The 55097-nt window shown below is 68.1% G+C and carries 47 protein-coding genes, 2 tRNA genes and 3 pseudogenes; 22 read left to right on the top strand and 30 right to left on the bottom strand.

What is annotated here, in order from left to right:
• On the bottom strand, positions 1–328 hold a 328-nt coding region (locus E4V01_RS22080), incomplete at its 3' end, for a DUF427 domain-containing protein (RefSeq protein WP_135299847.1).
• Positions 325–1218 carry a methyltransferase domain-containing protein gene (locus E4V01_RS22085; RefSeq protein WP_135299848.1) on the bottom strand — a complete coding sequence of 298 codons (894 nt, stop codon included), beginning with the start codon at positions 1216–1218 and terminating at the stop codon, positions 325–327. The genes E4V01_RS22080 and E4V01_RS22085, both read right to left, overlap by 4 nt.
• 202 nt (positions 1219–1420) lie before the next feature.
• Between E4V01_RS22085 and E4V01_RS22090 the strand changes: the two genes are divergently transcribed.
• Together E4V01_RS22090 and E4V01_RS22095 are read left to right on the top strand one after the other, a co-directional pair.
• Positions 1421–1648: a hypothetical protein gene (locus E4V01_RS22090; RefSeq protein WP_060772097.1), complete on the top strand. Its 228-nt coding sequence runs from the start codon at positions 1421–1423 to the stop codon at positions 1646–1648.
• A 29-nt stretch (positions 1649–1677) separates the two neighbouring features.
• A complete protein-coding gene (locus E4V01_RS22095) occupies positions 1678–2445 on the top strand; it encodes a ComF family protein (RefSeq protein ID WP_135299849.1) in 768 nt (255 codons plus the stop codon).
• Between the two features lie 81 nt (positions 2446–2526).
• Here the strand turns inward: E4V01_RS22095 and E4V01_RS22100 are convergent, their stop codons facing one another.
• The 4 genes from E4V01_RS22100 to E4V01_RS22115 all read right to left on the bottom strand — a co-directional run bounded on the left by E4V01_RS22100 (position 2527) and on the right by E4V01_RS22115 (position 9441).
• The gene (locus tag E4V01_RS22100) at positions 2527–3786 is read right to left on the bottom strand and encodes a nitrate/nitrite transporter (RefSeq protein WP_060768249.1); all 1260 of its coding nucleotides are present in this window, start codon (positions 3784–3786) and stop codon (positions 2527–2529) included.
• Positions 3787–4048: 262 nt separating this feature from the next.
• On the bottom strand, positions 4049–7795 hold the full coding sequence (locus tag E4V01_RS22105) for an AAA family ATPase (RefSeq protein ID WP_135299850.1): 3747 nt from the start codon (positions 7793–7795) through the stop codon (positions 4049–4051).
• 11 nt (positions 7796–7806) lie between these two features.
• The gene (locus tag E4V01_RS22110) at positions 7807–9054 is read right to left on the bottom strand and encodes an exonuclease SbcCD subunit D (protein WP_060768247.1); all 1248 of its coding nucleotides are present in this window, start codon (positions 9052–9054) and stop codon (positions 7807–7809) included.
• Positions 9055–9186: 132 nt separating this feature from the next.
• Positions 9187–9441 carry a hypothetical protein gene (locus E4V01_RS22115; RefSeq protein ID WP_135299851.1) on the bottom strand — a complete coding sequence of 85 codons (255 nt, stop codon included), beginning with the start codon at positions 9439–9441 and terminating at the stop codon, positions 9187–9189.
• Between the two features lie 340 nt (positions 9442–9781).
• Here E4V01_RS22115 and E4V01_RS22120 point away from each other — a divergent pair, with 340 nt between their 5' ends.
• Positions 9782–10699 carry a L,D-transpeptidase gene (locus tag E4V01_RS22120; RefSeq protein WP_060772096.1) on the top strand — a complete coding sequence of 306 codons (918 nt, stop codon included), beginning with the start codon at positions 9782–9784 and terminating at the stop codon, positions 10697–10699.
• A gap of 68 nt (positions 10700–10767) precedes the next feature.
• Positions 10768–12648: a S9 family peptidase gene (locus E4V01_RS22125; protein ID WP_135299852.1), complete on the top strand. Its 1881-nt coding sequence runs from the start codon at positions 10768–10770 to the stop codon at positions 12646–12648.
• Positions 12649–12756: 108 nt separating this feature from the next.
• On the opposite strand, the gene E4V01_RS22130 is transcribed toward E4V01_RS22125, so the two are convergent.
• Positions 12757–13104, bottom strand: a complete 348-nt coding sequence (locus tag E4V01_RS22130) for a hypothetical protein (RefSeq protein WP_060768244.1) — start codon at positions 13102–13104, stop codon at positions 12757–12759.
• A 185-nt stretch (positions 13105–13289) separates the two neighbouring features.
• Positions 13290–14324 carry an alpha/beta hydrolase gene (locus E4V01_RS22135; protein WP_060768243.1) on the bottom strand — a complete coding sequence of 345 codons (1035 nt, stop codon included), beginning with the start codon at positions 14322–14324 and terminating at the stop codon, positions 13290–13292.
• A 146-nt stretch (positions 14325–14470) separates the two neighbouring features.
• Between E4V01_RS22135 and meaB the strand changes: the two genes are divergently transcribed.
• Both meaB and E4V01_RS22145 read left to right on the top strand, forming a co-directional pair.
• Positions 14471–15460 (top strand): methylmalonyl Co-A mutase-associated GTPase MeaB, encoded by a 990-nt coding sequence (gene meaB / locus E4V01_RS22140; RefSeq protein ID WP_060768242.1) that lies wholly within the window; start codon positions 14471–14473, stop codon positions 15458–15460.
• On the top strand, positions 15457–16074 hold the full coding sequence (locus E4V01_RS22145; protein WP_135299853.1) for a peptidase C15: 618 nt from the start codon (positions 15457–15459) through the stop codon (positions 16072–16074). Before meaB ends, E4V01_RS22145 begins: the two co-directional genes overlap by 4 nt.
• A gap of 59 nt (positions 16075–16133) precedes the next feature.
• Here E4V01_RS22145 and leuD read toward each other — a convergent pair whose 3' ends face one another.
• Entirely contained in the window at positions 16134–16739 is a 606-nt protein-coding gene (gene leuD, locus E4V01_RS22150; protein WP_135299854.1) for a 3-isopropylmalate dehydratase small subunit, read from the bottom strand.
• Between the two features lie 160 nt (positions 16740–16899).
• Here leuD and E4V01_RS25840 point away from each other — a divergent pair, with 160 nt between their 5' ends.
• Complete coding sequence (locus tag E4V01_RS25840) at positions 16900–17073, top strand: hypothetical protein (RefSeq protein WP_003597291.1); 174 nt, start codon at positions 16900–16902, stop codon at positions 17071–17073.
• A gap of 13 nt (positions 17074–17086) precedes the next feature.
• Here E4V01_RS25840 and trpS read toward each other — a convergent pair whose 3' ends face one another.
• A complete protein-coding gene (gene trpS, locus E4V01_RS22155) occupies positions 17087–18148 on the bottom strand; it encodes a tryptophan--tRNA ligase (RefSeq protein WP_135299855.1) in 1062 nt (353 codons plus the stop codon).
• Between the two features lie 151 nt (positions 18149–18299).
• A complete protein-coding gene (locus E4V01_RS22160; protein WP_060768239.1) occupies positions 18300–18629 on the bottom strand; it encodes a helix-turn-helix transcriptional regulator in 330 nt (109 codons plus the stop codon).
• A gap of 108 nt (positions 18630–18737) precedes the next feature.
• On the opposite strand from E4V01_RS22160, the gene E4V01_RS22165 reads away from it, so the two are divergent.
• A complete protein-coding gene (locus tag E4V01_RS22165) occupies positions 18738–19484 on the top strand; it encodes a glucose 1-dehydrogenase (RefSeq protein ID WP_135299874.1) in 747 nt (248 codons plus the stop codon).
• A 276-nt stretch (positions 19485–19760) separates the two neighbouring features.
• Entirely contained in the window at positions 19761–19928 is a 168-nt protein-coding gene (locus tag E4V01_RS22170; protein ID WP_245517647.1) for a DUF2490 domain-containing protein, read from the top strand.
• Positions 19929–20118: 190 nt separating this feature from the next.
• Here the strand turns inward: E4V01_RS22170 and E4V01_RS22175 are convergent, their stop codons facing one another.
• A complete protein-coding gene (locus tag E4V01_RS22175; protein WP_060768237.1) occupies positions 20119–22185 on the bottom strand; it encodes a methylmalonyl-CoA mutase family protein in 2067 nt (688 codons plus the stop codon).
• 366 nt (positions 22186–22551) lie between these two features.
• Between E4V01_RS22175 and E4V01_RS22180 the strand changes: the two genes are divergently transcribed.
• A complete protein-coding gene (locus E4V01_RS22180) occupies positions 22552–24024 on the top strand; it encodes a catalase (protein ID WP_135299856.1) in 1473 nt (490 codons plus the stop codon).
• 180 nt (positions 24025–24204) lie between these two features.
• Positions 24205–25503 (top strand): crotonyl-CoA carboxylase/reductase, encoded by a 1299-nt coding sequence (gene ccrA / locus E4V01_RS22185; protein WP_135299857.1) that lies wholly within the window; start codon positions 24205–24207, stop codon positions 25501–25503.
• A gap of 70 nt (positions 25504–25573) precedes the next feature.
• Here ccrA and E4V01_RS22190 read toward each other — a convergent pair whose 3' ends face one another.
• The 4 genes from E4V01_RS22190 to E4V01_RS22205 form a co-directional block, all read right to left on the bottom strand.
• A complete protein-coding gene (locus tag E4V01_RS22190; RefSeq protein WP_245517648.1) occupies positions 25574–26446 on the bottom strand; it encodes a class I SAM-dependent methyltransferase in 873 nt (290 codons plus the stop codon).
• A gap of 63 nt (positions 26447–26509) precedes the next feature.
• Positions 26510–27163 carry a pyridoxamine 5'-phosphate oxidase family protein gene (locus E4V01_RS22195; RefSeq protein WP_135299858.1) on the bottom strand — a complete coding sequence of 218 codons (654 nt, stop codon included), beginning with the start codon at positions 27161–27163 and terminating at the stop codon, positions 26510–26512.
• A 165-nt stretch (positions 27164–27328) separates the two neighbouring features.
• Entirely contained in the window at positions 27329–28348 is a 1020-nt protein-coding gene (ilvC, locus tag E4V01_RS22200) for a ketol-acid reductoisomerase (protein WP_003597269.1), read from the bottom strand.
• A 33-nt stretch (positions 28349–28381) separates the two neighbouring features.
• Entirely contained in the window at positions 28382–29029 is a 648-nt protein-coding gene (locus E4V01_RS22205; RefSeq protein ID WP_135299859.1) for a TetR/AcrR family transcriptional regulator, read from the bottom strand.
• A 223-nt stretch (positions 29030–29252) separates the two neighbouring features.
• On the opposite strand from E4V01_RS22205, the gene E4V01_RS22210 reads away from it, so the two are divergent.
• Positions 29253–29327 (top strand) — tRNA-Val (locus tag E4V01_RS22210).
• A 138-nt stretch (positions 29328–29465) separates the two neighbouring features.
• The gene (locus tag E4V01_RS22215; protein WP_135299860.1) at positions 29466–30020 is read left to right on the top strand and encodes a TerB family tellurite resistance protein; all 555 of its coding nucleotides are present in this window, start codon (positions 29466–29468) and stop codon (positions 30018–30020) included.
• 61 nt (positions 30021–30081) lie between these two features.
• Here the strand turns inward: E4V01_RS22215 and E4V01_RS22220 are convergent, their stop codons facing one another.
• The 8 genes from E4V01_RS22220 to E4V01_RS22255 form a co-directional block, all read right to left on the bottom strand.
• A complete protein-coding gene (locus E4V01_RS22220) occupies positions 30082–31614 on the bottom strand; it encodes an acyl-CoA carboxylase subunit beta (RefSeq protein ID WP_003597263.1) in 1533 nt (510 codons plus the stop codon).
• A 285-nt stretch (positions 31615–31899) separates the two neighbouring features.
• Positions 31900–32037 (bottom strand): hypothetical protein, encoded by a 138-nt coding sequence (locus E4V01_RS25845; protein ID WP_193763277.1) that lies wholly within the window; start codon positions 32035–32037, stop codon positions 31900–31902.
• Positions 32038–32210: 173 nt separating this feature from the next.
• On the bottom strand, positions 32211–33014 hold the full coding sequence (locus E4V01_RS22225; RefSeq protein WP_135299861.1) for an ATP12 family chaperone protein: 804 nt from the start codon (positions 33012–33014) through the stop codon (positions 32211–32213).
• A gap of 60 nt (positions 33015–33074) precedes the next feature.
• Positions 33075–33776, bottom strand: coding sequence for an HAD-IA family hydrolase (locus E4V01_RS22230; protein WP_135299876.1), 702 nt, complete (start codon positions 33774–33776; stop codon positions 33075–33077).
• A gap of 624 nt (positions 33777–34400) precedes the next feature.
• On the bottom strand, positions 34401–35822 hold the full coding sequence (locus tag E4V01_RS22240; RefSeq protein ID WP_135299863.1) for an RluA family pseudouridine synthase: 1422 nt from the start codon (positions 35820–35822) through the stop codon (positions 34401–34403).
• Positions 35823–36049: 227 nt separating this feature from the next.
• The gene (locus E4V01_RS22245; protein ID WP_135299864.1) at positions 36050–37297 is read right to left on the bottom strand and encodes an Hsp70 family protein; all 1248 of its coding nucleotides are present in this window, start codon (positions 37295–37297) and stop codon (positions 36050–36052) included.
• 107 nt (positions 37298–37404) lie between these two features.
• The gene (locus E4V01_RS22250) at positions 37405–38898 is read right to left on the bottom strand and encodes a carboxypeptidase M32 (RefSeq protein WP_135299865.1); all 1494 of its coding nucleotides are present in this window, start codon (positions 38896–38898) and stop codon (positions 37405–37407) included.
• A 35-nt stretch (positions 38899–38933) separates the two neighbouring features.
• Positions 38934–40247 carry a replication-associated recombination protein A gene (locus tag E4V01_RS22255; RefSeq protein ID WP_135299877.1) on the bottom strand — a complete coding sequence of 438 codons (1314 nt, stop codon included), beginning with the start codon at positions 40245–40247 and terminating at the stop codon, positions 38934–38936.
• 132 nt (positions 40248–40379) lie between these two features.
• Between E4V01_RS22255 and E4V01_RS22260 the strand changes: the two genes are divergently transcribed.
• Positions 40380–40469, top strand: a tRNA-Ser gene (locus E4V01_RS22260).
• Positions 40470–40689: 220 nt separating this feature from the next.
• On the opposite strand, the gene E4V01_RS25850 is transcribed toward E4V01_RS22260, so the two are convergent.
• Positions 40690–41025 (bottom strand): hypothetical protein, encoded by a 336-nt coding sequence (locus tag E4V01_RS25850; protein WP_193763279.1) that lies wholly within the window; start codon positions 41023–41025, stop codon positions 40690–40692.
• Between the two features lie 47 nt (positions 41026–41072).
• Between E4V01_RS25850 and E4V01_RS22265 the strand changes: the two are divergent.
• The 3 genes and pseudogenes from E4V01_RS22265 to E4V01_RS26740 all read left to right on the top strand — a co-directional run.
• Positions 41073–41357 (top strand): annotated as a pseudogene (locus E4V01_RS22265) (IS3 family transposase); the annotation flags it as partial.
• 40 nt (positions 41358–41397) lie between these two features.
• Positions 41398–41823 carry a hypothetical protein gene (locus E4V01_RS22270; RefSeq protein ID WP_193763278.1) on the top strand — a complete coding sequence of 142 codons (426 nt, stop codon included), beginning with the start codon at positions 41398–41400 and terminating at the stop codon, positions 41821–41823.
• A 286-nt stretch (positions 41824–42109) separates the two neighbouring features.
• A pseudogene (locus E4V01_RS26740) lies at positions 42110–42402 on the top strand (hypothetical protein); the annotation flags it as partial.
• A gap of 72 nt (positions 42403–42474) precedes the next feature.
• Here E4V01_RS26740 and E4V01_RS22280 read toward each other — a convergent pair.
• Positions 42475–43494 (bottom strand): zinc-binding alcohol dehydrogenase family protein, encoded by a 1020-nt coding sequence (locus tag E4V01_RS22280; protein ID WP_135299866.1) that lies wholly within the window; start codon positions 43492–43494, stop codon positions 42475–42477.
• Positions 43495–44087: 593 nt separating this feature from the next.
• Between E4V01_RS22280 and E4V01_RS22285 the strand changes: the two genes are divergently transcribed.
• The 4 genes from E4V01_RS22285 to E4V01_RS22300 all read left to right on the top strand — a co-directional run bounded on the left by E4V01_RS22285 (position 44088) and on the right by E4V01_RS22300 (position 48799).
• Complete coding sequence (locus tag E4V01_RS22285) at positions 44088–44558, top strand: (2Fe-2S)-binding protein (protein WP_305847214.1); 471 nt, start codon at positions 44088–44090, stop codon at positions 44556–44558.
• Entirely contained in the window at positions 44555–46819 is a 2265-nt protein-coding gene (locus tag E4V01_RS22290; RefSeq protein ID WP_135299868.1) for a xanthine dehydrogenase family protein molybdopterin-binding subunit, read from the top strand. Before E4V01_RS22285 ends, E4V01_RS22290 begins: the two co-directional genes overlap by 4 nt.
• A gap of 2 nt (positions 46820–46821) precedes the next feature.
• Positions 46822–47421, top strand: coding sequence for an Isoquinoline 1-oxidoreductase subunit (locus E4V01_RS22295; protein ID WP_135299869.1), 600 nt, complete (start codon positions 46822–46824; stop codon positions 47419–47421).
• A 322-nt stretch (positions 47422–47743) separates the two neighbouring features.
• Positions 47744–48799: an SDR family oxidoreductase gene (locus E4V01_RS22300; RefSeq protein WP_245517649.1), complete on the top strand. Its 1056-nt coding sequence runs from the start codon at positions 47744–47746 to the stop codon at positions 48797–48799.
• A 296-nt stretch (positions 48800–49095) separates the two neighbouring features.
• Here the strand turns inward: E4V01_RS22300 and E4V01_RS22305 are convergent, their stop codons facing one another.
• Both E4V01_RS22305 and E4V01_RS26745 read right to left on the bottom strand, forming a co-directional pair.
• Positions 49096–50208 (bottom strand): LuxR C-terminal-related transcriptional regulator, encoded by a 1113-nt coding sequence (locus tag E4V01_RS22305; RefSeq protein WP_135299870.1) that lies wholly within the window; start codon positions 50206–50208, stop codon positions 49096–49098.
• A gap of 19 nt (positions 50209–50227) precedes the next feature.
• Positions 50228–51082: pseudogene (locus E4V01_RS26745) on the bottom strand (GAF domain-containing protein); the annotation flags it as partial.
• A 680-nt stretch (positions 51083–51762) separates the two neighbouring features.
• Here E4V01_RS26745 and E4V01_RS26750 point away from each other — a divergent pair.
• Positions 51763–51885, top strand: coding sequence for a hypothetical protein (locus tag E4V01_RS26750; protein ID WP_371688538.1), 123 nt, complete (start codon positions 51763–51765; stop codon positions 51883–51885).
• Positions 51886–52297: 412 nt separating this feature from the next.
• Here the strand turns inward: E4V01_RS26750 and E4V01_RS22320 are convergent, their stop codons facing one another.
• Complete coding sequence (locus tag E4V01_RS22320) at positions 52298–53137, bottom strand: aldo/keto reductase (protein WP_135299873.1); 840 nt, start codon at positions 53135–53137, stop codon at positions 52298–52300.
• A gap of 58 nt (positions 53138–53195) precedes the next feature.
• On the bottom strand, positions 53196–54296 hold the full coding sequence (locus tag E4V01_RS22325; RefSeq protein WP_245517651.1) for a zinc-binding dehydrogenase: 1101 nt from the start codon (positions 54294–54296) through the stop codon (positions 53196–53198).
• Between the last annotated feature and the right edge of the window lie 801 nt (positions 54297–55097).

Here is a 55097-nt window from a genome sequence, read left to right on the forward strand (position 1 = left end):
GATAGAAGGCGACGTGGCCGCGGATGCGGGCCACCGCCGGAAACGGGTTCTCGTAGGACCACGCCGCCGCTTCCCGGGTCGCGCCGCCGACGCTTAGGTCGAAATAGAAGGCTTCGCCCTTGTAGGGGCAAAAGGTCCGCCGCGGATTCGGGGCGAGCGCGTCCGCAGCGACATCCTCGCGCGGGAGGTAGAGAACGGGCTCGTAGCCCGCCTCGCACAGTTTCAGCGCCCGCCGCGTCTCGGCGACGATGCGCCCGCCGAGCCGCACCCGCACGGGTGTCGGGTGGGGCGCGATGGTGATCGGGTGGGCGGGGCCGGGTTCCTTCATGCCGGCTCCTCCCGGATCGGAAACCGATGTTCGGCAGCACCGAGCGCATCCGCGAGCCGTGTCTTGGCGCTGCCGGGCCGAAGCGGCTTCTGCTGGCTCTCATGCGGTGCCCAGCCGGACAGCCACAGAATCTCGAAGGTCGCCCGCAGCCGCCCGTCCGGGTCGGAGAAGCGCTCGGCATAGATCGCGGCGGCCCGCATCAGCGTCGCCCGGCGCAGCGGCGCACGGCGGCGGTCATGCAGGGCGTTGGTCAGCCCCATGGCGCGCAGATCGCGCATCAGCGAGAAGGGGTCGCCGTAGCGAACAGTGATGGTGTCCGCGTCCACCACCGGCAGGGCAAAGCCCGCCCTCTGAAGCAGGCCGCCGAGGTCGCGCAGTTCGGCAAAGGGCGCCACGCGCGGGCTCGCGCCGCCTTCGGTCTCGCTCTCGGCCTGGAGGAAGGCTTGGCGCAACTCCGTCAGCGTCGCCCCGCCAAGCAGGCCGGCGAGGAACAGGCCGTCTGGCTTGAGCGCCCGGCGCAGTTGCAGCAGGGCGCCCGGCAGATCGTTGACGTGCTGAAGCGCCAGGGCCGACACCGCGAGGTCGAACCCGGCATTTCCACCGAACGGCAGCAATTCAGGGTCGCCGACCACGGAGCTGCCGGGTCCGGAGACCGGAGCGAGGCGGATCATCCGCTCGACCCGGCCGCTCTGCAACAGGCGCTCGGCCACGAGGGGAAGCGGCGTGCCGAGATCGAGCCCGAGGGGAAAGGGGCGGGTGACCGCCGCCAGACGATCCTCCAGATCCTCAGCGACCCGCTCGAGCAGGAAGCCGGCATAACCCGATCTCTGGGCACGCGCGATGCGTCGTCGAACAAGGGCGGGATCAAACAGGGGGGCGGACTCGTTCATCGATCGGGGAGATGGGGCTCCAAGGGCGCGGCGGCCAGGGCGTAAGTTCGATCCCGGCCCTGTGTCCGCAGGCCTCCTTCCGGCGGTGCACGGCGCGGTTTCACGATTTCGCGAATCATGCGTCTTCACTACCGTCCGGTTGGGATGTCCTGGAACGGAATCCCGGTCTCTCCGTTTTGCTCGTCGATCGAGGAGGTTGAAGATGACACGGATTCTGATCCGCGCCGCTCTGATCCTTGTCGCCGTCGCGCTGGCCAGCACCGCGGAGGCCAAGGGTTGCCTGAAGGGTGCCGTGGTGGGTGGCTTGGCCGGGCACATGGCCGGGCACGGCGTCATGGGTGCCGCGGCCGGATGTGCCGTGGGCCGGCATCAGGCGAACAAGAAGGACAAGGCGGGTCAGCAGGGTGATCAGGGCGGCCGCGCATACTGACGGCGGCGTGTGACGGCGATCATTCGTTGATGGCAGCGCCCGGTCTTCCCGCTCTGCGGGTCGGCGCGCGGCGCATCGCTTCGACCGTCATCGGTCTGATTTATCCGCCGACCTGCGTGTCCTGCGGAGCGGCGACCGGTCAACCGCATGCTCTCTGCGCCGCCTGCTGGAGTGGTCTGCGGCTGATCGAGCGGCCCTATTGCGAGCGGCTCGGCACTCCTTTCGCCTTGGATCTCGGCGTCGGCCGCCTGTTGTCGCCCGGCGCTATCGCCGAACCACCGGCCTTCGGTCGGGCGCGAGCCGTCGCGGTCTACGAGGGCACCGCACGCGACCTCGTTCATCGTCTCAAATACAACGACCGGCTCGATCTCGCCTGGACCATGGCCCGCATGATGACCTCGGCCGGGCGTGAGCTGCTGGACGAGGCCGAATTGATCCTGCCCGTGCCTCTGCACGGCCTGCGCCTCTGGCGGCGGCGCTTCAACCAGTCGGCCCTGCTGGCTCGAGAGATCGCCCGGGTTTCGGGAACAAAGTGCGATCTGCGGGCGCTCGCCCGCGTGAAGGCGACCCGGCCCCAGGTCGGCCTGACCCGCCATCAGCGCGCGATGAACCTTCAGGGCGCCTTCCGAGTGCCGGACGACGCGCGATCGCGGATCGCCGGCCGTCGCCTTCTGCTGATCGACGACGTGGCCACCACGGGTGCCACAGGCAATGCCGCCGCACGTGTGCTGCTGCGCGGCGGGGCGGCGAGCGTCGATCTCCTCACCTTCGCGACGGTGACGCGGGATGGGCTGTAAGCCCGTTCCATTGCCGCAAACGGAAACGGCGGCCGCAAGGGCCCCCGTCCAACCGATCCATCTCACACGGAGTAATGCGCTTCAGGCGCTTGCCGGTTCCATGCCGCCCCCGGCCTGGACCTTCGCCTCGGCCGGCTGGTCGAGAACCTTGCCGCGGGGCCCAACCCAGGCGCCGACCCACTTGCGCTGCCACAGGAACAGGCAGCCGAGCACGAGGCCGGTGAACAGGGCGTAGGCCACGAAGCCGGTGGCGAAACCGCCGGTATATTGCTTCGAAAAGCCCATGACGTTGGGCAGGATCGCGCCGCCGAGCGCCCCGACCTCGCCGATCATCGAGCCGGCGACCGCGGTGTTGGTCGGCCAGCGCAGGGGCACGAGCTGGAACAGCGCCCCGTTGCCCGCACCGAGTGCGGCAAAGCAGAGCATGAACAGCAACGTCGTCACGGCGAGCGAGGGCGTGGTGGTCAGCGCCAGGAACGAGCCGATCGCGGCCAGCAGCACCAGGGAGAGGACGAGGATGCCGCCCATCCGGTCGGCGAAGTAGCCGCCGAGGATGCGGATGCCGGAACCCATCAGGGCGGCCAGCATCGTGAGGCGCCCGGCTTCGACCTTCGTGACCCCGAACTGCTCGTAGAAGAAGGTCGGCAGGAAGTTCGACAGTCCGATGAAGCCGCCGAAGGTGATGATGTAGATCAGCGAGAACGACCAGCCGTCCTTGGTGAACAGGCAGGAGACGTGCTCCTTGAAGGTCTGGCCGTGGCAGTCCGGCGGCTCCTTGGCGAGGACAATCATCACGAGGATCGGGATGATCATCACGAGGCCGGCAAAGCCGTAGACCGCCTGCCAGCCATAGGCCTGCGCCAGCGGCGGTGCGAACAGCACGGCGAGCACGGTGCCGGAATTGCCGGCCCCGGCGATGCCCATGGCGAGCCCCTTGTGCTCCGGTGGGAACCAGCCCGAGCCGAGCGAGAGCGCCACGCCGAACGAGGCGCCGGCGATGCCGAGCAGCACGCCCATGGCGAGCACGTCGTTATAGGAGGAGACGAAGAAGAAGCCGTAGGCCATCGCCAGAACGATGACGCCCATCTCCGTCAGCGCCGCGTTCTTGCGGCCGATATACTGGGCGAGGATCCCGAGCGGAAAGCGCATGATCGCGCCGGCCAGGATCGGCAGCGAGATCATGAAGCCGGTCTGGGCCGGGGTCAGGCCGTAGGTCTCGGTGATGAACGGACCCATGGCGCCGTTGAGCACCCAGATCGCGAAGCAGAAATCGAAATAGAGGAAGGCGGCGAACAGGGTCGGGGGGTGGCCCGACTTCATCACGGTCTTGAAGGATGCCATCGGCGTGCTCGTTGGGCTCGAAGACGCGCCGCTGGCTTTTAGCCGGGCGCGGTCATTCATGCGGAAGACTGTGTCCGGACATGCGCCGTCCGAGCGCGAGGCGCCGTTGCCCCGCTCGCCGCCCAAGGGCTGCGAGGCCGACAATGCAGCCGGCGTGCCAACTCTCTCCCCGCTTGAAACCGACGGCCACGCCCGGATGCGACCGCCGCGTGCTGCCGATGCGGGCACCGCTGCCTATGAACGATGCAGTGGCGACGTTGCCTCAAACAATGGCGGCACCGCGATCCACCACCCGGACCACGCTGCGGCCGCTGCCGCGCTTCTCCACCCGGATCTGCACGGCGATGCGTTCCATCATCCCGGCGACGTGGGTGATGACGCCGACCTTGCGGCCGCGGCCCTGGAGCGTTTCGAGGGCATCGACGGCAAGGTCGAGGGTCTCGGCGTCGAGGGAGCCGAAGCCCTCGTCGATGAACAGGGTGTCGACGAAGGATTGCCGCCCTTCGAGGCCGGACAGGGCCAGGGCCAGCGCCAGCGAGACGAGGAAGCGTTCACCGCCCGACAGGCTACGGGTCGCCCGGCGCTCGTCGCCCATGTCGCGGTCCACCACATGCAGGGCGAGGTCGGCGCCGACGCTGCGGGCAAGGCGGTAGCGGGGGCTCAGGGCCCGGAGCTGTTCATTGGCGAGATGCACGAGGTGATCGAGGGTCACTCCTTGCGCGAAGCGGCGGAAGCGGTCGCCGCCCGCCGAGCCGATGGCCTCCTCGACCCGGTGCCACGTCGTCAGCTCGGCCGTTGCGGCCTCGATCTCCCCTGCAAGGTCAGCGGCCTTGGCGCGGGCGGCCTCGTCCCGGCGCAACTCAGCATCGAGGGCGCCGAGGCGTTGCTGGGCCTGCGCCATGGCGTCGGCGAGCCGGGCCGTCTCAGCTTCAGCAGCGGCAACGTCGATCCCGGCCTCGGTGTCCAGGGCTTCGACATCCGCGCGGCGGGTGGCGAGGGCGGTTCGCGCCGCGGCAGCCTCGCGCTCCAGCCGGTCGAGGCCGGCCCGCAGTGCGTCGCGGGTCTCGGTCGGCACGGCAAGCAGCGCGGCCACCGCCTCGCGCCCACGCTCGCCGCAGGCCTGCGCGAAGGCGTCGTCGGCCGAGCTGTGGCGGGCGGCGGCTCGCTCCGAGGCCGCGATGGCACCGGCCTCGTCGGTGACGGCAGCGGTCAACGCGCGGGCGGCCTCGGCGCAAGCGGCCTGCGCGGCCTGGAGGGCTTCGCGGGCGGCGCGGCGCTCGCTGTTGAGCCGGGTGCGGTGGGTGCCGGTCGGTTCGCCGCCGAGGAGGCCGGCGCGCTCCATGCGGGCCTGCTTCAGACGAGTCTGCCGTTCCTCGGCCTCCGCGCGGGCCTTCACGGCGGCCCGCGTCTCGGCCTCCCGCGCGGATGCGGCGGCGGCCCGTTCGGGCGCCAGGGCGCCGAGTTGCGCCTCCAGTCCGGCAAGCCGGGTCCGCAACGCTGCGTAAGCCTGCCCGAGCGTCGCGACACGGTCGGCGCACATCTCCGGGGCCCGATCGAGATCGGCCAGGCTCAGATCGGCGGCGCTCAGGGCGGGCGAGATCTCATCCGCCAGGTCCGCCACGCGCTGGATGAGGGCCGCCCGCGTGCTCTCCGCGCGCTCGGCCGCGAACCCCGCCTCGGTCCGGCGCCGGGTGAGGGCGTCGAGCGCGCGGGCCTCGGCTTCGGCCCGCGCCTCCGCCGCGTCGCGTTCGCGGATCAGGCCGTCGATCTCGCCGCGCAGCGTCCGCGCCGTGGCAAGCACCTGAAGCGTGGCGTCGCGTTCGGTGCGGGCGGTCGTCCCGGCCGCGGCGAGCGCTGGCGCATCGGGCCCCGGCGGCAACACGGCCGCGAGGCCAGACGCTTCGAGCGAGGCCAGGAGACCGGGCAGCGTGGCGCGATAGCGGGCCGCGGTGGCCGCCGCCGCCTCGGCCGCCGCAGCGGCCCGCTCCTGGGCGTCGTCGCGCCGGCCCTCCGCCGCCGCGAGGTCACCGCGGGCGCGGTCGCGGGCGGCTTGGTGCTCGCCGATGCGGGCATCGAGTTCGGCGCGACGGGTCCGCATCTCCTCGGCGAGACGGCCGAGCGCGCCGTCGGATTCGTGGGCGTGGGGATGGTCGGGGCTGCCGCAGACAGGGCAGGGTCCGCCAGCGACGAGCAGGCTGCGCAGCCGAGCAGCCTCGCGCGAGACGCTCTCCTCGGCGAGTTCGGCCAGGGGCGCGATCTCGGCGCGGCGGATCCCGGCCTCGTGCAACGCTTGGTCCTCCGCCCCGCAGCGCGCGGTAGCCTCGGTCGCGACGAGGCCGGCTTCCGCCTCGGCCTCCGCGGCGGCGGCGCGGTCGGCGAGCGCCGTGCCGTGGCGTCCGGCCAGGGCGTAGGCCTCGCGCAGGGCATCGAGCAGTCCTTCGAGAGCGGCGCTGCGCGCCTGCGCGGCAGGCTCGGCGAGCGCAGCGAGTGCCGCCTCGCGTTCCGCGCGAGCGCCGGCCAACGTCTCCCGGCGGGCGCGGAACGCGGCGAGGCGGGCAGTGCCGGCTTCCGACTCGCCGTCGCAGCCGGCGATCTCCGCTCGCCGCGCCGCGCCTTCCTTCCCCGCTACCTCCGCCTGCTCGTGCAGCCGCGCCCGTTCACGGATGCGCCGGGCGACGTCGTCGCCGCGTTCGGCCAGCGCCGCATGGCTGCGGTCGGCGTCGAGCTGGCGGGCCGCGGCGTCGCGTTCTGCCCGCGCCTCGTCGAGGCGGCGCTCGACGGCGGTGAGCGCGGCATCCGCCGCTGCCGCCGCTTCGTTCGATCGGAGGGCCGCCTGCGCGGCATCGGCCGCTTCCTGCTCGGCGATGGCAATGGTCGCGTCGAGCGCGGCGGCCCGGTCCCAGAGCGGCCCGAAGCTCTTGAAGACGGCTTCCGCCGCCTCGTCCCCGGCATTCGCCTCAGCCCGCCTCGCCTCGGCTGCCTCGGCGGCGTCGCGGGCTGCTCGGACACGGGCACCGGCCGCCTCGACCCGCACCTGTGCCTCGCCGCGCTCGCGGGCGGTCTCGCCCAACGCCTCCGCCCGTCCGCGCAGCGGCTCGACCGCGTCGAGTTCGGCGAGCCGGGCCCGGTTCGGCCCGGCCACGTCCAGGCTTTCACCCGCCGATACGGCGCGCCGTTCGGCCTCCGCGAGCGCCGCGCGCGCGGCTTCGATCCGGCGGGCCGTCTCCAGGATGCGGCCGACCGCCGCCTGCTCGCCGCGCCATGTCTCGACCCCGGCGCGCAGAGCCTCGCGCTCGGCGTTGCGGCTCGACAGACTCTCCGCATCGAGCAGACCGATCTCGCCGCGGCGGACCTCCAGCGCTTCGACCGCGCGGCGGTGCTCCTCGTAGCCGAGATGCACCCGCTTCGAGATTTCGGAATAGATCGCCGTGCCGGTGATCTTCTCCAGAAGCTCGGCCCGCTCGCCCTCGGCGGCGAGAAGGAACGCGTCGAACTCGCCCTGCGCCAGCAGCACCGTGCGGCGGAACTGGTCGAAGGTCAGGTCGGTCAGTGCGACCACCCGGTCGAGCACCTGCGTCTTGCCCGCGGCGACGGCGCTGCCGTCGTCGAGCCGGTGCAGGCGCCGACGCTCGGCCTGGAGCTTGCCGTTTGCCCGGTTGCGGGCGCGGTAGGCTTCCCAGCCGACGCGGTAGGCGACGCCGTCCTGGCCGATGAAATCGACCTCGGCATAGCCTGAGCCTGCGCCCCGGCGCAGGATCGCCCGCCCGTCGCTGGCGCTCAGCGCCTCGCCACCGGGATCGGGCACGTCCTCCCGTCGGGTCACGGCGACGCGAGGATAGCGGCCGTAGAGGGCAAGGCAGAGCGCGTCGAGGATGGTGGACTTGCCGGCGCCGGTCTCGCCGGTGATGGCGAACAGACCGGTTGCGCCGAGCGGCTCGGCCGCGAGATCGACCACGAAGGGCGCGGCGAGGCTCGCGAGGTTCTCGCCGCGGATCGCGAGGATGCGCATGCGCTAAAGCCTCAGGCTTCCGCTCGTGCGCGGTGGAACACATCGAGATGGACGGGCTCGGGTTCCTCGTCCCATTTGGCGCGGTAGGCGAGGCGGAACAGTTCTTCCGGGTCGCGCTCGGACAGGCGCGGCGGCGGCGCCTCGGATTCCACGATCTCGATCGCGGCCCGCGGCGGCACCGTCACCCGCACGTCGACCACGCGCACCGGAAAGCTCTCGGCGATGCGGTCCACCTCGGCACGGTAACCGGGCAGCAATCCCTCGCGGGCGAGCCGCACCTGGATGTAGGGCCGCGCCTCCATCGGCAGATCGTCGTCGAGCGCCAGGGCGTTGAGATGGTCGCCGAGATCGGCCAGCGGCATGTCGCCCGATGCCGGCAGGCGCAGGAACGGCACGGGGCGGGGGATCGCGATATGCTCGATGTCCGCCGCGCCCGCGCCGAGCGTCACCAGGGTGACCCCGTGGCGGTAGGGCTGCTCGGCCGCCGAAAGCGGGATCAGCGAGCCGCAATAGCGCACCTGTCCCCGGCCCAGCACCTGCGCCCGGTGGAGATGTCCGAGCGCCACGTAGCGCGCCTCCTCCGGAAATACGTCGGACGGCACGGCATGCTCGCCGCCGACGAGGATGCGCCGTTCCGCCCCCTCCGATTCGAGCCCGCCCGCCACATGGAGATGGCCGGTGACGAGGAGCGGCAGGCCGGCGAGACGCGGCCGCGCCGCCTCGAACAGCTGGCCGTAGAGGTCACGCACCGCCCGCACGATCGGCGAGGTCTCGCCGATGCGGGGCTGCCGGCCGAGCGACGAGAGCGGCGGCAGGCAGGCAGCGGTGGGATAGGAAACGGCGAGCACCTGCGCCGCCACCTCTCCGTTGGCCGAGCGAACCGGCACGAGGTGCCGGTCGAGGTCGATCGCGCCGTCGCGGCGGCGGACATTGCCGACAACGTGAACGCCGATGGCTTCGAGCAGCGGGCGCGGTGCTTCCAGCCGCCCGGCGGCATCGTGATTGCCGGCGGTGATGACGATGGTCATGGCCGGCCGCGCCGCGTGGAGCCGCGCCATCAAGGTGTAGAAGCGCGCCTGCGACTCGCCGGACGGGTTCTGGCTGTCGAACACGTCGCCGGCCACAACGAGGGCATCGACCTCGCGCTCCACGACGATGCTCTCGAGACAGCCGAACACCGCGTCGTGCTCGCGTTCGCGCGAGAAGCCGCGCAGCGTCTGGCCGATATGCCAGTCGCCCGTATGGAGAACGCGGATCACTGGAGACGCCACTCACCGCTACCGGGGCCGCGACCGTCGCCGCCTCGAGCGGTTTGTAGCGGGTTAGGCCGCCGGCTTCGAGAGCATCCCGGCCGCGAGGCCGAGATCTCCTGTGTCTTGTGGGCGATCGGCTCAGTGGCAGACGGTGACCGTCTTCACGATCCAGCCCTCGTCGGCCTGCCAGAGCTTGCGCCGCACGCGGTTGCAGTTGGGGGATTCGGCGGCGGTCCAGGCGGTCTGTGGCCCGAGCGTCTGCGGTGCCGCCTGCGCGACCGCCGTCCGCGCCGGGCGCGGGGGAGCCGCCTTGCGGGCGGCGAGGGCCTCGCCGGGCAGAGTCAGGCCGAGGCAAAGCAGTCCGAGCGAGGAGCGGAGGAGGGAGGCGCGCAAGGGAAGGGGTCCGTGGATCGGGCCGAACGGCTACGCTTGATCTAGAGACCGGCTCGGCCAATGCAATTGCCGCCCGCCACAATTCGCCCCGGAATCCGCACCTTTTTTACGAAATCGTTAAAGCTCCTCATTCCGCGCATGGCGGCCGTGCGTGTAACCTTTCGGACACAATGTTCGCACACTTGCCGGTGCAAGAGGCGTGACGGTTGCGTTCGGCCCTGACGCCAGGCCGCTTCCTTGCTAGGGAGCAAGCGGGGCAGTTCAGCCGGCCCGGATGATCGTGACCGTTTCCCGTATTCCGGAGACGTTTCCCGGCCCGGCCTATTCGATCGAGCGATCCATGTCAGTTCAGAACCGCCGTAAGCTTCTTCTCGGAGCCGTGACGAGCCTCGGGCTCGCGAGCCTTCCGGCGCGCGTCCTCGCCCAGAGTTTCGAGGGCTTCGATGACGACCGTCTCTATCAGGACAGCGCCGGCCAACTCTACCGCCGCCGGGGCGGGCAATACGTTCCCTATAACGGCCGGGTGAGCAACGGACGGCCGGTGCCGGATTCGCAGACGGATCTCGACGCCGAGGCCTATGCCCGTCGCCGGGCCGAGCGCACGGGCGAGCCGCCGGCCGCCGAGGCGCCGAACCAGACGCCGCGCCAGCAGCAGGCCGGTTATCCGGTGCCGCCGCAGGAGCCCGATAGCGGCCCGATCGATTACACGCGGGCCTACGCGGCGATCGCCAACGAGCCGTTCCCGGTCCAGGCGATCCCTTACAAGAAGTTCGATCCGGTCTACCTGCGCCAGGAGGTCGATTTCCGCACGAACGAGGCTCCGGGCACCATCGTCGTCGATCCCAAGGCGCACTTCCTCTACCTCGTCCTGCCGAACGGCCGGGCGCGGCGTTACGGCGTCGGCGTGGGCAAGCAGGGCTTCTCGTGGTCGGGCAGCGCCACCGTCAACTCGAAGCAGGCCTGGCCGGATTGGTATCCGCCCAAGGAGATGATCGCCCGCCGGCCGGACCTCGCCCGCGAGGTCGACAAGCTCCAGAGCGGTCTCGGCGTCCCCGGCGGCAGCCGCAACCCGCTCGGCGCCCGGGCCATGTACCTCTGGCAGAACAACAAGGACACGCTGTTCCGCATCCACGGCACGCTGGAGCCGCACTCTATCGGCAAGAGCGTGTCGTCCGGCTGCATCCGCATGATCAATCAGGACGCCATCGACCTGTTCAACCGCGTCGAAGTCGGCGCGAAGGTGGTGGTGCTCGGCTGATCCCGCGATAGTTTCCTCGCACGGTCCGCCCGCCTTCGGACGAAGGGCGCCCGAAACGAGGAAGCATCATGGTCGATCTGATCCCGCGCGCGCATCTCTTCGGTAACCCGACGCGCTACGGTCATCAGATCAGCCCCGACGGGCGCCGGCTCGGTTGGGTGGCGCCCCATGAGGGCGTGCTCAACATCTGGTCGGCGCCGGTCGACGACCTCGATGCGGCCGTGCCCGTCACGGCCGACCGGCGCCGCGGCATCGACGCCTACGCCTTCGCCTATGACGGGCGCCACCTGCTCTACGTGCAGGACGCGGACGGCGACGAGAACAACCACCTCTACGCCGTGGATCTCACCACGGGCGTACGGCGCGACCTGACGCCGATCCCCGGCATTGCCGCGGCGATCGTGGGCTTGAGCCGAATCGTGCGCGACCGCGTGCTCGTCGCGATCAACGACCGCGACCCGCGCTTTCATGATCTCCACAGCGTCGATCTCGCCACCGGCGAGCGCAGCCTCGTGATCGAGAATCCGGGCTTCGCCGGCTTCCTGATCGACGAGCGCTACGCCGTGCGCTTCGCCTTTCGCAACCTTCCGGACGGTTCGAGCCAGTTGATCGCCCCGGACGGTGCGAACTGGAAGCCGTGGCTCACCTTCCCGCCGGAGGATGCCCGCGTCTCCGGCGCGGAGAATCTCGACGCCGCTGGCACCGCCCTGTTCTGCCGCGACAGCCGCGGGCGCAACACCGCCGCACTCACCCGCATCGATCTCGCCACCGGCGAGACCCGCGTGCTCGCCGCGCACGAGGAGGCGGATATCGGCGCGGTGCTGCAGGATGCCGAGACGCACGAGCCGGTCGCCTACTCGGTCACTCATGCCCGCAAATCCTGGCACGTGCTCGACCCGCGCTTGACCGACGACTTCGCCTTCCTCGAAACGCAGGGGCTCGGCGACTGGTATCCGGCGAGCCGCACCGAGGACGATACGCTCTGGATCGTGGTGGCCCGCGCCGACACCCGCGTCGGCGAGGCTGCGATCTACGACCGACGGGCGAAGACGCTGCGCTCGCTCGGCAGCGCCCGGCCGGAGCTGGAGGGTGCGCCGCTCGCCCCGATGAGCCCGGCGATCATCCGCTCCCGTGACGGCCTCGATCTCGTCTCGTATCTCAGCCGCCCGCTCGACGCGCAGGGCCCCGGCCCGCTGGTGCTGCTCGTCCATGGTGGCCCGTGGGCGCGCGACAGCTTCGGCTTCGACGGCATCCATCAATGGCTGGCCAACCGCGGCTATGCCGCGCTCAGCGTCAACTTCCGCTCCTCGACCGGCTTCGGGAAAGCCTTCCTCAATGCGGGCGACCGCGAATGGGGCCGGCGGATGGACGACGACCTCAGCGACGCCGTCGCCTGGGCGGTGGCGCAAGGTGTGGCCGATCCCGCTCGCGTCGCGATCATGGGCGGCAGCTACGGCGGCTATGCCACGCTGATGGCGCTGACCCGTAATCCGGGATCGTACGCCTGCGGCATCGACCTCGTCGGCCCGGCCAACCTCGAAACCTTGGTGCGGACGATCCCACCCTATTGGGAGGCGATGCGGGCGCAGCTCCACCGCGCCATCGGCGATCCCGATACCGAGGAGGGCATGGCGCTGATCCGCGAGCGCTCCCCGGTCACCTTCGCCGACCGGATCAAGGCGCCGCTCTTGATCGTGCAGGGCGCCAACGATCCGCGGGTCCGCCAAGCCGAATCCGATCAGATGGTCGCGGCGATGGAGCGCGGCGGCATCCCGGTGACGTACCTGCTGTTTCCGGACGAGGGCCACGGCCTCGTGCGCCCGGCCAACCGGCTCGCCTTCTTCGCCCGCGCTGAGGAGTTCCTGGCGCGCCATCTCGGCGGGCGCTGCGAGCCGATCCGCGAGGACGAATCGGCCGGGACGTCGATGCAGGTGGTGCGGGAAGGCTAATCCCGCCGCCGGTTCAGAAAGGGCCGGCGCCGCGCCTCCCGATCATGCAGGGCCATGCCGGCGGCCTTCGCCGGCATGGCGTTTGTTGAGGTGGAAATCCGCGTTCCGTCAGGCGTCGAGCGTCTGATCCTCGTCCTCGTCGTCGATGTCCACGAGGAAGACGATGTCGGCCTCGTCCTCGTCGTCGGAGCCGTCGCCTTTCGCATCGTGCTGTGCGTCGGGCTCGAAATCGCCCTCGCCGTCATCGGCGGCGAGCGCGTCCTCGAACTCTTCGATCTCGTCCTCATTGGCCTTGCGTACGATCAGGTCCGACGTGCCGTTCCAGATCGGCTGGCCGTCGATCGTCATCGTGCGGATGTCTTCCTTGAAGCCGTCGCAGGTGAACAGGTCGCGGGCGGTCGCCTCGTCGCCGTTGATGACCGCGATCGCCTTGCCGTCGATCTCGAGCGTGAACATCGGGACTGTCCTCGAAAGAGGGGAAAGAGCCGCGGGCCGACAGGCGGCGCTGCGCGGGAAACCCGGACCGGACTGGCCGGGTTCGGCGGCGCTTGTAGGACGCCGGGGTCGGATTCGTCGATGGGCGAAAGCCACGCGTTCAGAGCAATCGCCGCAAAGCGACAATCGACGCGCCTGCTTTTGCCTCAGGTGCCGCTGCTGCCCCGCGAGACGGCCCGCTTCACGACGGCCTGAACCTCGCGGTTCGACAGGAACAGATCGTGGTTGAAGAGGCCGCCGCCGTAATCCGAGGCATCGGCCACGCGTACGCCCAAAGCCTCCAGGCGCTCCCGGTCGGCGGCGCCGGCGCGGACGACACCGCCGGCAATGGCGCCCGACAGTTCGAGTGCGCGGTCGTTCGTCGCCGAGATGACGGTGATGCGCTTGGCGTCCGGGCCCAGGCGCTCGACGCCGTTGGCAAACAGGTCGATGTCGATGTCCGGGGCGGCAAGCACCACTGCGCCGATCCGGGCGACCGCCGCCTCGCCGGCCTCGGCCCGCAGCATGCGCAAAGTCTCCAGCGTGAGGAGCGTGCCCATCGAGTGGGCGACGATGTGGATGCGCCCGCCGCTCGGCGTGGTCGCCACGGTCTTCAGGAGGTCCTCGAACGCGTCGCGGGACCACAGCGCGCTCTCGCGGTCGTAGCCGTAATCGAAGGTCGCCGCGGCGGAGGGCCATGTGAACAGGGCCGAGGCGCCGTTGAAGCGGATGCCGTCGGAGAGGCGGGCGGCGCTGACCGCAGCCGATTCGAAGCTTTCGCGGTAGCCATGGACGTAGATCAGCACGTCGCGGCCGAAGGCGGATTGGGCGAAGGCCGCCGCCGCGCCCGACCCCGTCGTGACGTCGCCGACGGAGCGGACGCCCCAATCACCGCCCACCACCGCCGAAACCTTACCGATCAGCGAGCGGTCCGGCGCGGTCATGCGCGCCTCGGCAAAGCTCAGGCCCCGGCCGCGCTCCGAGCCGAAGAACGGCGCCTTCGGCGGATTGCCGGCGGCGGGGCGACGGGTGGTGGCGATGAGGAGCACCGGGCTCACGTCGAGCGCCGACTGCGTTTCGCCGACGGTGCCGGTGGCAAGCCCGTCCATGACGCAGGCCGACAGGGCAGGGGAGAGTCCGGCCACGCCAGCCAACCCCATGAGGCGCAGGAGAGAGCGGCGGGTCGCGTCGGAGGGCTGCATGAGCGGTTTCGAGTCCCCGAGGAATCCCGCTCCGGTGGCAAGCCGGCGCTGGGCGCTCCTCCTTCGCGCAGGATCTTGACCGTGGCGGGGCACGATTGGGATTTTGGGCACTCGACGCCCGCCCGCAGCCCCGGCATGAAGGGGCCATGAGCGCGACCCTTCCCGACATGGACACACTCCGCGAGCGGCTTCTGGCCGGCGACCGGGCGGCGCTCGCCCGCGCCATCACGCTCGCCGAGTCGCGCCGGGCCGATCACCGGGCGGCGGTGCGTGACCTCATCGACGCGGTGCTGCCGCATACGGGGCGGGCGATCCGCGTGGGAATCACCGGCGTGCCGGGCGTCGGCAAGTCCACCACCATCGACGCGCTCGGCTCGCTCCTGACCGCGGCGGGCCACAAGGTGGCGGTGCTCGCCGTCGATCCGTCCTCGACCCGCACCGGCGGCTCGATCCTCGGCGACAAGACGCGGATGGCGCGGCTCGCCATCGACCGCAACGCCTTCATCCGACCCTCGCCCTCCTCGGGTACGCTCGGCGGCGTCGCGGCCAAGACCCGCGAGACGATGCTGCTGTGCGAGGCGGCCGGCTTCGACGTGATTCTGGTCGAGACCGTCGGCGTCGGCCAGTCGGAGACGGCGGTGGCCGACCTCACCGACTTCTTCCTCGTGCTGATGCTGCCGGGTGCTGGCGACGAGCTTCAGGGCATCAAGAAGGGCATTCTCGAACTCGCCGACATGATCGCGGTCAACAAGGCCGACGATGGCGACGGCGAGCGGCGGGCGAGTGCGGCGGCCTCCGAATACCGCGCCGCGCTCCACATCCTGACACCGCCCTCCGCCACTTGGACGCCGCCGGTGGTCACGATCTCGGGCCTGCACGGCAAGGGGCTCGATTCCCTCTGGAGCCGGATCGAGGATCACCGCGCTAAGCTCACCGCCACCGGCGAGATCGCGGGCAAGCGCCGTGAGCAGGACGTCAAATGGATGTGGGCTCTCGTCCACGAGCGGCTGCACCAGCGCCTCGTCGGCAGCGCCGAGGTGCGGCAAGCCACCGCCGCGGCGGAGCGGGCGGTCGCGGGCGGCGAACACTCGCCCGCCGCGGGGGCCGATACAATCGCCACCCTGATCGGATTGTGAGCCGTCTGCTCATCACGGGCTTCGGCCCGTTCCCGACCGTGCCCGACAACCCAAGCGCGCGCCTTGCACGGCGGTTGGCGGCCTCGCCGCATCTGCGCCGCCGGCTCGGCTACGCGCCGGACTGCGTCGTGCTCGATACGCGCTACGACGCCCTCGACACGCAACTCGCTCCGGTTCTGGCGAGGCGGCCGCGTGCCGTGCTGATGATTGGCGTCGCCGCGCGCCGGTCCCGCGTCTGCATCGAGATGCGGGCGGTCAACCGGGTCAGCCGGTTGTTTCCCGATGCGGGTGGGACGGTGGGGAAATCGCTCGCGTTCGAGCCGGATGGACCGGCGCAGCGATGGAGCGGGGCGGCGGCGCAGGTGCAGGTCGCCCTGAAGCGCGCCGGCCTCGATGCCGCCGCTTCACGCGATGCCGGACGCTACCTGTGCAACGCCTCGTATTATCGGGTTCTGGCGACGGGGTGCCCGGCGGTTTTCGTGCATATCCCGATGCCGCCGCGCACCCAGCGTCCGAAGGCCGGCGGAGGCCGCCGGCCCGCGCTCGATCGATGGACCGGAGCCTTGATCGGAGCGGCGCGGGTGCTCGCCTTGCGGGGCAGGGCGCAGCCTTAGAGCATCGTCCCGAAAGGTGGTTGCCGGCCTTCGGAAAAGGACGATGCTCTATCCCGTCCTCAGGCCCATTCGCGCTGGGCGAGCTTCGCCTCGTAGGCGTCGATTGCCGGAGCCTTCTGGTCGAGGGTCAGGCCGATCTCGTCGAGGCCGTTGAGCAGGTTGTGCTTGCGGCCCTCGTCGATGTCGAAATGCAGGGTGCCGCCGTCCGGGCCCTTGATGGTCTGCGCCGCCAAATCAATCGTCAGTGTCGCATTGGCGCCGCGCTCCGCGTCCTGGAACAGCTTTTCCAGATCCGCCGGCGAGACGACGATCGCGAGGATGCCGTTCTTGGCGCAGTTGTTGAAGAAGATATCCGCGAAGCTGGTGGAGATCACGCAGCGGATGCCGAAATCGGCCAGCGCCCAGGGCGCGTGCTCGCGCGAGGAGCCGCAGCCGAAATTGTCGCCGACCACCAGGGTCTTGGCGTGGCGGTAGGCCGGCTGGTTGAGGACGAAATCGGGATTCTCCGAGCCGTCGTCGTTGTAGCGCATCTCCGAGAACAGGCCCTGGCCGAGCCCGGTGCGCTTGATCGTCTTGAGATACTGCTTGGGGATGATGCGGTCGGTATCGATGTTGATGATCCGCATGGGCGCGGCGACGCCCTCCAGGGTCGTGAACTTTTCCATGGGTCTTCTCGAAATCGTCGTCGGCTGCCGGGTACAGAGCCTCCGGCCTCGGTCCGCCGGTCTTTAGCAGTCCACGCGCTTCGCCGGTAGCCGCTCCGTTTCAGCCGGCATTGCGCTTGCGTTATGATAAGATGGGTCGCGAAGGGGGATAGCGAGACCGATGGCCGACACGTCAGACACTTTCAAGAAGGCGCCCAAGCGCAAGCCCGCCAAGGGCAAGAGCGTAAGCGTTTCCCCCGAGATGCGCCAAGCCTATGCCGACCTGATCAAGGAGCGGGAGGAAAAGGAGCAGGCCTATGGCCGCCACCTGCGCAAGGACGAGCCCCGGCGGTGACGGCGCGACGCCCCTAAACCATCCTGAGCGCCGGCCCGCGCCGGACGAAGCCGACGATGTCCTTGACCGCATCCAAGGTCGGCGCCGCGATCGCCTCGGCCCGGCTCGCGCCGTCTCCGAGAACAGAATCGATATAGGCCGGATCGGCGACGAGCCGCTTCATCTCGGCACCGATCGGCGCCAGCGTCTCGACCGCGAGATCGACCAGAGCCGGCTTGAAGCTGGAGAACTGCGCGCCGCCGAAATCCGCCAGCACCTCTTCGCGGGTGATGCCGCGCAGCGCCGCGAAGATTCCGACGAGGTTGTCGGCCTCCGGCCGGCCGGCCAAGCCCGCGACCTCCGAGGGGAGAGGCTCCGGATCGGTCTTGGCCTTGCGCACCTTCTGGGCGATGGCGTCGGCGTCGTCGGTGAGCGCGATGCGCGAGTATTCGGATGGGTCCGACTTCGACATTTTCTTGGTGCCGTCGCGTAGGGACATCACGCGCGCTGCCGGCCCGCCGATCAGCGGTTCAGTGATCGGGAAGAATTGTTCGCCGTGGCCATGCGCCAGGATCGACCCCCCGAAGTCGTTGTTGAACTTCTGCGCGATGTCGCGGGTCAGTTCGAGGTGCTGCTTCTGATCCTCGCCCACGGGCACATGCGTGGCACGATAGGCGAGGATGTCGGCAGCCATCAGCACGGGGTAATCGTAGAGACCGATGGAGGCGTTTTCCCGGTCCTTGCCGGCCTTGTCCTTGAACTGCGTCATGCGATTGAGCCAGCCGAGGCGGGCGACGCAGTTGAAGATCCAGGCGAGTTCCGCGTGCTGCGGCACCTGGGACTGATTGAAGACGATGGAACGCTTCGGATCGATGCCGGCGGCGAGGAAGGCGGCCGTCACTTCGCGGATCTGGCCCTTGAGCGCCTCCGGGTCCTGCCACATCGTGATCGCGTGGAGATCGACCACGCAATAGAGGCACTGCGCGTCGCGCTCCTGCATCTCGACGAAGCGCTTGATGGCGCCGAGATAGTTGCCGAGGTGCAAGTTCCCGGTCGGCTGGACGCCGGAGAACACGAGTTCGGTGAACGCGGCCATCGGCGCGGGTCCCTGGAAAGAAGGTCCGGGTCGAGGCGATCTCGCATCCCGCTTGAAGCGGCGGTTTCTGGCACCCGCAGCGGCGGCCGGTCAAGCAGGATGGGCCGCGCTCGGGCGCCCCCCGTCCCGCAGCCTCGTCATCCGTGAGCGATCACGACGCCCGCGCCGCGTAGGCATTCATGATCGCGGAGAGCAGACCGGGGAACCGTGCCTCCACTTCCGCGCAGCGCGAGTGGTTGCGCATCTCGACGCCGTGGCGCTCGCAGCGGATCAAGCCGGCCTCGCGCAGCACCTTGAAGTGGCTGGACAGCGACGATTTCGGGATCACCTGATCGCCCACCGATGAGAGGGCCGAGCACGCTTCAACGCACCCCGCCTTCGTGATCCGGGCAAAGATGGCCGCCCGGCGCGGATCGGACAGGGCGTGGAGGATCGCCTCCGGCTGGACGTCCTCAATCGCTGGGTGAAACAGGGGCCTCATGATTCATCCATATGGGGGCTTGAACCTTGCTTCGATAGTTCCGAAATCCCGAACTATGGGACTGAGGTGACCGTATCGGCGCCGGCCCATGTCAAAGGGTTAGCACAGATGTCAAAGCTTGAGGGCAAGGTCGCGGTCGTGACCGGCGCGTCCAAGGGGATCGGTGCCGCCATCGCAAAGGCATTGGCGAAGGATGGCGCGGCCGTCGTCGTCAATTACGCATCGAGCAAGGCCGGCGCGGATGCCGTCGTCGATGCGATCACGGCCGCCGGCGGCAGGGCCGTCGCGGTCCAGGCCGATGTCTCGCAGGCCGCGCAGGCGCGGGACTTGGTCGAGGCGGCGGTGCAGCAGTTCGGCCGGCTCGACGTGCTGGTGAACAATTCCGGCGTCTACGAATTCGCGGCGATCGAGGAAGTGACCGAAGAGCACTACCGCCGCCTCTTCGACGTCAACGTGCTTGGTGTGCTGCTCGCAACCCAGGCGGCATCGAAACACCTGGGGGAAGGCGGGAGCATCATCAACATCTCCTCCGTCGTCACCGACGTGCTGATGCCGACGAGTGCAGTCTATAGCGGGACCAAGGGGGCCTTGAACGCGATCTCGGGCGTCCTTGCTAACGAGTTGGCCCCGCGCGCGATCCGGGTCAACGTCGTCAGCCCCGGCTACGTCGTGACAGAGGGCACCCACACCGCCGGTATCGCCGGCTCGGAGATGGAGGCCGGCCTCGTCGCACAGACACCGCTCGGCCGATCCGGCCGACCGGACGACATCGCCGGGGTCGTCGCGTTCCTTGCCTCCGACGATGCCCGCTGGGTGACCGGTGAAGTGATCAACGCCAGCGGCGGCGTTCGCTAAGGCGTTGTGTTTCTATCTCGCACCCACGCGAAGTGGGTGCAGGAAGAAACCGTGAAGGGGGCGGGCCGGTCATGTTCGATCATTGTCGGCCCGCGTCGTTTCAACGATTCCTGCGGAAGGCGGCAGCCTCGTCAGTGGGTGCGTCGCGTCGAAAACGGTCTCAACCCAAGCCCGTTCGCGGCTCATGTCGCATGCGACCCCGCGGTGAGCTTGACGTTAGGCTTGGAGAGCGGACAATCACATTCTAGTCTTGACGCCCTGAGCCGACGAGGGGCGATGCTCCTGCCGCAAGAGTGGGGCGGTGTCCCGGCCGTCGGTTGGACAGAGCTTTTCGTCGCCTTGAACGACACGGATTGGGGTGCTCGAGCCGGCTTCGACCGCGTCCGGGCCTTCATCGGCCTCGAGCTGCCGATCGGTGGGAAATCGACGGTCGAGATCGGCTGACTGAACCGGACGGCTCGGACGCAGGCCAGCGGGATTGAGCTGGATCACATCCTGTCGCTCAATCTTTTCGTTCGATCCTGAGAGGCTCGACGCGTCGCGGTCGACGCCGGCTCGGCGAGGATCGCGGACATCGACCCAGGGGAGCGGTGACGATCCGTTCAGCACCGCTCCTGGTCAAACGCGGCGGATCTCAGAAGACCTGCGCCCCGCCCTCGTTCCGCTTCGGTGCGCCCGGCACGCCGGCCTCCGTATCCGCTCGGTCGGCGGCCCGCTTGTCGAGCGCCCGCTCCACCACCTTGGCGAGCCCGACCATGATCTTGTCGAGTTCGTAGTCCTTCGGCGTGTAGACGGCGGTGACGCCCATGTTCTTGAGCACCAGCTCGTCCTCGGTCGAAATGATGCCGCCGACGACGACCGGCACGTGATCGAGCCCGGCCTCGCGCAGCTTGGCCTTCACCTCGCGCACCAGTGGGACGTGGCTGCCCGACAGCACCGAGAGGCCGATGACGTGGGCGCCGCGTTCCTTCGCCTTGGCGACGATCTCGGTCGGCGTCTGGCGGATGCCGTCATAGGTCACGTCGAAGCCGACGTCGCGGGCGCGCAGCGCGATCTGCTCGGCACCGTTGGAGTGGCCGTCGAGGCCCGGCTTGCCGACGACGAGGCGGGGCGTCTCGCCGAGCCGTTCGCCGAGATCGGCGATGAGCAGGCGGGCATCCTCCGCCGCCCCGGAGGTGACGGTCTGCAGTGTCACGCCCGTCGGAGCGCGGTACTCGCCGAATACCTCGCGCAGGCGCTGGCCCCACTCGCCGGTCGTCACGCCCGCTTTCGCGGCGGCGATGGAGGGTGGCATGATGTTGGTGCCCGAGCGCGCGGCCTGTTCCAGATCCGCGAGCGCTTGGCCGACCGCGCGGTCGTCGCGCTTGGAGCGCCACTCGCGGATGCGGGCTTCGGCCTCCATCTCCACCGTCTCCGAGACGGTGAAGATCGCGCCGTCCCCGGCCGTCAGCGGCGAGGGTTCGCCCTGCTGCCACTTGTTCACGCCGACGACGATCTGCTCGCCCTTCTCGATCGCCGAGATGCGCCGGGCATTCGACTCGACCAGCGCCCGCTTGAGTTCGCCCGCCTCCACCGCCGTGACCGCTCCGCCGATCTCGGCGATGCGCGTCAGCTCGGCCCGGGTCTGCTCCTTGAGCGCCTCGACGCGGGCCTCGATCACCGTCGAGCCGTCGAAGATGTCGTCGTATTCGAGCAGGTCGGTCTCGAAGGCGAGGATCTGCTGCATCCGCATCGACCATTGCTGGTCCCACGGGCGCGGCAGGCCGAGCGCCTCGTTCCAGGCCGGAAGCTGCACCGCGCGGGCGCGGGCGCGCTTCGAGAGTGTCACCGCCAGCATCTCGATGAGGATGCGGTGGACGTTGTTCTCGGGCTGCTGCTCCGTCAGTCCGAGGCTGTTGACCTGCACGCCGTAGCGGAAAATCCGCTTCTTGGCGTCGGTGATGCCGTAGCGCTCCTGGGCGATCTCGTCCCACAGCTCGGCGAATGCCCGCATCTTGCAGATCTCGGTGACGAACCGCATGCCGGCGTTCACGAAGAACGAGATCCGGCTGAAGACATCGGAGAAGCTGGCCTCGTCGAAATCGGGATCGTCGCGCACCGTGTCGAGCACGGCGATGGCGATGGCCAGCGCGTAGGACAGTTCCTGAACCGGCGTCGCCCCCGCCTCCTGCAGATGGTAGGAGCAGACGTTCATCGGGTTCCACTTGGGCACGTTTTTGGTCGTGAACAGGATCACGTCCTTGGTGAGCCGAAGCGAGGGCGCGGGCGGAAACACGTAGGTGCCGCGCGAGAGATATTCCTTGATAATGTCGTTCTGCGTGGTGCCCTGGAGTGCCGCGAGCGGCGCGCCCTGCTCCTCGGCGACCGCGAGATAGAGCGACAACAGCCACGGCGCCGTGGCGTTGATCGTCATCGAGGTGTTCATCTGCGCCAGCGGGATCTGGTCGAACAGGGCCCGCATGTCGCCGAGATGCGCGATCGAGACGCCGACCTTGCCGACCTCGCCGCGGGCGAGTTCGTGATCCGGGTCGTAGCCGGTCTGCGTCGGAAGATCGAAGGCGACCGAGAGGCCGGTCTGACCCTTGGCGAGGTTGCCGCGATAGAGCTTGTTCGACTCCGCCGCCGTGGAATGCCCCGCATAGGTGCGGATGATCCACGGCTTGTCGCGCTTGACCTCGGCGACGCTCGCTTGCGCGCTCATCCCACTCGACTCCCTGTCCGATGCGATCGCGCGCCTCGATGCGCGGCCGTTGGCCGGCACCGTAGCGAAGCCGCCGCGTCGCGTCATCTGGGAGAAAGGTCGAGGGTGCGTGCCTCAAGCCCTGGAAAAACTTGATGTGGTGGTGAAGCGGATTTGTCGTTGGGCCGCCGGCTCCCGACACAATGCGAGCCCTCGGCGCCGTTCAATTTGCAGCGATCTCTCGACCGTACGGCGACAGATGCTCCGTATCGTTGCAGAATCGAATGGCTCCAAGTTCGGCCTCGCGCGTTGGGGCGGCAACGTTCGCACGGCGTAAAGCTGGTTGCGACGCCCGCCCGCAGAGGCATCGACAAGGAGAAACATGCGATGGCAGACCAGGGCCCGCGCCTGACCACAGCTTTCGGAAACCCGATTTCCGACAACCAGAATTCGCTCACCGCCGGCCCGCGCGGCCCGGTGTTGATGCAAGACTACCATCTCATCGAGAAGATGGCCCACTTCAACCGGGAGCGGATCCCGGAGCGAGTGGTGCACGCCAAGGGCTACGGCGCCTACGGCACGTTCCGGCTCACCAAGAGTCTGTCCGAGTTCACCCGCGCCAAGGTTCTGACCGAAATCGGCAAGGACGTGCCGATGGTCGCCCGCTTCTCGACCGTCGGCGGCGAGTCCGGTTCGGCCGACACCGCGCGCGACCCGCGCGGCTTCGCCCTCAAGTTCTACACGGAGGAGGGCAACTGGGATCTCGTCGGCAACAACACGCCGATCTTCTTCGTGCGCGACGCGATCAAGTTCTCGGACTTCATCCGCACCCAGAAGCGCGATCCGCGCACCCACCTCAAGCCGCATTGGCGCCGCTGGGATTTCTGGAGCCTGTCGCCGGAGGCGATCCATCAGGTCATGTTCCTGTATTCGGATCGGGGCACGCCGAAATCGGCGCGCTTCATGAACGGTTACGGCTCGCACACCTTCTCGCTGTGGAACGACCGGGGCGAGCGCCACTGGGTGAAGTTCCACTTCCACACCAAGCAGGGCATCCAGAACTTCTCGGCCGATGAGGCCGATGAGGTGGCGGGCAAGGATCCGGACTACTCCTCCGCCGATCTCTCCAACGCCATCGAGAAGGGCGACTTCCCGAAATGGAAAGTCTCCGTCCAGCTCATGCCGGAGCTGGAGGCCGACACCTACCGCATCAATCCGTTCGACCTCACCAAGGTCTGGCCGCACAGCGACTATCCGCTGATCGAGATCGGCGAGATGGAGCTGAACCGCAATCCCGAGAACTACTTCGCCGAGATCGAGCAATCCGCCTTCGAGCCCTCGAACGTGGTGCCCGGCATCGGCTTCTCGCCGGACAAGATGCTGCAGAACCGGGTGCTGTCCTATGCCGACGCGCACCGCTACCGGCTCGGCGTGAACTACCAACAGATCCCCGTGAACCAAGCGAAGAACGCTGACGTTCAGACCTATCACCGCGACGGCGCCATGCGCACCGACGGCAATCACGGCGCCCAGGTCGATTACGAGCCGAACTCTTTCGGCGGTCCGAAACAGGACCCGTCCTTCAGCGAGCCGCCGCTGCGGATACGGGGTGATGCCGGCCGCTACGGATGGCCGGGCGACGACGAGGATCTCTACGGCCAGCCCAAGCTGTTCTGGACCAAGGTGCTCGACGAGGGCGGCCGCAAGCGGCTCGTCGAAAACATCGTGACCTCCATGGGCGACAGCCCGCGCAACATTCAGGAGCGGATGATCGCTCACTGGTTCAAGGTGCACGAGGATTTCGGGCGCGGCGTCGCGCGAGGGCTAGGCATCGACACCGCGAGGGCCGCCGCCGAGTAGTCATCTCAACGTTATTTTGAATACAGGGGCATCGGCTTCGGTCGGTGCCTCTTTTTTGTGCGGATGTGCCAAAGCCTTGCCTTTTAGGCCACTTGGAAGGCCGGAAACATCGTGCTTATAGCGTCGGCCAAGGTCGCGCGGTTCGTCACGCGCGTGCCAGGATAGACAGGGAGTGCCACGATGGCTGCAAGCGCAGCACCGGCCTGGACCGGGCAGACGGCGGAAGCCAAGGACCTTTACGAGCTCGGCGAGATCCCCCCGCTCGGCCACGTGCCTGCCAAGATGTATGCCTGGGCGATCCGCCGCGAGCGCCACGGGCCGCCGGAACAGTCGCACCAACTTGAAGTGCTGCCCGTTTGGGAGATCGGCGACGACGAGGTGCTCGTCTACGTCATGGCCGCAGGCGTGAACTACAACGGTGTCTGGGCCGGCCTCGGCGAGCCGATCTCGCCCTTCGACGTGCACAAGGGCGAGTACCACATCGCCGGCTCGGACGCGTCGGGCATCGTCTGGAAGGTCGGCGCCAAGGTGAAGCGCTGGAAGGTCGGCGATGAGGTCATCGTCCACTGCAACCAGGACGACGGCGACGACGAGGAGTGCAACGGCGGCGACCCGATGTTCTCGCCGACCCAGCGGATCTGGGGTTACGAGACCGGCGACGGTTCGTTCGCGCAATTCTGCCGGGTGCAGTCGCGCCAGCTCATGGCCCGCCCCAAGCACCTGACCTGGGAGGAGGCGGCCTGCTACACGCTGACGCTGGCCACCGCCTACCGCATGCTGTTCGGCCACGCGCCGCACACCGTTCGTCCGGGCCAGAACGTGCTGATCTGGGGCGCCTCCGGTGGCCTCGGCGTGTTCGGCGTCCAGCTCTGCGCGGCTTCGGGCGCCAACGCGATCGCCGTGATCTCGGACGAGTCGAAGCGCGACTACGTGATGAGCCTCGGTGCCAAGGGCGTCATCAACCGCAAGGACTTCGCCTGCTGGGGGCAGCTCCCCACGGTCAACAGCCCTGAATACAACACCTGGCTCAAGGAAGCCCGGAAGTTCGGCAAGGCGATCTGGGACATCACCGGCAAGGGCAACGACGTCGACATCGTGTTCGAGCACCCCGGTGAGCAGACCTTCCCGGTCTCGACTCTGGTGGCCAAGCGCGGCGGCATGATCGTGTTCTGCGCCGGCACCACAGGCTTCAACATCACCTTCGACGCCCGCTACGTCTGGATGCGGCAGAAGCGCATTCAGGGCTCGCACTTCGCCCACCTCAAGCAGGCCTCCGCCGCCAACCAGTTCGTGATGGACCGGCGGGTCGATCCCTGCATGAGCGAGGTGTTCCCCTGGGACAAGATCCCGGCGGCGCACACCAAGATGTGGAAGAACCAGCACCCGCCGGGCAACATGGCGGTGCTCGTCAACGCGACGCGCGCGGGTCTGCGCACGGTCGAGGACGTGATCGAGGCCGGTCCGCTCAAGGCGATGTAAGCCGTTCGATCCGACCGAAAGGAACGCCCGCGCTTCCGCTTGGAGGCGCGGGCGTTCTCGTTTCGACGCGTCAGCGCACCCGGTCGATCGGTCGTTGCGGTGTGCCGATCGTGGTGTGGAACGGTCGTTCGCCGCCGCCCTTCTCGAAGGCGACGATGCTGTCGTAGACGTGGATCGCGCCGATGCTCCGGCCGATCTCCTGCGCGCTCCGGTCGTGATACCAGGCGTGCATGTCGTCGATGAATGCCTTGGTCATCTCGAGGAACGTGCCCCGGCGGCGATAGCCGCCCTCGTAGTCACGCCAGTACGATGTGTGCAGGTCTTCAGCGACGTAGAGACCGTCCTGCGCCAGGAGCGGAAACAGCGTCTCGAAGGTGACGCGTTGGTGGCTCGCGACGTGGCTGCCGTCGTCCAGGACGACATCGACGCCGCCCATCTCCTCGACCACGGACCGAAGGAAGACGGGGTCGGCCTGCGAGCCGATACGGACCTGCGCGGCGTGACCGTCGAACACCGCGCAGCGCGGATCGACATCGATGCCGTAGAGGATGGCGCTCGGTCCGAAGAAGCGACGCCAGAGGTCGAGGGAGCCTCCCTCGTAGACGCCGATCTCGAGAAAGCGCAGCGGTCGGCCGTCCGGCCTGCCGTCGCGGAAGGGCGCGAACAGCCGGCTGTAGATCGGCAGGAAGTGGTTCCACTTGTTGATCAGGTGGTCGCCGTCATAGCCGTAGAACAGCTTCGAGAAGGCGTCGTCGCCCCGCGTCTTCACCTCGGCCAGATCGCGATAGAAATCATTGGCCGGGCTGTCGCGAAACAAGCCGGCCGATTTGGCGACGGACTTGAGTGCGCGCTTGATCTGCGGATGATTGTGCAGCGTTCGTTTGAGAAGCGTCATGCCGAGATGCGGCCCGTCGTGCTGTTCGAGGTCGCGCGCACGAAGCACGACCCGGCGCAGCTCGTAAAGCCGGCCGGGTCGAACGAACGCGAGAGAGGACGCTGGTCGGGCTCAGGCCTCGCCGCGGGCGACGAGGGCCTCATATTCGGGGACTTCGAGCCGGCCTTCCTTGGCGACGCGCGCCTTGTCCTCGTCGCTGATGACGTCACCGGCGAGGTCGAGCCGCTTCCAGGCCGCGAGCGGCGTCTCGCGGCCGGGGCGGGGGACATACTTGTTCTGCTCGAGCTTTTTGTACTTATGGATGTAGCGCGGGCAGTTGATCCAGATTTTTGTCACATCGATCCGCACGAGATACTTCGCCTCCGTGTACTCGGCCATCAGCGGATCGTTGCGCAGCAGCGAGGCGTGACCCTGAACCCGGATGCGGTGCGGCGTCTCGAAGTCGATGAACAGGAGGCCGATCTTGGCCTGCCCCGCGATGTTGCCCATCGAGTAGAACATCCCGTTGCCGTCGAAGCCGGGGAAGACCAGCGTCGAGCCGTCGACCACCTTCACGAAGCCGGTCGGGCCGCCCTTGTAGGAAACGGTCGGCATGCCGTCGGGATCGACGGTCGAGAGGAAGAACATATCGCGCGAGGCGATGAAGGCGGCCTCGTCGGGTTGGATCGTCTCGTGCACCCAATCCTCGTCGAGGCGCACGGCGAGCTTGGTGGTGCCGAATTCCTCCTGGAGGGCGCGGTGCGCCTCCGAGTAGAGTGATGCCATCTGCGTCTCCTCCGGGGCCCGTTGCTCGGGCCTCCTCGGGGAGCGTTTAAGGCAAAGATCCAATGCCGCAAACGGGGCCGCGAAAAAGGCCGGTCACGCTCGCGCGAACCGGCCTTCGTCATCGTGGCGGAGGCCGGGGCAGCCCGGTCTCCGAGTCCGGAAAGGTCAGTTCTTGGTCTTGTCGACCAAGGCCTTCTCGGAGATCCAGGGCATCATGCCGCGGAGCTTGGCGCCGACTTCCTCGATCGGGTGGGCGGCGAGCTTGGCGCGGGTGGCCTTGAACGAGGTCTGGCCGACCTTGTTCTCCAGCATCCAGTTGCGGGTGAAGATGCCCGACTGGATGTCGTTGAGGACGCGCTTCATCTCGGCCTTGGTCTCGGGCGTGACGATGCGCGGGCCGGTGACGTACTCGCCGTACTCGGCGGTGTTCGAGATCGAGTAGTTCATGTTGGCGATGCCGCCCTCGTAGATGAGGTCGACGATCAGCTTCACTTCGTGCAGACACTCGAAATAGGCCATCTCGGGGGCGTATCCCGCCTCGACCAGCGTCTCGAAACCGGCCTTGATCAGCTCGACGAGGCCGCCGCAGAGCACGGCCTGCTCACCGAACAGGTCGGTCTCGCACTCTTCCTTGAAGGTCGTCTCGATGATGCCGGCGCGGCCGCCGCCATTGGCCGAGGCGTAGGAGAGGCCGAGGTCGTGGGCGTTGCCCGAGGCGTCCTGGGCGATGGCGATCAGGGTCGGCACGCCGCCGCCCTTGAGGTACTCGCCGCGCACCGTGTGGCCGGGGCCCTTCGGGGCGACCATGAGCACGTCGAGGTCCTTGCGGGGCTCGATCAGGTTGAAGTGCACGTTGAGGCCGTGGGCGAACAGGAGCGCGGCGCCCTGCTTCATGTTCGGCTCCAGCGACTCCTTGTAGATGTCGCCCTGCAGCTCGTCCGGGGTGAGCATCATCACCACGTCGCCCCACTTGGCGGCGTCGGCGACGTTCATCACCTTGAAGCCCTCGTGCTCGGCCTTCTTGGCGGTGGCGGAGCCTTCGCGCAGCGCGATGACGATGTCCTTGACGCCCGAATCGCGCAGGTTCAGCGCATGGGCATGGCCCTGGGAGCCGTAGCCGACGATGACGACGTTCTTGCCCTTGATCAGGTTCAGGTCGGCATCGCGATCGTAATAGACGCGCATGGTGGTGTCCTCTCTCGTGTGAGTGGTTTCGGTTCAGGGTTTCGCCCGGCCGTAAAGGGCCAGGAACTGCTCGACGGCACGGGCCGCGTCGCTCCGGATCCCGGCGGCGTCGAGATCGAGCGCGTCGCCGAGAAGAAGTCGGATCTGGATATCGCGGCCGACCAGACCAAAGAAGGTCCGGAAGGCCGCCTCGCTGTCATCGAAGGCGAGAAGTCCGGCCGCGCGGCCCGCCTCCAACACCGGCTTCACCCGCTCGCCGATGGCGAAGCGGCCGTTGGCCAGCACGATGCCGCCCAGATTGCTCTTGCGGGACCCCGCATCGGCGATGGCGATGCGGTTGAGCGCGACCGAGGTCGGGCTGGCAATGACCGCGAGCCAGCTCTCGGCGAAATCGAGGAGATTCTTGCGCAAGGCGACGGCATCCAGCCCGCTCACGACGTAGCGGCCGGCATGGACGCGCGAGGCCTGCCAGCGCACGGTCGCGGTGAGCAGGCCGTCACGGTCGCCGAACCAGCGATAGAGCGTCTCTTTCGAGCAGCTCGCCCGGCGCGCCACCGCGTCCATGGTGAGCGGATCACGTCCATCGACCATCAGCGCCAACGCGGCATCCAGCACTGCCTGCTGGCGCGGGGTGGGTGTTTCGGCCGAAAGCTCGTCGGTGATGAAGGGGCTCGCCTGCATGATCCGGTTGCTAAGCAGTACCGTACCGTACGGTACGCTCGTCTAGCCGACCCGGCCGCCTGGGACAAGCGGGGTGGGTGACATCGTCCTCACCCTCTCACGGTCACGTTTCTGTCGCCGCCTTGCGGAACCCGCTTGCCGAGCGCCCGGCCTCGGCGTATACGGCCCTCCGTCGCCACAGCGACGCCCGTGCCGCCCACCCGCGGCGGCACGCTGGGTGCTTGGGTGCGTAGCTCAGCGGGAGAGCATTCGCTTCACACGCGAAGGGTCACAGGTTCGATCCCTGTCGCGCCCACCACCGCCCCTCCACGATACATCGGTCGTTCTCTTCACAAACAGCGTCCATGCCGCCATCGGCAGGCATTTGACGCGTGCACGTCTGCGTGGTGGGTTACGCGGCGATTCGCATCATTTATGAGTTTGCGGAGACCGCCTGTTGCCGATCCTCATCATTTTCACCGCCGTCATCGTCAGCGTTTTGATCTGGCTTCTGCGGGCCCATTACGCGGTCAAGCAGCTCAAAGAAATCGATCAGGACACCAAGGGACTTCAGCACAAGGCGAAGTCGGCCTTCGCGAATTTCGTCGGGACACCGTTGCAGCGGGTGAACGACGTGCGGCTCGCAGCCGTCATCCTGATGATCCAGATCGTGCGGACCGGCAGCCCGATCACGGCGTCCGAGAAGAGCCGCATCCTCGAACTCATGGAAAAGCCGCTGGAGATCCAGACGATCTCCGCAACCTTCGAGCGGGCGTGGCGCTACACGCAGGAGCGCCTCCCGTTCTCACTCGTCGCCGACCCGCTGCTGCCGCTGTTTCGCGAAAAGCTGACGGGCGAGGAGCGGATGCAACTCGTCGACATGCTGACGAAGGTCGCCTCCGCCCATTCCGCTCCGAGCGAGCTGCAGCGCGAGGCACTGACGCGGCTCAAGCGTCGGCTGATCGCCGGCAAGCCGGAATTGGCGACAAGCCGCGCCGGCAACTTCGGATAGACCGGACGCCCCTCGAATAAAAAAGGCCGCCCCGAAGGACGGCCCGCCGTGGATCCCGCTGTCAGAGCGGGATGTTGTCGTGCTTCTTCCAGGGCTGCTCCATCTCCTTGGTGCGCAGCATCCCGAGCGCCCGGGCGATCCGCTTGCGGGTGGAGTGGGGCATGATCACTTCGTCGATGTAGCCGCGCTCGGCTGCCACGAAGGGCGAGAGGAAGCGGTCCTCATATTCCTTCGTCCGCTCGGCGATCTTGTCCGCATCGCCGATCTCGGCGCGGAAGATGATCTCGACCGCTCCCTTGGCGCCCATCACCGCGATCTGCGCCGTCGGCCACGCGTAGTTCAGGTCGGCGCCGACATGCTTGGAGGCCATGACGTCGTAGGCGCCGCCGAAGGCCTTGCGGGTGATGATGGTCACGAGCGGCACCGTCGCCTGGCTGTAGGCGAAGAGCAGCTTGGCGCCGTGCTTGATCAGGCCGCCATATTCCTGCGCCGTGCCCGGCAGGAAGCCCGGCACGTCGACGAAGGTGACGATCGGGATCGAGAAGGCGTTGCAGAAGCGCACGAAGCGGGCCGCCTTGCGGGAGGCGTCCGAATCGAGCACGCCGGCCAGCACAAGCGGCTGGTTGGCGACGAAACCGACGGTGCGGCCCTCGACGCGGCCGAAGCCGGTGATGATGTTGCGGGCATAGGCCGCCTGGATCTCGAAGAAGTCGCCCTCGTCCACGACGCGGCGGATCAGTTCGCCCATGTCGTAGGGCTTGTTCGGGTTGTCTGGGATCAGCGTGTCGAGCGACTTGTCGAGGCGGTTGACGTCGTCGAAGCTCTCGATCTCCGGCACGCCCTCGATGTTGTTGGCGGGCAGGAAGTCGAGCAACCGGCGGATCTGGAGGATCGCCTCGACATCGTTCTCGAACGAACCGTCGGCGATCGAGGACTTCGAGGTGTGGACCTTGGCGCCACCGAGTTCCTCGGCGGTCACGACCTCGTTGGTGACGGTCTTCACCACGTCGGGGCCGGTCACGAACATGTAGCTGGTATCGCGCACCATGAAGATGAAGTCGGTCATGGCCGGCGAGTAGACGTCGCCGCCCGCGCACGGCCCCATGATGACCGAGATCTGCGGGATCACGCCGGACGCCGCGACGTTGCGGCGGAACACCTCGCCGTAGCCGCCGAGCGCCGCCACGCCCTCTTGGATGCGGGCGCCGCCGGCATCGAAGATGCCGATGATCGGCGCGCGCATCTTCAGCGCCATATCCTGAACCTTGACGATCTTGGCCGCGTGCGCCTCGGAGAGCGAGCCGCCGAACACCGTGAAGTCCTTCGAGAACAGGAAGACGGTGCGCCCGTTCACGGTGCCCCAGCCGGTGACGACGCCGTCGCCGGGGATCTTCTGCTTCTCCATGCCGAAATCGGTGGAGCGGTGCTGCACGAACATGTCGAACTCCTCGAACGACCCATGGTCGAGCAGGAGTTCGATGCGCTCGCGCGCCGTGAGCTTGCCGCGCTTGTGCTGCGCCTCGAGCCGCTTTTCCCCGCCGCCGAGACGGGCCTGTGCGCGACGCTCCTCAAGCTTCTCGAGAATGTCCTTCATGGTGCTGGCGAGACTCCCTGGGGATCGAAATCGTTTTTTGAATACAGATCAAAGCGTAAGAGCTTGACCTTGCATCGATCGATCGCCCTTAGCACGCGTTCCCGCCCTCGGAAACGGCCGGCGACGCGGCGAGAGCATCGTCCTTTCTTCCGAACGCCGGTGGTCACCGTTCGGGCCGATGCTCGACCGCGGCCAATCCGCGTGCTTCGCGGTTGAGATGATGGCCCCGGCCCGAAGGCTGGGGCCGCGCGCGCTCAGACATTCGCTACGGACGAACGCGCGTCCTCAGCCCTTCTTGATCAGCGGCGCTGGCTCGACCGGTGCGGGCGGGGGTTTGGTCGCGCAGGCGGCGGCGCTCAGGGTAAGCACGGCCGTGATGGTGGCAAGGGCGATCCGCCGGGTGTTGAGTCGAAGGGTCGTCACGGTTCGTCTCCAAGAGTTGGACGATGCCAAAAATGGAGCAGGAACAGGCCAACCCGATAGTGCGCCGAAGTTACACTTCGACTTGATAACGGCAGGTTATTATCATCGATCGAAGAAGAGGCATCGTGCCTTATCAGTGATCGCTACCGCATGATTCGTATGCTCGCGGCCACTCAATTGGGTCGCTGCGCCACCATCGCCGCGGTCTCGAATTCCGCACGGCGGTGGGCGAGGCGCGCTTCGGCCTCCGCGTCGCGCCCCCAGACGCTCGCTTGATAGGTCTCGTCCACATGTGCCGCCGCCCAAGCGTCGTCCGCGCTCAGACGGCCGTGCAGAACGGCGAGCGCGATCACGAGCGAGCCGGTCAGTGTCGTGAGTGTGTGGAGGGCCGCGAGGCGGAACGGGTCGTCCACCGCCTCGATCGCGGCGCGCAACGCGGCGACCGAACCCTCCGGCTGCTCGACATGCATCACCCCCTCGGCGAGGAAAAGCCGCGCGCCGAGCGTCTCGGCCACCCAAGCCACGAGCGGGTCCCAGGCCTCCGCCTGAACGGCGACGAGGCGTTCGGGCGAGCCGGCCCGGTAGGCCACGAGATCGGTGCTGGCAAAGGCGGCGAGATCCTCCGCGACCGCGGCGCGGCGCTCGACCACGCCGTCGATCGTGGTGTTGACGAGGCGGGTCAGCGGCATGGTGCGCGGGTCGATCACCGCCACTTGCGCCTCCCATTCCGCCGCGAGCGCGTCGCCCAGCACCCGATCGGGCACCATCAGCGGCCGGCGGCCCGGTGTGTTGGCACCGCGCCCGTCGAGGACGAGGCGGAAGCCGCCCTCGGTCTCCGCGAGGCCGGCCTGCGCGTAGAAGCGCTTCGGCAGCGTCGGCCCCGTCCCGGCGCGAGAGGCCTGGACGCGGTCGGGCTTTCCGTCCTCGCCGGGTTCGGCCAGCCAATCACGGGTGACGTCGTCGCCTGAAGTGCTCATGGTCCGCAGATAGGATTTCTCGTCGCCTCGCGCGAGTCTCCGGCGCGGCGGAGGATGCGCCTATTGGGTCGCGAGCCGTTCCGTCACCGGGCCGGGCTGCGAACCGTCCAGGGGGCCGGAGAACAGGTCGCTCAAGGTCGCAGCCGAATCGACGACCGTGACCGCACCCGCGCTGAACAGGGCGCCGGGGGTATGGTAGCCCCAGCCGACGCCGATGGCGGCCACGCTCGCGCTCCTGGCCATCATCATATCGAAGGTCGTGTCGCCGATCATCACGGTCATCGACGGTTCGGCGCCGGTCTCGGCCATGGCCTGAAGCAGCATGGCCGGATCGGGCTTGGAGGGGGCGTCGTCGGCGGTCTGGATCGTGGCGAACCAGCGCTCCCAGCCATACTTGTCCACGAGATGATCGACGCCCCGGCGCGACTTGCCGGTCGCGATGCCGAGCTGGATGTCGTCGCGGCGGTGCAGGCGCTCGACCAACTCGGCCATTCCCGGAAACAGCGGCTCCTCATAGTCGGGATCGATCCGCAGCGCCTGGAACGCCTTGCGATAGCTGTGCGAGAGCGATTCGATCGGCCCGGCCTCGCCGACGAGGCGACGGAACGCTTCGGGCAGGGACAGCCCGACGACGGACAGCGCCTCCTTGCGCGGGGGCGCGACCAGGCCATGCTCGGAGAAGGCGCGGTGCTGCGCCTCCACGATCAGGTGCTGGCTGTCGATGAGGGTGCCGTCGACATCGAAGACGATCAGCTTGAGCACGGCCGGAGCGCCCCGTCGGCTCATGGCCTGCGAGCGGGCGCCGGCTGCGAGGCCGGGCGCCGCTCGTAACCGAGGCGGCAGCGAACGAGGAAGCGTCGGCGGACGCCGCCGGACAGCCTGCGGCGGTGCGATTCGCGGTTGCACGCGGCGTAGGAGATGCGGCGTCGGCGCTCCGAGGCCCGCATGCCCTGGCCCGGAGGGCGCGCCGCCGGTGCCGCCTGAGCCGGGGGAGGAGCCGCCTTGTCGGATGCGCCTTGGGGCTGCCCCGGCGATTGTCCTTGGGGTTGCCCCAGTGCGCCATCGGCGGGAGGTGCCGCACCAGCCGGCGCAGCGGCGCAGAGTAGGCCGGCCAACGCGACGGACAACAGGGTGACGGGCCTCATGCGATCCTGAACCTCGTTGTATCGGCCCGTGGCAGGCAAAGGGCTTCAACAGTCCCGGCGGGGCCCCCTTGCCTCAGCCCGTCGATTCGAACTTCGGCAACGGGATCCGGGTCTGAACGCGGTGCCGATAGAAGCACCTCGCGGTGTCCTCGTCCACGCGGCGGACTGACGAAGCAAGAGTTATGGCAACAGGCCCGTGTTCCAAGGCGCTCCTCGCTTTCGTGAAGCGCCTCGGATCGTTTCAGGCTTCCGGCGCTTCGACGATCGGGTCGTAGCGGGCGGCATCGAATCCGAGCAGGTTCCAGCTCTGCGCCATGTGCGGCGGCAGCGGGGCGCTGACATCGACCGGCTGGCCGGTGCGCGGATGCGGGATCACGATGCGGCGGGCGAGAAGGTGCAGGCGGTTCTGAATGCCGCCGGGCAGCTCCCAATTCTCCACGTCGAAATATTTCGGGTCGCCGACGATCGGGTGGCCGATATGCGCAGCGTGGGCCCGCAACTGGTGCGTCCGCCCGGTGACGGGTTTCAGCGACAGCCATGCCAGCTTCTGCGCCGCCTGATCGACCGTGGCGTAGTAGGTGAGCGCGTGGCTGGCGCCCTCGTCGCCGTGTTTGGCGACGCGCATCCGCGCATCGGCATCGGTCGGCTCGTCCTTGACGAGATAGGTTGAGACCCGGCCCTGGCGGGTGCGGGGCACGCCCGCCACCAGCGCCCAGTAGATCTTGCGCGCGGCGCGGGAGCGGAAGCTTTTAGCCAAAGTCGCGGCCGCCAGACGCGTCTTGGCGACGATCAGGCAGCCCGCCGTGTCCTTGTCGAGGCGGTGGACGAGGCGTGGGCGCTGCCCGTCCGGCCCGGTCAGTGCCTCCAGCAGGCCGTCGACGTGGCGCACCGTGCCCGAGCCGCCTTGCACCGCGAGGCCGAACGGCTTGTTGAGGATCATCATGTCCGCATCCTCGTAGAGGATCAGCGAACGCAGGAACTCGGCGTCCCCGTCGATCTTGGCGGCGCTGCGCGGCCTTTCGGTCGGCTGGTCCAGCTTGAGCGGCGGCACCCGCACGCTCGAACCCGGCTCCAGCCGGTCGCTCGGCTTGGCGCGCTTGCCATCGACCCGCAGCTCGCCCTTGCGGACGATGCTCTGCACGCGGGTGAAGGGAAGCTGCGGAAAGCGCGCGCCGAGAAAGCGGTCGATGCGCATCCCCGCCTCGTCGGGGTCCACGGTCAGCGTCTGCACGCCGCTCGCCAGCGTCGCCGAGGCCGCAGCCCGCTGTTCGCGGCGCGTCGGGCCGGCCAGGGCCTCCGCGGGCGGCGCCTTGGCCAGGTCAGGCTTGGCCGGGTCGGGCTTGGCCACGGATGACTTTGCGAAAGATGGCTTTGCGAAGGATGACTTGGGAGAGGGGGGCTTGGCAGACGGCGCTTTGGCGCGAGCGCGCGGCGCATCCGGCTTCGATGCGGCGGCTTCGGGCACGCGCTTCGGGCGCGGTGCGCCCTCTCCCGCCGCGCCGTCATCCCAGGGCGAGCGTTCGGCGGCGTCCTCGCCGCGGTTGCGGGCGGCGCGCTGCGCCGCGTCTTTGGCGGAGGTGCGCGGCCCCGTGCCGGCACGCGGCGCGAACCCGCTGGGTCCGCGTTTTGCGCCGGACCCGCGATGTGGTGGACGTCCCTTCATGTGCCGCTGCTATCACCCTGAGATGACGGCGCAAAGCGCTGCGGCCGGTTGCGTGGCAGAATCCTTGCCAACGATCCCTCGGCGCGCAGAGGCGGCGAGCCCTGGCCACCGGTACCACTTCCACTCGTCGGTGAACGGCCGGGATCGATCCGACCGTCTGCACACCCTGCGAAAGCCGCTCTCGAAAGTGGGGGCAGCAGGAGGGCGAGTGGCGCCGAACCGGTGTCTCAGGCCGCCAACCGCGCCGCCTCCAGGGTGAGGCCGAGGCCGACCGAACCGAACGTGTCGCCATCGACCACCCGCGCGCCCGGCACGCAGGCGGTCAGCGCCGCGCGCACATGCGGCAAGCCGGTCGAGCCGCCGGTGAGGAACAGCGCGTCGATCCGATCGGCCGTCAGCCCGGCCTGATTGAGGCAGCGGCCGATCCGCTGCGCCATGCGACGCGCGAGGTCATCGGTATGTCCGGCCAGCCGTGCCCGATCGACATCCGCCGCGAGGCCCGATTCGACCCATTCGAGATCGACCGTGCCGGCCCCCGCATCGGAGGCGGCGATCTTGGCGCCCTCCACCGCCATGGCGAGGGAATGCCCGCGCTCCGCTTCGACGACGGTGCGCAGACGGGTCACGAGTTCCGGCCGGGCGGCATCGCGCACCACCTCGTCGATCTCGCGCAGGGTCTTGGGATTATAGAGCCGGTTGATGCTCGACCATGTGGCGAGGTCGTGGAAATAGGCGTTCGGCACCGCGAGGTCCGCACGCTTCATCGGGCTCCCGAGCCCGAGGAGCGGCATCACCGCGCCGAGGCTCAGGTTCCGGTCGAAATCGGTGCCGCCGATGCGGATGCCGTCATTGGCCAGAATGTCTTCGGCCCGCTCGTCGCGCCGATGCCGCTCGGGCGAGAGCCGGACGATGGAAAAGTCCGAAGTGCCGCCGCCGATATCGGCGATCAGCGCGATCTCCTCCGACGTCACCGTGCGCTCGTAATCGAGCGCGGCCGCGATCGGCTCGTACTGGAAGCGAACGTGGCGGAAGCCGATGCTCTCGGCGATCCGCCGCAGCGTGTCTTCCGCCTTGCGGTCGGCGGCCGGATCGTTGTCGACGAAATGGACCGGGCGCCCATGCACCACGGTGTCGAGTTCGACGCCGGCTTCCGCCTCGCCGCGCGCCTTAACCAGGGTGAGATAGCGGGCGATGACGTCGCGGAAGCGGATGCGCTCGCGCCCGACCGGCGTGGTCTCCTCGATTAGGGGGGAGCCGAGCACGGACTTGAGCGCCCGCATCAGCCGGCCGGGCGTGCCCTCGACATAGGCCTCGATCGCCCCTCGCCCGATTTGCGCCTCCTGGCCGGGTGCGAAGAAGATCGCGCTCGGCAGGGTGCGGTGCGTCCCCTCCAGCGGCACCAGGGTCGGGCGGGCGCCCGTGCCGATCCCGAGGGTGGTGTTGGACGTGCCGAAATCGAGGCCGCAGGCCGCCATGGGACCGGATCGCTTGGATTCTGAAGGGGAGGGCGGCTCCGTTACGGCCCCCGGCCGCAGAGTGCAATCCCCGAAGCGACTGCCCTGCGATCTCGCTCGACCCGATCCTACGCTGCCCCGAGATAGCGGCTGCGCAGATGCGCCAGGAAATCGTCCGCCCCGAGGGGCTTTCCGGTCGCGGCGGTCAGCAGCTCGTCGGTTTCCATCAAGCTCGCGCGGGCGTGGACGTTCTCCCGCAACCAGCCGCGCAACTGCGTGAAGTCTCCTTCGACGAGCGCCGGGCGGATGCCGGGATGGGCGGCGCAGGCGGCCTTGAAGAGTTGCGCTGCGGCCAGCGCGCCGAGGGTATAGGTCGGGAAATAGCCGAAGCTGCCGCCCGGCCAGTGGATGTCCTGAAGGCAGCCGTTCCGGTCGTCGGGCACGATGAGCCCCAGCAATTCCTTCATGCCGTCGTTGAAGGCACCCGGCAGGTCGGCCACGGCGAGGTCGCCCGCGATCATCGCCGTCTCCAGGCGGTATCGCAGCAGGATGTGAGCCGGGTAGGTCACCTCGTCGGCATCCACCCGGATGAAGCCCGGCTCGACGCGGGTGTAGAGACGGTGCAGGTTCTCCGCCTCCCAGGCCGGCCCTTCGCCGGCGAACGCCTCGCGCAGGGTCGGCGCAAGGAAGGCGCAGAACTCGGCCGAGCGGCAGGCCTGCATCTCGACGAGCAGCGATTGGCTCTCGTGCAGGCTCATGCCGCGGGCCTGCCCCACCGGCTGGTGGCGCCATGCGGGCGGGCGGCCCTGTTCGTAGAGCGCATGACCGGTCTCGTGCAGCACGCCCATCAGCGCCCCGGTGGCGCTTGCCTCGTCGTAGCGGGTGGTGATGCGCACGTCGTCGGTGGCACCACCGCAGAACGGGTGCAGGCTGATATCGAGGCGCCCGCGCGCGAAATCGAACCCGGCGGCCCGCATCAGCCGCAGGCCGATCTCCCGCTGGACCGCCACCGGAAAGGGGCCCGGCAGCGGAAGGGGAGGGGCGCCGGCCGCCTGCCGTTCGCGCACTGCGACGACGAGATCCGGCAGGACGGCGCGCAACTCCGCGAAGATCGGATCGATGCGTGCCCGCCGCATGCCGGGGTCGTATCCGTCCAGCAGCGCGTCGTAGGGCGCGAGGCCGAGCGCCGCCCCCTTCGCCTCGCCGACGTGGCGTCGCAGCCGCAGCACCTCTTCGAGATGCGGACGCAGCCGCGCGAAATCCGAATCGCGCCGCGCCTCGCGCCAGACCATCTCGCAGCGCGTCGCCGCTTTTGAGGCCGCCTCGACCAAATCGCCCGGCACCGCCGCCGCGTGGGCATAGGCCCGGCGCATCTCGCGCAGGTTGGCCCGCTCCCATTCGCCGAGGCGACCCTCCGCCTCCGCTGCGTCGAACCGCTCGGCGTTGCGCGGGTCGGTGAGGATCTCGTGGGCGAGCACGCTCAACACGGCCAGTTGCTCGCCGCGGGTGTCGGAGGCGCCGTCCGGCATCTGGGTCTGCGTGTCCCAGCCGAGGATGCCGCTCGCATCCTCCAGCGCACCGAGGCGGGCGAAGGTGGCGGTGAGCGTCGCGTAAGCCTGCATGATCGGTCGAGATCCCTCGGTGTCGTCCCTGACGCTCAATCGTCGCCGCGGCGCGCCTGCCGCAGCCGTTCCCAGTAGGCCAGCCGCTCCCGGTAGCGGGTTTCCATGCCCCGGTCGGTCGGCTCGTAAAAGTGCTGGCGCCCGAGCGCTTCCGGCCAATAATCCTGGCCCGAGAAGGCGTCGGGCTCGTCATGATCGTAGCGGTAACCCTCACCGTAACCAATCCGCCGCATCAGCCCAGTGGGGGCGTTGAGGATGGTGCGCGGCGGCGCGAGCGAGCCGGCAGCCTTCGCCACCCGCGTGGCCGCCTTGTAGGCCGTGTAGACCGCGTTCGATTTCGGTGCGCAGGCGAGATAGACGGTGACCTGCGCCAGCGCGAGTTCGCCCTCGGGCGAGCCGAGGAAGTCGAAGGCGTCCTTGGCCGCGTTCGCCACGACCAGGGCCTGCGGGTCGGCCAATCCGATATCCTCCACCGCCATCCGCACGAGGCGCCGGGCGATGAACAATCGGTCCTCGCCCGCATCCAGCATGCGGCAGAGATAGTACAGGGCCGCGTCGGGATCCGATCCGCGTACCGTCTTATGCAGCGCGGAGATGAGGTTGTAGTGCCCCTCCTGCGCCTTGTCGTAGATCGGAGCCCGGCGCTGCACGAGGGTCTGAAGCGTCTCCGCGTCGAGGATCTCGCCAGGTCGAGCCGAGCGCCACACCTCTTCCGCCAGCGTCAGCGCGGCGCGCCCATCGCCGTCCGCCATGCGGATCAGCGCCGCGCGCGCCTCTTCTTCGAGGGGCAGCGGCTGGCCGTCCATCTCCTCGGCCCGGGCCAGCAGCCGGGCAAGCGCGGGCGCGTCCAATGCACGAAACAGCAGCACCCGCGCGCGCGACAACAGGGCGGCATTCAGTTCGAAGGACGGGTTCTCCGTCGTCGCGCCGACGAGCGTGACGGTTCCATCCTCCATCACCGGCAGGAAGGCATCGAGCTGTGCGCGGTTGAAGCGATGGATCTCATCGACGAACAGGAGGGTGCCCTGGCCCGTCGCACGCCGCTTGCGTGCCGCCTCGAACACCTTTCGCAGATCGGCGATGCCGGAGAAGATCGCCGAGATCTGCTCGAAATGCAGGGCGGTCTCGTGCGCGAGGAGCCGGGCCACGGTGGTCTTGCCGGTGCCGGGTGGCCCCCAGAACACGAGCGAGCCGAGGCTGCGCGAGGCGAGCAGACGCGTCAGCGCCCCGTCCGGCCCGGTGAGATGCTCCTGCCCCACGACCTCGGCGAGGCGGCGCGGGCGCAGACGATCCGCGAGCGGCCGGGGCGCACCCGTCTCAAGACCGGCGGAAACGAACAGGTCGGACATGCGTGGCATGAACACCGCGGGCCCATCGGTCCGCAAGGCCCCAACCGGCGAAGTCCCGCATCCTCTGCAAAGCCGGCTTGTGGGCCCGCCCGCCCCGTGCTAGGGCGCATCCCGTCGATACGACACCTCTGCGGAGAGGTGGCAGAGCGGTTGAATGCACCGCACTCGAAATGCGGCATGGGTGCAAGCCCATCGGGGGTTCGAATCCCCCCCTCTCCGCCAGTTCGTTAAGCTATATTGTTGTTTTGCATAGCTTTTTAGTGACGATCAGTCGATGCAGTCCACGTTTCAACCCTCATTTTGACGCGGCTTGCATCGGTTCATACCGGAAGATGATGGACAATGCGGCCTCGCGTGCGCGAAAGGCAAAACGCGAAAGCCACGCAAGGTGGCGCTTATTGTGCATAGGCTGCCATGGAGCCTCATACACTCACGGGCGCGATCAGGTACGACCTCCCCATTCCGGCGGCTGCTGATCCTGACTGACACGCAGGCGACGCCATTCCTGCCCAGAGAACGCCGCTTCGGACGAGGTGTTTGCTGCTATCGGCAACGCTGCCCGAGCCTCGGCCCAGAAGCGGTCGCTCAGCGCCACGTCGGTGTCCCAAGCCTCACGCCACCAAGTTAGGATCGGCTCGCGCGCCCGGGCCAGCGCCGCAGCCGAGGGTAACCGGTCGCGTTTTTCGTGCTGGTTGACCCTGCGCGAGGCCGGAAACAGGTTCCATAAGTCACCGAATGGCCACGCCGACCACGGCAGCGGATCGTCAATATCGAGCACGTCGAGACGCAGCAGCGTACCGGACCAGACGCAGACCGGCGGCGTTCCAGGGATCGCAATACACGAGTGAAGCCTTCCAGCGCCTGATGGCCGAGCACGGCGTGACCTGCTCGATGAGCCGGTCGGGCAACGTCTGGGACAACGCGGCGATGGAGAGCTTCTTCTCGTCGCTGAAGACCGAGCGCACCGCCCGGCGGACCTACCGGACGCGGGATGAAGCTCGGGCCGACGTGTTCGATGACATCGAGCGCTTCTACAACCCGGCGCGGCGGCACTCGACCTTGGGTTACCTCAGCCCTGTCGAGTTCGAAAACCGAGCCCAATTAGCTTAGGACGGTGTCCACCAAACCGGCAGCAGGCCAGAGGGTCTCGATGAGAACCCCGCGTGTCACGGGATTTGCCGCGCTCGGGCTGGGCCTCGCTCTCTTGGCCGAAGCGCCGGATGCGTGGGCGGCTCAAGCTGGTCTGGCGGGTTACCAGGGCGCCTGGGTCTTGGAGGGACGCGACTGCTCGGATGTCTATGCCTCTGACGGAAAGGCGACGGCGTTCAAGAAGCCGGTCAATATCTTCGCGCCGGCCTTCATCGTCGCCGGCAAGCGCCTGAGAACCCCGATGGCATCGTGCCAGATCAAATCGGTCCGGCCATCTGGGGACCGCCAACTTCTTCTCCTCGACTGCACGGATGCCGTGGCTGGTAACGAGGTCAGGGTTCTGATGGCGCCTGGAAGTACGGTCCTAAAGCGCTACTACAATGATCAGGATACGACAGGGGTCGGCTACCAGCGCTGCTCGCGATGAGGCGCTATGCATCAGGGTGGCGGAACCTTGGAGTTTGACGTCCGCTTTGGAGAACCCGGCCGAGTCTTCCGAAAGGCGGCGATGGGCGCCAAGCCGAACGTCCGCTCTTGCGGGCGATGGCGATCCGGCGTGACGGAGTTTGGCCGATAGCGGAAGATCTGCTTCTAAGCGAGCTGTCCACCAAAACGAACGTAAGCGCGGCCAGTTTCCGCACCCTGCGCTCTCGGTTCGACGCTGCACCAAGGCGTAGAGCCCGAATGTCACTGACCTGGCCGGCTGGCTTTGGACCGGTCTGATGCGAGGCCGACGATCCATTGCGGGTGGACGAGGTCGGTGCGGGGCATGCTCGACATGGCCGCTCTGACCGCGATCCGAGGCGGCTCCCCCTTCCGACCCTTCTATGAGCGGCCGCCCCAGCGAGGCCGGCCGAAGAAGGTCGCCCTCGTAGCCGTGATGCGAAAACTCCTAATAACACTTAACGCCCTCGTCCGCGCACGTACACCATGGCGGTCATTCTCCGCTCGACCTTCAACACGGCCTCAGTCGTCGCAGTGCTGCCGTGAAGAACCTGGCTCATAGCGCGTCCCTCAATGCTGCATCAGTCACACCACCACACGGCAGGATCGCACATCTGGCTCGCCTGTCTGGAGCTCAGTCCCCGAACCCTTCGAGAACCAGCTTGCCCTTCGCCCGCCCGCTCTCGATCAGCGCGTGAGCACGAGCGAAGTTCGCGGCAGCGATCAGGCCGAACGACTCGGCGAGTGTCGTGCGGAGCCGCCCGGCGTCGATCAACTGGGACACCTCCGTAAGGATCGCGTGCTGGCGTTCCATGTCGGCAGTCTGGAACAGCGAGCGCGTGAACATCAGTTCCCAGTGCAGCGACAGGCTCTTGGGCTTGAGCGGCATCACGTCCAAAATCGCGGGGTCGTCGATCGGTCCGAGGCGTCCCTGCGGAGCGAGGAGTTCGACGATCTCCGGGAGATGAGCACCCGTACCCGTCGTCGAGAACACGAAGCTCGGCGCCCCCAGACCCACCGCGGCCACCTCGTCGGCCAGCGGCCTTTTATGATCGACGACGTGGTGAGCCCCGAGATCCCGGCACCATTGCGCGGTCTCGGTGCGCGAGGCGGTGGCGATCACGGTGAGATCGGTGAGTTGCCGGGCGAGTTGGATGGCGATCGAGCCGACGCCACCTGCGCCGCCGACGATCAGGATCGCGGGCGCCGCGCCGGGCACGGGCCTCGCCACCTCAAGCCGGTCGAACAGCATCTCCCAAGCGGTCACCGCTGTCAGCGGGAGTGCCGCGGCGGCGGCGAAATCCAGACTGTCAGGCTTGGGCCCGACGAGGCGCTCGTCGACGCATTGCAGCTCCGCGTTGCTGCCCGGCCTGTCGAGGGCGCCGGCATAGAACACCGTATCGCCCGGCTTGAACAGGCGCGCTTCGGGGCCGACGGAGATCACGGTCCCGGCGGCATCCCAGCCGAGGATCTTGGGCTCGCATCCCTGCTTGTAGGCGCCCTGCCGAACCTTGGTGTCGATCGGGTTCACCGAGACGGCCTGCACCCGCACCAGCAAGTCGCGGCCGGTGGGGGCAGGATCGGGGAAGGTCGTGTCCACGAGCGCACCCGGCGCGTCGATCGATGAGCCTTCAGTGTAGGTGACAGCACGCATGGTCTTCTCGGATATTCGGCTCCGCCATCTACCGCCTGTAGCGCAAGCTTCGGCCTGGAGCACACGGAGTGGATGGCGTGCGCGACATGCTGGTCGTCGAACGGGCCATCATGCCGATTTCGGTTGATGAAGACCGGAGGAGCGGCCCTTCCGCACAGGACCACAAGACGGGTCATCGCGGCCCTGACATGCATCAGTTCCGGTGGGGTATGTCGCTTCCGGACCGGCAACCGGCACCCTCCGTCGGGGCCTGGACTAGACGACGTCGCGACATCCGGGCCTCCATGGAGCCCCGAGAAATTCTCGGTGTCCGGCGCACAGCTAATCAAGACGTCAAACTGACCGGCGTCAGGGCTGCGACGAGCTTTATCCTGTAATCCGTCGCCATCCCGCGGCTCGCATGCAGCGGGGCCGGGCCGAGTCCTGCGAAGCCCTGCGGAGCATCCACGCATGTCCCGAGGACGTATCGGCAGCAAGGGCCAAAATAGCAGCGTGGTGTTCGTCCGAGGGACGCTCGAACGATTCGGGATATCCCGCCGCATGTGTCCGGCAGGCCATCGACCCACTGTTGGAGATCCACGGTGATTTCGTTCTTGGTCAACAACGTCGACGTCCAAGTTGACGCGCCCGGCGACACGCCCCTTCTCTGGATCCTGCGGGACTGGCTGAACCTGACGGGCACCAAGTTCGGATGCGGCGTGGCGCAGTGCGGGGCCTGCACCGTCCACGTCGATGGCCAGGCGCGACGTTCCTGCGTCACCCCGGTGGCGAGCGTCGCCGGCTCAGCCGTCACCACAGTCGAGGGCCTGGCCGCGACGGCAGGCGACGGTCGCGAGCTCCACCCCCTCCAGGCCGCCTGGATCGAGGTCCAGGCCCCGCAATGCGGCTATTGCCAGTCGGGCCAGCTTATGCAGGCCGCGGCCCTCCTCGGCGAGACTCCCGATCCGTCCGACGACGACATCAGGAACGGGATGGCCGCAAACCTTTGCCGCTGCATGGCGTACGTTCGGATCAGGAAGGCGATCAAGCTGGCCGCCCAGGCCCAGAACGGGGGGCGGAAATGAGCGCGGTCGACGTCACCCGGCGGTGGTTCCTCGCGTCCTTGGGAAGCGCGGCCGTCGCTACGGGTTTCCTCCCTGGGGGCGCGCAAGCTGGTCCCCTGTTCGGCGTCGTCTCGTCCAGGGGCTACAGCCCGACACTCTGGTACGAGATCGGCGGGGACGGGCGCATCCTGGTTCACGTCACCCGGGCGGAGATGGGCCAGCACATCGGCACCGCGCTGGCACGCATCGTCGCCGAGGAGCTTGAGGCGAACTGGGACCACGTCGAGGTCGTGCACGTCGACACGGACCCACGCTGGGGCGTGATGATCACGGGCGGCTCCTGGTCCGTGCACAAGAGCTTCGAAGAGCTGAGCCGCGCCGGGGCCGCCGGCCGCATCGCGCTGCTTGAGGCCGGCGCGAGAATGCTCGGGGCGCCCCTGAAGGATTGCGTCGCTCGCGCCAGCGAGGTGCGGCACGGTGCGCGTGCCATCAGCTACGCCGACATCGTCTCCTCCGGCAGCGTCACCCGCCAGTTCACGGAAGAGGAACTCAAGGCGATCGCCCTGAAGCCGGCGTCGGAACGCCGGTTCCTCAACCGGGACGCCGCCGCGCGCGACGTGCCGTCGAAGGTGAACGGCACCGCCGTTTACGGCATCGACCGCAAGGTCGACGGCATGGTGTTCGCGCGGCCGGTCCTGCCACCGACCCGCTACGGGAACAGCATCGTGAGTTGGGACGACGGGGCCGCCCGCAAGCTCCCCGGCTACCTGAGCACCGTCGTGATCGACGATCCGACAGGAACATGCCAGGGCTGGCTCGTCGCGGTCGCAGAGAGCTGGCCCGTCGCGGCCAAGGCGGCCGATCTCATCGCGGTCAGCTACCGGTCCGATGGTGGCGCGGCGAGCGAAGACCAGATGCTCGCTGAAGGCGCGCGCCTCGTCGAGAATCCGAGTACGGGAGGCATCTTCTTCCAGGAAGGCGACCCCCTGATGCGGATCGCCGAAGCCGCCGCGCTGCACGAGGGCGTCTACCGCACGCACACCGTGCTGCACATGCATCTCGAAGCGCTCAACGCCCTGGCCTGGCAGGATGGGAGCACATGGCACGTGCACGCCGGCAACCAGTGGCAGTCGGTCACGCTGCCGCTCGTTGCCGAGGCGCTCGGGATCAATCAGGCCAATCTCGTGTTCGAGACTTCCTACCTTGGGGGCGGCTTCGGCCGACGCCTGTACTGCGAATATATTGTCCCGGCAGCGCTCGCGGCGAAGAAGCTGGGTCGACCGGTCAAGCTCATCTTCGCGCGGTCGGATGACACGAAGTTCGACCAGCCGCGCTCGCCTACCGTGCAGAGACTCCGCTCGGTGACCGACGGGCGGGGAGCGCTTCTGGCCTACGACCACAGGTGCGCATCGGGATGGCCGACCCGCTCGATCTTTCCGGAGTTCCTGGCGCCGAGCGCGGACGGGCACGGGACGGTCGATGTGTTCGCCATCAACGGCGCGGACCATTGGTACGACACGGCGAGCCAGCGGATTCAGGCGATCTGCAACGACGTCGTCCATGCCACGATGCTCCCCGGATACCTGCGGTCGGTGGCGCCCGGCTACACCACGTGGGCGCTCGAGACGCATATCGATGAACTCGCGCACAAGCTCGGTCGCGATCCCGCCGAGTACCGGCGCGCGCTGCTCGGCGCGAAGGGCCGCAACGGCGGCGCGGCTCCGCACGCCGTCGGTGGAGCCAATCGCCTCCGAGCCGTCATGGAGCGCGTCCTGGAGAAGGCCGGGTGGTCCGGCCGGGAAGCGCTGCCGCCCGGCAAGGGTATGGGCCTGGCGCTCGGCACCGGGCAGGAACGCGACATGCCGACCTGGATCGCCACGGTGGCGCAGGTCGCCGTCGACACACACAGCGGTGCCGTCACAGTCGAGAGGCTGACGTCCGTCGTGGATGCCGGCACGCTGGCGCATCCGGACGGTGCGCTGGCCCAGGTCGAGGGGAGCATGCTCTGGGGCCTATCGCTCGCCCTGTTCGAGAGCACGGAATACGAGAAGGGCCTGCCCCGAGACCTCAATCTGGACACCTACACGCCATTGCGCATGACCGACGTGCCGGAGCTGGACATCGAGTTTCTGCGCAACGATCACATGCCGGTCGGCCTGGGCGAGCCCGGCGTCATCTCGATTGCGCCGGCTATCGGGAACGCGATCTTCGCTGCCACCGGGGCCCGCGTGCGCGACCTTCCCATCCGCCCAGCGGCGGTCCGCGCCGCGATGGGAGCCTGACCGTGCGCGTCGCGATCCTGACGGCGGCCGCGGCGCTGTCCACCACCGTGGCCCTCGCGGCGGAGGCCGATCTGCGCCGCTCAGAGTCCTTCGACGCGATCCAGGACAGGATCGAACGGTCCGTCGCCCTGTTCGGGGAGATGGCGAAGGTCATCACGCATCCGCGCTGCATGAACTGCCATCCCGCCGATAACATCCCGAGGCAGGGAGACGAGCAACGACTTCACAGTCCCCCAATGATTCGCGGCGGCGAGGCCAGCTTCGGCCCGTCCGGCCTGCACTGCAATTCCTGCCACGGTTCCGAGAACTTGGCGGTCGTTGGCCACGACAAGGACATACCGGGACACGACCCGTGGCAATTGGCGCCGGCTAGTATGGGCTGGATCGGGCTGTCGGTCCACGAGATCTGCGTGCAGCTCAAGGACCCGGCCCGAAACGGCAACCGCTCGCTGGCGGACATCAGTAAGCATCTCGCGACCGATGGTTTGGTTGGCTGGGGCTGGCGTCCCGGCAAGGGTCGGGAGGCAGCTCCCGGGACCCAGGAGATCCTCGGCGAACTGACGCAAGCCTGGATCCAGACCGGGGCAGCCTGCCCGAAGTAAGTGATCCCGAATGGACAGCGCCATGACAACGTGAGGGTTTCACAAAACCGGAAAACGCGCATGCGGGCCGGACCGAAGCGACGGGAGGACGTCAGGCTTCGCCCTCCTGCCTCTGGTCGGGACGTCGCTCCTCCTCGGCTCTTTCCGGGGATCCGCCTGGCTCGGCGTACCGGTACCGCTGCTGTTCGGCCGAACCCTCGTCGAGGCGGCAGCGCTGCGGAAGGATCTCGCGGGATACCAGGACGACACGCGCATAATCCGTTGCCGGCTGGTGCCCGTCTATGAACGTCGCGCCGAAACGATCAGAGAAGGGAATCCTCGCGTGAGCACCACGAATGTTGTTCTCGTCGCCGGCATGCACGGCGTGTCCGGCAACGCGGCAGCCAGAGCCTGGGCCAACACCTCAGATGCGACCGTGTACGGCCTGTCCCGCCGTGACGCGCACCTCCCCGAAGGTGTGGAGGGCATCAAGGTCGATCTGCTCGACCGCCACGATGTCGAGCGCAAGCTAAGCGGCCGCCGTGACGTCACGCACATCGTCTTCGCTGCCTACATCGAGAAGGCGAGCGCTGCCGAGCGCTCAGAGATCAACGTGGCGATCTTGAAGAACCTCGTCGAGGTGGTCGAGACAGTGTCGCCAACGCTGAGGCATGTAACGTTCTACCAAGGCGGCAAGGCGTATGGCTCCGACCTTGGACCTTTCAAGACGCCGGCCCGCGAGGACGATCCGCGCCTCATGTCGCCGAATTTCTACTACGACCAGGAAGACTTCCTTCGACGTCAGCAAGCCGGGAAGGCGTGGCATTGGACGGCCCTGCGCCCGGAAGCCATCATCGGTTATGCAACCGGCAACCCGATGAACCTGGGCATGGCAATTGCCGTCTACGCGGTCATCTCCAAGGCGCTCAACATTCCCCTGCGCTTCCCCGGTTCGCCGGCAGCCTATGGCGCCCTCTATCAGGTGAGTTCAGCGGACGTCGTGGCAAAGGCGACGGTATGGGCAGGGGCCACGGAAGCTGCCCGCGACAATATCTTCAATATCACGAATGGGGATCAGTTTCGCTGGCAGCACATGTGGCCGCGCATTGCCAAAATGTTTGATATGGAGGTCGCCGATCCGGTTCCGATGCCACTCACCTCCTATATGGCCGACAAGACAGAGCTCTGGAGCGAGATTGTCGCTCGGTACGATTTGCTTGGAACGCCCTATGAGAAATTGGTTTCGTGGGACTTTGCGGATTTTATTTTCAACAGTGGCTTCGATAATGTGTCGAGCACAATCAAGGCGCGCAAGGCAGGATTTGTCGAGTGCATCGACACCGAGGATATGTTCCGAAATTTTTTCGCGTCCTTGCGCAACAGGAAGGTCATTCCTTAGCATTACAGTCGCATATCTTCTCTGAGGCGCTGCTGGTGAACAGCCGCTTGACGGGCGCGTCGCCGAGCCAACGGGGCGATTGACTTGACCGGCTGGCTTTGGACACGGCCGAGTGAGAGAATGAGCAGGACTGAAGGAGCTGGACATTGATCCTCCCTCGGCTTCACGGACATCTCTGATACGCTCATGCTGAGCGGGGAAGGGGTCGGATGGCGAAGACGAGACGCGAGTTCAAACCCTAGTAGGCCGAGCGGACCGCGAGCTAAACTCCCCGTGCTCGCGGATCCAGGGGAGGCTTACTGGTCGCCGTCGTGATTGGCCGGACGCACGCCGGCTGCGGTCGCAATGAGAACGGCCTCGGGCAGCGTGCGGACCCCGAGCGCCTCCATGACCCGGGCGCGGTGGATCTCCACCGTGCGCGGGCTCAGGCCCAGCGTCCGGGCGATGGTCTTGTTGGTCCCGCCCGCCAGCAAACCCTCCAGCACCTCGCGCTCGCGCGCTGAGAGCCCTGCGATGCGGCTCCGGCCCTCGTCCCCCCCGCGCTCCCGATCCGCCTCGGCGTGGAGCTCGGCGAGCGCCGTTCTGACCGCGAACAGTACGGTGTCCGGCGACCAGGGGGCTTCGAGGTAATCGACCGCCCCCGCCTTCATGACGCGGATCCCGAAGCCGGCATCGCCCCGGCTCTTGCCGACCGCCACCACGGGCAGGTGCGCGCGTGCCGCCTTCAACTCGCTCAGGGCGGCGAGGCCGCTGGTGTCGCCCAGGTCGAACACGACGCAGCCTGGGATCAGAGAGCCCGCCATCTTCAGGAACACCTGACCGTCCGCAAAGGCGCGGACCTCGTAGCCGGCGGCCTGCAGGGTGCCGACGAGGCCGCGCCGGGCGTCATCCTCGGCCGCGACCACGTAGGCCCGCAGGCCCGTGTTGACGGTGACGTCCTGCGCGATCCCGCCCGCGGACCGGATCCGTCCGTCGGGGCCCGGGATCGGGAAGAAGGTGTCGCGGATGCGACGCACCGCTTGGTCGGAGGCGCGTTGGATGCGGTACTCCAGCAAGAGCGTCTCGCCACCGCCGACGCGCTCGATCGCCTGCGCGGCGGCCTCGCGGTCCTCGGGGTGAACGCTCACGAGCCAGCTCGCGAGGTCCGGCATGTCCTCGGGGCGCATCCCCCAGACCTGCGCGAAGGCCGAGCTGAGGTAGTCGAGCCGCCCACTCTCCAGGTCGGCGAGCCAGAGCACGTCGGCCGTATGCGCGGCGAAGCGCCGGAAGCGCTCCTCGCTCTCGCGAAGGGCCGCCTCGGCCTGATGGCGTCCGGTGATATCGAGGGAGACGGCAAGGCCACCGACAATGGAACCTGTCCCGTCGCGGGGGGGCGCTGACGACGTTGTGTACCCATACGGCCGAGCCATCCGGACGCAGGTAGCGCTTCTCGATGGTGAAGGATGCGCCGTCTACCATGGCGCGCCTGTAGAGGGTTTCGTTGAACGCCCAGTCGTCCGGGTGAGTCAGCTCCTCCACGGTGCGGCAAAGCAGATCATCGCGCGTGCGCCCCAGGATCTCGCAGTAGCGGTCGTTGACGAAGCTCATCCGATGGCCGCCATCGACGATGACGATGCCAGCCTCAGCTTGCTCGGCCACGGCCCGGAAGCGCTCCTCACTCGCGCGCAGGGCCTCATCCGCGATGCGCCGTTCGATCAGGCCTGCAGCTTGCCGATGCTGCGCGATGATGATCGCTGCGGTCTTGGTCATGGCCGCGGCGAATTCGTGATCGCGGGGCGTGGCCGCACGCGGCTCGCGGAAGTACACGGCGAAGGTGCCAAGGACCCGCCCGACTGCGGTTTGTGTCGGGAACGACCAGACGGCACGGAAGCCGTATTCTTCGGCCAACCAGAGCCATGGCTGCCAGCGTGGCTCCTCCCTCACGTCGACGGTGATGACCGGCTCACCGGTGAAGACCGCCAGACCGCATGAGAGCGAGTCCGGCCCGACCTTGATGCCATCCGTGACGGCCAGGGCGTAGGGCTCGGGCATGCCTATGACGTGCTGCAGTCCGGCGCCGCCTTGATCGGTCAGGTAGAAGGCGGAGCGAAGGTCGCCGCCGGACTGGGAACAGGCCGTGTCCACGAGGATGCCCAGACACTCTGCGAGCGGCGCACCGTCAATGGCGGCCTGAAAGGCTGCTTGCTGCGCCGACAGCCATGCCGTGTGCTCAACCAGACTACCGAACGCGTGGGCGCCGTCCAGGGCACGCAACACGTTGGTCGACATGTCGCCCGTGGTCATCCCAGGCACCTCAAGCGGCCAGCAGCGTGTACCGAGCGCCGGCGCGAGCTGTATGCGCGGAAGCCCCAACGTTAGGTGTTCTTTGTTAGGCCTCCTAAAGCGGACTTAATATCACTTAGGACAGGAACGCTTTGGCATCTCGGTCGGCGTCCAGAAATCCGTCTTGCCAGTTGAAGCTGCGCGCTCTGCTATTTGCGCTGTCGAGCGGCAACGCGCCAACGGCCAAGTCTAGCAAGCTCGGCTTTGAGAGGCTTTCGCCCGAGCAGCAGCGCCACCGGTTTATCAAAGCCGCGTGGGAGGCTGGTGCCGGCGGGAATGAGGCCGACTTCGATGCCGCGTCGAAGCGGATCGCGAGGCCGAACAAAGCAGCACCAACATGTGAGCCCGGTCAGCTTGACCATAGCGGTGGTCGATCAAATCTTGCCGATACGCATCATTTATCAACGACAGCTCAAGTGGGGTCCGTGTTCAGTGGCCGCGGCCAGATTCAGGAAGCCCACTGGGCATGGTTCAATCCGCGAAAGCCGCTGCTTCAACCGCGAGCACCCAGCATCGGGCCACCCCAGCCCTCGGCCGCCGCGAAGGCGCGTCCGAGGCGTTCGCGACACCGCACGGCATGCAGCGGGTAAGCACGTGACGACAATCGTCACGCCTTGCTCGGCCAGGGCGGCGCACAGTTCATGCAGGCAGATCGTGGGCTGCGCCTCGTCGGTCGCGCGGATCGGGTGAGCGGGCGCCTCGATGGCCCGTGGACGCTGATCACCGCCGCGTGGCCGTGGCGCGACCCGGCCCTCCTGCCGTAGAGCCCCGCCCAGCGACTGGCGCACGACGCACTCGCCCCGAAGCGGGTGGCCGCGCTGTGGCAGGAAGCTCCCTCCGCCATCGCGGTGACGACGCGCTCACGGAGATCGATCGAGAGGGCTGACGGCATCGAAGCCTCCTGGGCCCATCAACGCCCTCACCTATGGCTAAGGAGGCCCCGTCCGCCGCGGGCTGGGAGTATCGTCAGCCCTACATCCACAAGGGCGGCCAGCCCCAGACCAATCCGAAGACCGGCACTTGAACACGCATCGCAAGGCGATTCGGTTCGCCACACCGGAATCCTGACGTGTGAGACGTCCCCACGAATTCCATCCCTTTGAGCGCGGGCGGGCAGCCCGACTGCCAGGACGCGCCACGCATGAGCGAGGCTCCGGCCCAACAGGCATCCCGGACTCAAAGCATGGGAAGACGGCGCGGTCGCGGTCCGCGCGGGAACGCCGCATCGAGCCGAGCGAACTCGGCGTCCGTCAGCGCGAGCGCGCCGGCGCCCGCGTTGTCGGCGGCGTGCTCGGGGCTGGACGCCTTGGGGATCGTGAAGGTGGACGGCCGCCGCACCAGGAACCGAAGCGCGACTTGGCGTGCCGTCGCGCCGTGGTTGGCTGCGATACTTTCCAACAGGCGACCGCCTGGCGTGTGCGGGCTCGGGAAGCTGCCATGACCGAAGGGGCTATAGGCGACGACGGCGACGCCGTGCGCCTCGCACCAAGGCTGCACGGCGTGCTCGATCGCGCGCTCCTCCAGATGGTAGAGCACTTGGTTGCAGGCCATCCGGCCCTCGCCCCCGGCTTTCCAGGCGGTCTCGAGCTGGGGTACGTCGAAGTTGCTCACCCCCCAGGAAAGGATCTTGCCCTGCTCGCGAAGCCGCTCGAAGGCGGCGAAGGTGTCCTCAAGCGGGTGCGAGCCGGGCCAGTGCAGGAGGTAGCAGTCCAGCCTGTCTGTGCGCAGGCGCGCGAGCGAGCGCTCGCAGGCCGCCACGGTCCCGGCCCGCGAGGCGTTGCTGGGGATGACCTTGGAGACGAGGAAAACCGCATCGCGCCGTTCCGCGATTGCCTCGCCGACCACCGTCTCGGCGTCGCCATACATCTCGGCGGTGTCGACATGGGTCATGCCGAGGTCCAGGCCGCGGCGCAGCGCGGCAACCGCGGTGGGCCGGCGCGCGTCGTCGATGTACCACGTTCCCTGGCCGATCACCGCAACCGCGCGCGGCACGGGTCCAAACGGGCGCTGCTCCATGCTCTTCCCTCCTCGCGAAGACGGCGCGTGCTCCGCAGCGCCGGGTGTGACGGCCTGATCACCCCCTGGACGAAGGGCAGGATGCGCCCCTGGAGAAGCGCGCCGACGGGAGGGGGTATACCGCATCGGCACGCGCAGGCTTGCGCCGGGCGGTTCCTACGGCGCGAACACCGCGCGCGCGCAGCCGTCCGTCCTGTGCTTGAACATGTCGTAGCCCCGCGGTCCGTCCGCGAGCGACAAGCCATGGGGTGGCGAAAGAGGCCGGGTTGAGTTCGCCCTTCTCGGCATGCGCGAGCAGCCGGTCCATGTAGGCCTGCCCGTGCTGCTGGGTGGTGCGCACCGTCATATCCTTGCTCATGATGACGCTCATCGGGAATTTGTCGATCAGCCCGTAGGCGCCGAGCACCGACAGCGTGCCGCCCTTGCGGCATCCCATGGCGGCCTCGCGGAGTGCCCGGCCGCGGCCCGTCTCCAGGCGCAGCGCCTGCTTCACGCGGTGATAGGCGTATTGGGCGCCGGTGCCGTGCGCCTCCATCCCGACAGCGGCGATGCAGGCATCCGGCCCGCGCCCGCCCGTCATCTCCTTCAGGGCTTCCAGGACGCCGTGCACCTGCGTGTCGTCGATCGTCTCGGAGCCGGCGTGGTCGCGTGCCATCTTCAGCCGCTCGGGGAAGCGGTCGATCGCGATCACCCGCTCGGCGCCCATCAGCCGCGCGCTCTGCTGCACCATCAGGCCGACGCCGCCGCAGCCCCACACCGCGACCGTGTCGCCCGGCCGGATGCCGCAGAAATCGGCGGCCATGTAGCCCGTCGGGGCGGCATCAGAGAGGAACAACGCCGTCTCGTCCGCGACGCCGTCTGGCACCTTGAAGCAGTCCATGTCGGCATGGGGCACGCGGATGTACGCCGCGTGGGATCCCGCATCCCTCCCGAAGGCGTGCGTGTACCCGTGGATGCCGGCGGTCGGGTATCCCAGCAAAGGCTCCCGAAGTTCCGGCTTCGGATGGGTGCCGTCGCAGAGCGAGAAGAGCTTCTCCTGGCAATACCAGCATGCGCCGCAGGAGATGAACGAGGGGACGACGACCCGGTCGCCGTTCTTCACCCGTTTCACCTCCGGCTCGATCTCGACGACCTCGCCTATGAACTCGTGGCCGATCACGTCGCCGGACCCGGCGTTTCCCGCGCGCCCGTCGAAGCGCGATCAGACTCCCTTTGGTCGCACGTTCTACCGTTACCGTATCGATCAGCCATGAGCGCCCCCTGGATCGGATTGCCGCGACAGGCCGGCTCGCGTGATGGTCAGGCGGGGCGTTGGGATGCGGCGCGACCGGCTCTGAACAGCCCGACCCATTCGCGGTTGGAAAACAGCGGCTGGAGCCCGTTGGTTTGCCGAGGGGTTTCCCTAGGGAAGTTCCCGGCATTGGCGCGCGTCCGTACGCCCCCGACGTCATCCGCGCGATCATCCACGCTTCGCGAGGCGATCCGACGGCTTCAATCCGGTGGCGGTCACCATCGCCACAGATCGACAGCCTCGCGGCGTCGCGGTTCATCGAGCGGGTGTCAGGAGGCCCGGGGCGGCGTCTGCGGCGTCTGCGGCGATGTCTGGAGCGCTTGTATCGTCCGGGATGTCACGTAGGACGGATCCGGGTACCACGCCGGACGGCCGACGCCATCTCGACTTGTCTTGAAACAGAGGCCGAGGGTGTCTGCGAACGGCCGGGAGACGTTCGACAAAGCCCCGGATAGCGCGCAGCGGCGGCGGACATCCGAGAGTCGGACGTCGATCGAAGCGCCGGCCCGGGGGTCGCGCCCGCGCTCGTGAGCCTTTCGCCGGCGCGGCGACGTTCGGTGTCCTGCGGAAGAGGACGGATCGAGGGACAGTGTCATGGACCAGCCGAAGCCGAGAGACCTCGTCGGGATGGCTCGATCGGGCGCGGGACGGCCGGGCTACGTCACGGTA

Origin of the sequence: Methylorubrum sp. Q1, assembly GCF_004683995.1 — a bacterium.
Lineage (GTDB): Bacteria > Pseudomonadota > Alphaproteobacteria > Rhizobiales > Beijerinckiaceae > Methylobacterium.

Coding starts and splice junctions, on each gene's coding strand:
- trpS (WP_135299855.1), bottom strand. CDS start 18,148: ATGGCCGCGTTCACCGAACTCGTGTTCTCCGGCGTCCAGCCGACCGGG.
- E4V01_RS22225 (WP_135299861.1), bottom strand. CDS start 33,014: ATGAGCACTTCAGGCGACGACGTCACCCGTGATTGGCTGGCCGAACCC.
- ccrA (WP_135299857.1), top strand. CDS start 24,205: ATGGCTGCAAGCGCAGCACCGGCCTGGACCGGGCAGACGGCGGAAGCC.
- E4V01_RS22240 (WP_135299863.1), bottom strand. CDS start 35,822: ATGAAGGGACGTCCACCACATCGCGGGTCCGGCGCAAAACGCGGACCC.
- E4V01_RS22130 (WP_060768244.1), bottom strand. CDS start 13,104: ATGTTCACGCTCGAGATCGACGGCAAGGCGATCGCGGTCATCAACGGC.
- E4V01_RS22305 (WP_135299870.1), bottom strand. CDS start 50,208: ATGGCTCGGCCGTATGGGTACACAACGTCGTCAGCGCCCCCCCGCGAC.
- ilvC (WP_003597269.1), bottom strand. CDS start 28,348: ATGCGCGTCTATTACGATCGCGATGCCGACCTGAACCTGATCAAGGGC.
- E4V01_RS22160 (WP_060768239.1), bottom strand. CDS start 18,629: ATGAGGCCCCTGTTTCACCCAGCGATTGAGGACGTCCAGCCGGAGGCG.
- meaB (WP_060768242.1), top strand. CDS start 14,471: ATGAGCGCGACCCTTCCCGACATGGACACACTCCGCGAGCGGCTTCTG.
- E4V01_RS22195 (WP_135299858.1), bottom strand. CDS start 27,163: ATGGCATCACTCTACTCGGAGGCGCACCGCGCCCTCCAGGAGGAATTC.
- E4V01_RS22090 (WP_060772097.1), top strand. CDS start 1,421: ATGACACGGATTCTGATCCGCGCCGCTCTGATCCTTGTCGCCGTCGCG.
- E4V01_RS22245 (WP_135299864.1), bottom strand. CDS start 37,297: ATGGCGGCCTGCGGCCTCGATTTCGGCACGTCCAACACCACCCTCGGG.
- E4V01_RS22105 (WP_135299850.1), bottom strand. CDS start 7,795: ATGCGCATCCTCGCGATCCGCGGCGAGAACCTCGCGAGCCTCGCCGCG.
- E4V01_RS26750 (WP_371688538.1), top strand. CDS start 51,763: ATGCAGGCAGATCGTGGGCTGCGCCTCGTCGGTCGCGCGGATCGGGTG.
- E4V01_RS22085 (WP_135299848.1), bottom strand. CDS start 1,218: ATGAACGAGTCCGCCCCCCTGTTTGATCCCGCCCTTGTTCGACGACGC.
- E4V01_RS22205 (WP_135299859.1), bottom strand. CDS start 29,029: ATGCAGGCGAGCCCCTTCATCACCGACGAGCTTTCGGCCGAAACACCC.
- E4V01_RS22165 (WP_135299874.1), top strand. CDS start 18,738: ATGTCAAAGCTTGAGGGCAAGGTCGCGGTCGTGACCGGCGCGTCCAAG.
- E4V01_RS22250 (WP_135299865.1), bottom strand. CDS start 38,898: ATGCAGGCTTACGCGACGCTCACCGCCACCTTCGCCCGCCTCGGTGCG.
- E4V01_RS22270 (WP_193763278.1), top strand. CDS start 41,398: ATGAGAACCCCGCGTGTCACGGGATTTGCCGCGCTCGGGCTGGGCCTC.
- E4V01_RS25840 (WP_003597291.1), top strand. CDS start 16,900: ATGGCCGACACGTCAGACACTTTCAAGAAGGCGCCCAAGCGCAAGCCC.
- E4V01_RS22290 (WP_135299868.1), top strand. CDS start 44,555: ATGAGCGCGGTCGACGTCACCCGGCGGTGGTTCCTCGCGTCCTTGGGA.
- leuD (WP_135299854.1), bottom strand. CDS start 16,739: ATGGAAAAGTTCACGACCCTGGAGGGCGTCGCCGCGCCCATGCGGATC.
- E4V01_RS22220 (WP_003597263.1), bottom strand. CDS start 31,614: ATGAAGGACATTCTCGAGAAGCTTGAGGAGCGTCGCGCACAGGCCCGT.
- E4V01_RS22280 (WP_135299866.1), bottom strand. CDS start 43,494: ATGCGTGCTGTCACCTACACTGAAGGCTCATCGATCGACGCGCCGGGT.
- E4V01_RS22170 (WP_245517647.1), top strand. CDS start 19,761: ATGCTCCTGCCGCAAGAGTGGGGCGGTGTCCCGGCCGTCGGTTGGACA.
- E4V01_RS22135 (WP_060768243.1), bottom strand. CDS start 14,324: ATGCAGCCCTCCGACGCGACCCGCCGCTCTCTCCTGCGCCTCATGGGG.
- E4V01_RS22180 (WP_135299856.1), top strand. CDS start 22,552: ATGGCAGACCAGGGCCCGCGCCTGACCACAGCTTTCGGAAACCCGATT.
- E4V01_RS22255 (WP_135299877.1), bottom strand. CDS start 40,247: ATGTCCGACCTGTTCGTTTCCGCCGGTCTTGAGACGGGTGCGCCCCGG.
- E4V01_RS22175 (WP_060768237.1), bottom strand. CDS start 22,185: ATGAGCGCGCAAGCGAGCGTCGCCGAGGTCAAGCGCGACAAGCCGTGG.
- E4V01_RS22320 (WP_135299873.1), bottom strand. CDS start 53,137: ATGGAGCAGCGCCCGTTTGGACCCGTGCCGCGCGCGGTTGCGGTGATC.
- E4V01_RS22095 (WP_135299849.1), top strand. CDS start 1,678: ATGGCAGCGCCCGGTCTTCCCGCTCTGCGGGTCGGCGCGCGGCGCATC.
- E4V01_RS22120 (WP_060772096.1), top strand. CDS start 9,782: ATGTCAGTTCAGAACCGCCGTAAGCTTCTTCTCGGAGCCGTGACGAGC.
- E4V01_RS22100 (WP_060768249.1), bottom strand. CDS start 3,786: ATGGCATCCTTCAAGACCGTGATGAAGTCGGGCCACCCCCCGACCCTG.
- E4V01_RS22125 (WP_135299852.1), top strand. CDS start 10,768: ATGGTCGATCTGATCCCGCGCGCGCATCTCTTCGGTAACCCGACGCGC.